45 protein-coding genes and 2 pseudogenes (2 of these 47 running past the window's edge) are annotated in these 57671 nt (G+C 35.4%); 20 read left to right on the forward strand and 27 right to left on the reverse strand.

The window, feature by feature from the left end:
* From fusA to RGRSB_RS08825, 10 genes and pseudogenes are all read right to left on the reverse strand, one after another.
* Positions 1–1554 carry the 5' portion of an elongation factor G gene (fusA, locus tag RGRSB_RS08780; protein ID WP_119260719.1) on the reverse strand. 534 nt of this gene lie to the left of the window's left edge, so only the first 1554 of its 2088 coding nucleotides appear in the window; it begins with the start codon at positions 1552–1554; its stop codon lies off the left edge, out of view.
* Between the two features lie 754 nt (positions 1555–2308).
* Positions 2309–3715, reverse strand: coding sequence for a 3-isopropylmalate dehydratase large subunit (gene leuC / locus RGRSB_RS08785; protein WP_119260720.1), 1407 nt, complete (start codon positions 3713–3715; stop codon positions 2309–2311).
* A 330-nt stretch (positions 3716–4045) separates the two neighbouring features.
* Positions 4046–5707, reverse strand: a complete 1662-nt coding sequence (locus RGRSB_RS08790) for a hypothetical protein (RefSeq protein ID WP_119260721.1) — start codon at positions 5705–5707, stop codon at positions 4046–4048.
* Between the two features lie 1658 nt (positions 5708–7365).
* Positions 7366–8064 (reverse strand): hypothetical protein, encoded by a 699-nt coding sequence (locus RGRSB_RS08795; protein WP_172582084.1) that lies wholly within the window; start codon positions 8062–8064, stop codon positions 7366–7368.
* A gap of 35 nt (positions 8065–8099) precedes the next feature.
* Positions 8100–8313 (reverse strand): annotated as a pseudogene (locus tag RGRSB_RS08800) (pantetheine-phosphate adenylyltransferase); the annotation flags it as partial.
* The gene (locus RGRSB_RS08805; RefSeq protein ID WP_119260723.1) at positions 8276–8920 is read right to left on the reverse strand and encodes a hypothetical protein; all 645 of its coding nucleotides are present in this window, start codon (positions 8918–8920) and stop codon (positions 8276–8278) included. The pseudogene RGRSB_RS08800 and the gene RGRSB_RS08805, both read right to left, overlap by 38 nt.
* Positions 8921–8955: 35 nt before the next feature.
* Positions 8956–9441 carry a pantetheine-phosphate adenylyltransferase gene (gene coaD, locus RGRSB_RS08810; RefSeq protein ID WP_119260724.1) on the reverse strand — a complete coding sequence of 162 codons (486 nt, stop codon included), beginning with the start codon at positions 9439–9441 and terminating at the stop codon, positions 8956–8958.
* 915 nt (positions 9442–10356) lie between these two features.
* Positions 10357–11091, reverse strand: a complete 735-nt coding sequence (locus RGRSB_RS08815) for an undecaprenyl-phosphate galactose phosphotransferase family protein (protein ID WP_119260725.1) — start codon at positions 11089–11091, stop codon at positions 10357–10359.
* A gap of 89 nt (positions 11092–11180) precedes the next feature.
* Complete coding sequence (locus RGRSB_RS08820; protein WP_119260726.1) at positions 11181–12332, reverse strand: glycosyltransferase; 1152 nt, start codon at positions 12330–12332, stop codon at positions 11181–11183.
* Positions 12333–12506: 174 nt separating this feature from the next.
* Positions 12507–12875 carry a single-stranded DNA-binding protein gene (locus RGRSB_RS08825; protein WP_119260727.1) on the reverse strand — a complete coding sequence of 123 codons (369 nt, stop codon included), beginning with the start codon at positions 12873–12875 and terminating at the stop codon, positions 12507–12509.
* A gap of 373 nt (positions 12876–13248) precedes the next feature.
* Between RGRSB_RS08825 and RGRSB_RS08830 the strand changes: the two genes are divergently transcribed.
* Genes RGRSB_RS08830 through mreD form a run of 3 tightly spaced genes read left to right on the forward strand, consistent with a single transcriptional unit; the run spans position 13249 to position 15620 of the window.
* Complete coding sequence (locus tag RGRSB_RS08830) at positions 13249–14292, forward strand: rod shape-determining protein (protein ID WP_119261030.1); 1044 nt, start codon at positions 13249–13251, stop codon at positions 14290–14292.
* A 33-nt stretch (positions 14293–14325) separates the two neighbouring features.
* The gene (gene mreC, locus RGRSB_RS08835; RefSeq protein WP_119260728.1) at positions 14326–15075 is read left to right on the forward strand and encodes a rod shape-determining protein MreC; all 750 of its coding nucleotides are present in this window, start codon (positions 14326–14328) and stop codon (positions 15073–15075) included.
* Positions 15072–15620, forward strand: a complete 549-nt coding sequence (gene mreD / locus RGRSB_RS08840; RefSeq protein WP_119260729.1) for a rod shape-determining protein MreD — start codon at positions 15072–15074, stop codon at positions 15618–15620. The genes mreC and mreD overlap by 4 nt, the downstream gene beginning before the upstream one ends.
* Positions 15621–17736: 2116 nt before the next feature.
* Here mreD and glmS read toward each other — a convergent pair.
* Together glmS and RGRSB_RS08850 are read right to left on the reverse strand one after the other, a co-directional pair.
* A complete protein-coding gene (gene glmS, locus RGRSB_RS08845; RefSeq protein ID WP_119260730.1) occupies positions 17737–19623 on the reverse strand; it encodes a glutamine--fructose-6-phosphate transaminase (isomerizing) in 1887 nt (628 codons plus the stop codon).
* Positions 19624–19976: 353 nt separating this feature from the next.
* Entirely contained in the window at positions 19977–20528 is a 552-nt protein-coding gene (locus RGRSB_RS08850) for a DUF3172 domain-containing protein (RefSeq protein ID WP_119260731.1), read from the reverse strand.
* 183 nt (positions 20529–20711) lie between these two features.
* On the opposite strand from RGRSB_RS08850, the gene cax reads away from it, so the two are divergent.
* Entirely contained in the window at positions 20712–21818 is a 1107-nt protein-coding gene (gene cax, locus RGRSB_RS08855) for a calcium/proton exchanger (protein ID WP_119260732.1), read from the forward strand.
* A 276-nt stretch (positions 21819–22094) separates the two neighbouring features.
* Here the strand turns inward: cax and RGRSB_RS11215 are convergent.
* The 5 genes and pseudogenes from RGRSB_RS11215 to hemE all read right to left on the reverse strand — a co-directional run.
* A pseudogene (locus tag RGRSB_RS11215) lies at positions 22095–22265 on the reverse strand (chromate transporter); the annotation flags it as partial.
* Between the two features lie 116 nt (positions 22266–22381).
* Complete coding sequence (locus RGRSB_RS08860) at positions 22382–23812, reverse strand: GTP-binding protein (protein ID WP_119260733.1); 1431 nt, start codon at positions 23810–23812, stop codon at positions 22382–22384.
* 348 nt (positions 23813–24160) lie between these two features.
* Positions 24161–25120, reverse strand: coding sequence for an NAD-dependent epimerase/dehydratase family protein (locus tag RGRSB_RS08865; RefSeq protein ID WP_119260734.1), 960 nt, complete (start codon positions 25118–25120; stop codon positions 24161–24163).
* 23 nt (positions 25121–25143) lie between these two features.
* Positions 25144–25311 carry a hypothetical protein gene (locus RGRSB_RS10235; RefSeq protein ID WP_172582086.1) on the reverse strand — a complete coding sequence of 56 codons (168 nt, stop codon included), beginning with the start codon at positions 25309–25311 and terminating at the stop codon, positions 25144–25146.
* Between the two features lie 172 nt (positions 25312–25483).
* Entirely contained in the window at positions 25484–26548 is a 1065-nt protein-coding gene (gene hemE, locus RGRSB_RS08870; RefSeq protein WP_119260735.1) for a uroporphyrinogen decarboxylase, read from the reverse strand.
* 615 nt (positions 26549–27163) lie between these two features.
* On the opposite strand from hemE, the gene RGRSB_RS08875 reads away from it, so the two are divergent.
* Together RGRSB_RS08875 and RGRSB_RS08880 are read left to right on the forward strand one after the other, a co-directional pair.
* Positions 27164–28693 carry a mechanosensitive ion channel family protein gene (locus RGRSB_RS08875; protein ID WP_232014510.1) on the forward strand — a complete coding sequence of 510 codons (1530 nt, stop codon included), beginning with the start codon at positions 27164–27166 and terminating at the stop codon, positions 28691–28693.
* Between the two features lie 1101 nt (positions 28694–29794).
* A complete protein-coding gene (locus tag RGRSB_RS08880) occupies positions 29795–29875 on the forward strand; it encodes a transposase (RefSeq protein ID WP_119260737.1) in 81 nt (26 codons plus the stop codon).
* Between the two features lie 508 nt (positions 29876–30383).
* On the opposite strand, the gene RGRSB_RS08885 is transcribed toward RGRSB_RS08880, so the two are convergent.
* Positions 30384–30764 carry a hypothetical protein gene (locus tag RGRSB_RS08885; RefSeq protein ID WP_119260738.1) on the reverse strand — a complete coding sequence of 127 codons (381 nt, stop codon included), beginning with the start codon at positions 30762–30764 and terminating at the stop codon, positions 30384–30386.
* 375 nt (positions 30765–31139) lie between these two features.
* A complete protein-coding gene (locus tag RGRSB_RS08890) occupies positions 31140–31433 on the reverse strand; it encodes a hypothetical protein (RefSeq protein WP_119260739.1) in 294 nt (97 codons plus the stop codon).
* Positions 31434–31736: 303 nt separating this feature from the next.
* On the opposite strand from RGRSB_RS08890, the gene RGRSB_RS08895 reads away from it, so the two are divergent.
* Positions 31737–32357 carry a vWA domain-containing protein gene (locus RGRSB_RS08895; RefSeq protein WP_119260740.1) on the forward strand — a complete coding sequence of 207 codons (621 nt, stop codon included), beginning with the start codon at positions 31737–31739 and terminating at the stop codon, positions 32355–32357.
* A 390-nt stretch (positions 32358–32747) separates the two neighbouring features.
* Here RGRSB_RS08895 and ftsH2 read toward each other — a convergent pair whose 3' ends face one another.
* The 3 genes from ftsH2 to RGRSB_RS08910 all read right to left on the reverse strand — a co-directional run bounded on the left by ftsH2 (position 32748) and on the right by RGRSB_RS08910 (position 38810).
* Entirely contained in the window at positions 32748–34634 is a 1887-nt protein-coding gene (gene ftsH2, locus RGRSB_RS08900) for an ATP-dependent zinc metalloprotease FtsH2 (RefSeq protein WP_119260741.1), read from the reverse strand.
* A gap of 251 nt (positions 34635–34885) precedes the next feature.
* A complete protein-coding gene (locus tag RGRSB_RS08905; RefSeq protein WP_119260742.1) occupies positions 34886–35311 on the reverse strand; it encodes a hypothetical protein in 426 nt (141 codons plus the stop codon).
* 2140 nt (positions 35312–37451) lie between these two features.
* Positions 37452–38810, reverse strand: coding sequence for a CmpA/NrtA family ABC transporter substrate-binding protein (locus tag RGRSB_RS08910; RefSeq protein WP_119260743.1), 1359 nt, complete (start codon positions 38808–38810; stop codon positions 37452–37454).
* A 779-nt stretch (positions 38811–39589) separates the two neighbouring features.
* Here RGRSB_RS08910 and RGRSB_RS10630 point away from each other — a divergent pair.
* From RGRSB_RS10630 to RGRSB_RS08940, 7 genes are all read left to right on the forward strand, one after another.
* Complete coding sequence (locus tag RGRSB_RS10630; protein WP_232014511.1) at positions 39590–39796, forward strand: hypothetical protein; 207 nt, start codon at positions 39590–39592, stop codon at positions 39794–39796.
* 12 nt (positions 39797–39808) lie between these two features.
* Positions 39809–40333: an NAD(P)/FAD-dependent oxidoreductase gene (locus RGRSB_RS10635; protein ID WP_232014513.1), complete on the forward strand. Its 525-nt coding sequence runs from the start codon at positions 39809–39811 to the stop codon at positions 40331–40333.
* Positions 40334–40579: 246 nt separating this feature from the next.
* The gene (gene lnt / locus RGRSB_RS08920) at positions 40580–42217 is read left to right on the forward strand and encodes an apolipoprotein N-acyltransferase (RefSeq protein WP_119261031.1); all 1638 of its coding nucleotides are present in this window, start codon (positions 40580–40582) and stop codon (positions 42215–42217) included.
* 1993 nt (positions 42218–44210) lie between these two features.
* Positions 44211–45128, forward strand: a complete 918-nt coding sequence (locus RGRSB_RS08925) for a metal ABC transporter solute-binding protein, Zn/Mn family (protein ID WP_119260744.1) — start codon at positions 44211–44213, stop codon at positions 45126–45128.
* A gap of 31 nt (positions 45129–45159) precedes the next feature.
* Positions 45160–45936: a metal ABC transporter ATP-binding protein gene (locus RGRSB_RS08930; RefSeq protein WP_119260745.1), complete on the forward strand. Its 777-nt coding sequence runs from the start codon at positions 45160–45162 to the stop codon at positions 45934–45936.
* Positions 45929–46756 carry a metal ABC transporter permease gene (locus RGRSB_RS08935; RefSeq protein ID WP_119260746.1) on the forward strand — a complete coding sequence of 276 codons (828 nt, stop codon included), beginning with the start codon at positions 45929–45931 and terminating at the stop codon, positions 46754–46756. Before RGRSB_RS08930 ends, RGRSB_RS08935 begins: the two co-directional genes overlap by 8 nt.
* A gap of 580 nt (positions 46757–47336) precedes the next feature.
* Positions 47337–49022: an alpha/beta hydrolase gene (locus RGRSB_RS08940; protein WP_119260747.1), complete on the forward strand. Its 1686-nt coding sequence runs from the start codon at positions 47337–47339 to the stop codon at positions 49020–49022.
* A 295-nt stretch (positions 49023–49317) separates the two neighbouring features.
* Here the strand turns inward: RGRSB_RS08940 and RGRSB_RS10815 are convergent, their stop codons facing one another.
* The gene (locus tag RGRSB_RS10815) at positions 49318–49443 is read right to left on the reverse strand and encodes a hypothetical protein (protein WP_269460785.1); all 126 of its coding nucleotides are present in this window, start codon (positions 49441–49443) and stop codon (positions 49318–49320) included.
* Between the two features lie 146 nt (positions 49444–49589).
* Positions 49590–49730 (reverse strand): DUF4327 family protein, encoded by a 141-nt coding sequence (locus RGRSB_RS08945; RefSeq protein ID WP_119260748.1) that lies wholly within the window; start codon positions 49728–49730, stop codon positions 49590–49592.
* A gap of 179 nt (positions 49731–49909) precedes the next feature.
* On the opposite strand from RGRSB_RS08945, the gene RGRSB_RS10820 reads away from it, so the two are divergent.
* Positions 49910–50041 carry a hypothetical protein gene (locus tag RGRSB_RS10820; RefSeq protein WP_269460786.1) on the forward strand — a complete coding sequence of 44 codons (132 nt, stop codon included), beginning with the start codon at positions 49910–49912 and terminating at the stop codon, positions 50039–50041.
* 272 nt (positions 50042–50313) lie between these two features.
* Here the strand turns inward: RGRSB_RS10820 and RGRSB_RS08950 are convergent, their stop codons facing one another.
* Positions 50314–51372 carry a CobW family GTP-binding protein gene (locus RGRSB_RS08950; RefSeq protein ID WP_119260749.1) on the reverse strand — a complete coding sequence of 353 codons (1059 nt, stop codon included), beginning with the start codon at positions 51370–51372 and terminating at the stop codon, positions 50314–50316.
* 570 nt (positions 51373–51942) lie between these two features.
* On the opposite strand from RGRSB_RS08950, the gene RGRSB_RS08955 reads away from it, so the two are divergent.
* The 5 genes from RGRSB_RS08955 (at position 51943) to RGRSB_RS08975 (ending at position 55852) form a co-directional block, all read left to right on the forward strand.
* Positions 51943–53424 carry an aminotransferase class I/II-fold pyridoxal phosphate-dependent enzyme gene (locus RGRSB_RS08955; protein ID WP_119260750.1) on the forward strand — a complete coding sequence of 494 codons (1482 nt, stop codon included), beginning with the start codon at positions 51943–51945 and terminating at the stop codon, positions 53422–53424.
* A gap of 273 nt (positions 53425–53697) precedes the next feature.
* Positions 53698–54516 carry a signal peptide peptidase SppA gene (gene sppA / locus RGRSB_RS08960; protein ID WP_119260751.1) on the forward strand — a complete coding sequence of 273 codons (819 nt, stop codon included), beginning with the start codon at positions 53698–53700 and terminating at the stop codon, positions 54514–54516.
* 39 nt (positions 54517–54555) lie between these two features.
* Positions 54556–54939, forward strand: a complete 384-nt coding sequence (gene aroH, locus RGRSB_RS08965; protein WP_119260752.1) for a chorismate mutase — start codon at positions 54556–54558, stop codon at positions 54937–54939.
* Positions 54940–54970: 31 nt separating this feature from the next.
* The gene (locus RGRSB_RS08970) at positions 54971–55060 is read left to right on the forward strand and encodes a chorismate mutase (protein ID WP_232014515.1); all 90 of its coding nucleotides are present in this window, start codon (positions 54971–54973) and stop codon (positions 55058–55060) included.
* A 507-nt stretch (positions 55061–55567) separates the two neighbouring features.
* A complete protein-coding gene (locus RGRSB_RS08975) occupies positions 55568–55852 on the forward strand; it encodes a hypothetical protein (protein ID WP_172582087.1) in 285 nt (94 codons plus the stop codon).
* A gap of 156 nt (positions 55853–56008) precedes the next feature.
* Here RGRSB_RS08975 and rodA read toward each other — a convergent pair whose 3' ends face one another.
* Both rodA and RGRSB_RS08985 read right to left on the reverse strand, forming a co-directional pair.
* A complete protein-coding gene (gene rodA / locus RGRSB_RS08980) occupies positions 56009–57262 on the reverse strand; it encodes a rod shape-determining protein RodA (RefSeq protein ID WP_119260754.1) in 1254 nt (417 codons plus the stop codon).
* 40 nt (positions 57263–57302) lie between these two features.
* On the reverse strand, positions 57303–57671 hold the 3' end of the coding sequence (locus RGRSB_RS08985; protein ID WP_119260755.1) for an Mrp/NBP35 family ATP-binding protein. It continues 693 nt past the right edge of the window; 369 of the gene's 1062 nt are visible here — the last part of the coding sequence; the start codon falls outside the window, past its right edge — the gene reads right to left on this strand; its stop codon occupies positions 57303–57305.

A 57671-nucleotide genomic window follows, 5' to 3' on the forward strand; every position in this document is an offset into this window, starting at 1 on the left:
GCTACCAGGTTCTCCAGGTTCAATAGTATAATCAATTTTTGCGAATTGACCTGAACCCCCAGATTGTTTCTTGTGGATATAGGTATCATTTATGGTTTTGGTAATAGACTCGCGGTAAGCTACTTGGGGTTTACCCACCTCGACTTCAACTCCATGGGTTCGTTTAAGGATATCCACCTTGATATCGAGGTGAAGTTCTCCCATCCCTTTCATAATAACTTCGCCGCTTTCTTTATCTGTTTCTACATAGAATGATGGGTCTTCTTGAACCATCTTGCTGAGTGCCATGCCCATTTTTTCGTTGTCTCCTTTCTTTTTGGGAAAAACAGAAACGGAAATTACAGGGTCAGGGAAGACCATCGGTTCCAAAGTAGCTGGAAACTGGGGATCACAGAGCGTATGACCTGTTTGGACGTTTTTCATCCCTACAATTGCCACAATATCTCCGGCCTGTGCAGTTTCAATTTCTTCGCGAGAATTAGCGTGCATTTCCACCAACCGGCTAACTCTTTCGCTTTTTCCCGTGGCGGTGTTGAGTACGGTATCTCCTTTGGAAAGGGTTCCAGAATATAAACGGGTGAAGGTGAGTGCGCCAAAACGATCATCCATGATCTTAAAAGCTAAAGCCCGTAGGGGTTTCTCTGGGTCGACAATAGCAAACTTCCCTGTTTCATTACCTTCGAGATCAACCTCGGGTTGAGGTTTAAGTTCGGTGGGGTTGGGGAGATAGTCGACTACAGCATCAAGAACTAACTGTACCCCTTTGTTTTTGAAGGAGGAACCGCAGTAGCTGGGAAAAAAGGCAAGCTCACGGGTTCCTTTTCGGATACAGGACTTAATTTCATCGATAGTTAGTTCTTCCCCCTCGAGATATTTTTCCATGATCTCGTCATCCTGTTCAACCGCCATTTCAATCAACTGTTCACGGTAAGAGGCGACTTGATCAGCCATATCGGCAGGAACTTCTTTAATCTCATAATTCATGGGATCTCCTGAATCGTCCCAAATCCAAGCCTTTTCAGTTAATAGATCAACAACTCCACGAAATTCGCTTTCTATCCCAATAGGTAGAACCATGATTAAGGGTTTAGCTGCCAGGATATCTTCAACTTGCTTGATAACTGAAAAGAAATCGGCCCCCGTGCGATCAAGTTTATTAACGTAAATAATTCGAGCGACTTTGGAGTCGTTAGCATAACGCCAATTGGTTTCTGACTGTGGTTCTACTCCACCTGAGCCACAAAATACTCCAATTCCCCCATCAAGTACCTTGAGAGAGCGATAAACTTCAATAGTAAAGTCAACGTGACCTGGAGTATCAATAATATTAAGTTGGTGCTCTTTCCAAAAACAACTGGTAGCGGCAGATTGAATGGTTATTCCACGCTCCTGCTCCTGTTCCATGAAGTCTGTGGTGGCCGCGCCTTCATGAACCTCACCGATTTTATGAATTTTTCCAGTTAGTTTGAGTATTCTTTCGGTGGTGGTAGTTTTTCCCGCATCGACGTGAGCGAAGATGCCAATGTTACGGTAACGAGTTAGGTCTTTTTTCATACTAGGTCTACAGGGTTTAGGTCTTACAAATGGTCTTTAAGGGAAAACAGGCGTTTCCCTCATAGCCAGCGCAGGAGGCTGGAACTAAACCACTCGGAGCGTTACATATTTGAGTTACGCCTATGGCGACACAAAATAATTGTTAAGCAATTTTACACTTAAATCACAGTGAAAGTTTGTTTCCTTCTCTAGTTGTTGTGACTATGTTCAAATTCATAGACGTAAATAAAGTAGGCTCAGCTTTTTGAGTAGGTTGTCCACAGTGACTACAATAACTGTTCCAGCGATCACAACCTAAAAACTCTAAGTAAGAGTAGTACTGAACACAGAGTAGGTTTGGTAAATGGCTTGTTTAGAAAGATTTAGAGCGTTAGAACGACTTTGCACGAGTTAAAGATACGATAAGTAGGCATGTATCTACGCTAAATATAGGCGGCAAGGGAGGCGCAGTTAATATTTTTTAGTTCATTAGGCACAGAAATTACAGTCCTAAGATATGGAAAAGCTTTTCTTTATATAACTCAGGTGGAGTAATTTCAGTATTAGTAGGAGTTTCACATTGACAAAAAAAGTTCAGATGATGCTTTCAAATACTCGTTTCTAGAGGAGAAAAAGTACAATATTTTGTAGTAAACTCTCCAAAAGAAAATTTTCACGGATCAGTACACACAGTCCTTTGTTACCAAAGTCAAAATACATAGGTTTCATCGTTTAATTATTTATCTGAACAAGGCGGGTATTGCCCACCCGACCGTTAAGATAATAATTCCCGGACGTCAGCCACTTCTCCTTTAATGGCTGCAGCCACTACCATTGCTGGACTCATTAACAAGGTTCGTCCGGTAGATGAGCCCTGACGGCCTTTAAAATTACGGTTAGAGGAGGAGGCACTGATTTGATCTCCTTTTAACTTATCAGGATTCATAGCCAAACACATCGAACATCCAGCCTCGCGCCATTCGAATCCAGCTTCAACAAAGATTTTATCAAGACCTTCGGCTTCTGCCTGAAGTTTAACCCGTTCTGAACCTGGAACTACAAAAGCTTTTACCCCTGCAAAAACCTGGTATCCTTGAGCAAATTTAGCCGCTTCTCTTAAGTCGCTAATACGACCGTTAGTGCAACTCCCAATAAAGCAAACATCCACTTTAGTACCTTTAATCGGGGTTCCTGGGGAAAGTTGCATATACTGATAAGCCTCTTGGGCAATCGCGCGATCACTATCGGGTAAACTCTCAGGGGTAGGAATCTCTTCGTCAACTCCAATTCCTTGACCTGGGGTAATTCCCCAAGTAATTGTCGGCTCAATCTCTGCAGCGTCAAACACCACAATATCATCGTAGATTGCATCCTTATCAGAGCGGATACTTTTCCACCATTGTACTGCCTCATTCCAATTGTTTCCTGTGGGGACAAAATCTCTCCCATTAAGGTAGTCAAAGGTCACTTGATCGGGGTTGACATAGCCACATCTGGCTCCCCCTTCAATAGACATATTACACACCGTCATTCTTTCTTCCATGGACATACCATCAAAGGTAGTTCCGGCGTATTCGTAGGCGTAACCAACCCCTCCTTTAACTCCCAATTTACGTATAATATGGAGGATCACATCTTTAGCATATACTCCAGAGCTTAAAGTCCCGTTAACTTCAATTCTACGGACTTTTAGCTTAGACAAGGCTAGAGTTTGGGAAGCTAAGATATCCCTAACTTGAGAAGTTCCTACCCCAAGAGCGATTGCCCCAAAAGCTCCGTGGGTGGAGGTATGAGAGTCTCCACAGGCAATGGTCATCCCTGGTTGGGTTAACCCTTGTTCTGGTGCGATAACATGGACAATTCCTTGATTTCCTGAGCCAATACCGTAGAAGCGGATACCGTTCTCTTTAGCGTTGGTTTCTAACGCTTGAATCATCTCTTCGGCCAGATAGTCAGCGAAGGGGCGAGATTGATTTTCTGTCGGGACAATGTGATCGACGGTGGCGACAGTGCGATGACGATACAACACTTTCAGCCCTCTTTCGCGCAACATAGCGAATGCCTGAGGACTGGTGACTTCGTGAATCAGATGGAGCCCAATAAAGAGTTGGGTTTGTCCTGAAGGTAAAATTCTGACGGTGTGGGCATCCCAAACCTTGTCGAATAGGGTTCTTTGACTCATGTAGGTGTACTAACTAAATCTTTTGAAGATACATCGTTTACATATTATTTGTGTATGGTAGCGTTTTTTTTCCTCTAAAGCTTATCTTTTTTTCTAGTCAGATATTGAGTGTAACCTTTTTTATAGTAAGGGCTAGTCTCCTTTTCAAAAAACTTTATTTATGGTTTTTGACATTGGAGTGATATATTACTTTTTCTATAAAGAAGCTGAACACAATTAGCTTATAAATATACTCCTGACTGCCAATAAAGATATTTACAACCAACTCCTAGTTAAATTTCACTCTAACCTCATTGAGGGTGAAGTAAAGTGTTATAGTATTGATACTATTTAGTTAATTTTCTGTTTAGTTAACTTTTGTAATACTACCCACAGTTTACTTCCTAATTTTTCTATCCAGGAGATAATCATATCAAGCCATCCTAAGATATCCTCTAAAGGATGTTTAACATACCCTGTAGACTTAGCTTCGGTTTCAATCCAGTTTGGTGGTATTTCCCTAAGATTATCTCGGGGTTTTGCTTGTTTCAAGGAGGAATAAGTAGACGATATTATTCCAATTAAATTATGTTTTTTCTTAATGTCATAGATAGATTTAGAAACATGTTTAAGCTTCTTATTTTTTTTGTTTACTATCTGTTTGCTCTGGTGTTTAAGAGATATCGTTAGGTCGTCTTCTGAGAATTTGTCTAATTTAGTTTTTCTTTTGGAAGCTTGCGGTAAAGCCATAGGTGAATCAGTTAACTTTTTGGATGAGTTAGAAGTTGTTTTTTCTAAATAAAGATCATCCCAAGATAACCAGGTATCATCGATACCTTCATTAGTCAGGTCAGTTTGATGTGAACCAAAGTTAGAAGATGAAAAATAGGATTTAATAGCTTTAATAGATTGTTTTGGTTTTAATTGAAAATTAGAGTTTTTCTTGCTAAAAAGGTAAATAATAGCCGCAAAAATCAGTTTTCTAATTTGAAAAGGATTGTTTGTTTCTTCTATTAAAGATCTGTTTATCCATTTCTGTAGTTTCTGTCTAATCTTTTTGATTGGTTTTACATTGTAACTAATAGTTTTATATTGAAATAATTTAGGTTTCTTTTGTAGACAAGACGCTTTTTTAAACTTACTTGTTGAATAGACATTAATCGATTGATTGGTTTCAGAGAAAAACTGTTTTGATTGATAATTTCTGTGAAAATAGTTGGTTTTCGTCTTTTGAGTAACGTTTTTTAGGTATTTGATATTCAAATTAGATGATTGTTTCGCTACACTACTGACTGACTGGTGAGCAATTCTAACTCTTAAAAAAGATTCCCCAAATAGATTAAGTCTTGTTGCCATTGGACTTGTTTGCATCCATCGCATTCCTTGCCAAAACCAGCGTACTGGAGGTAAGACATTTTGGGGGTTAGTCGAAAAGCTAGAGATTAAACCAGGAGTTTTGCGAGATTGAGTTAGTTTGAAGCGACGATCATACCAATAGTTAGCAGTTTCCACCTGAATAAGCTTTTGAAGAATTTTTTGTTGACTAGGGGAAAGAAGATCAACAGTCTGATTGTTTGACTTAACTAACACTAGATAACAGCTATCTAAAACACTAGCAATTCCTTGAATTGTGAACTGCCTAGTTAAATTGCCGCTATTAGTTTCTGTCTGTGTAACTTGCTCCCCCAATAGGAATTCAGAAGAGGCTAACCAAGGTTCAATTTCTTGTAAAACTTTATTTAGGGGACGCTCACTATTCAGGGGAAAGGAAGAAATTTCCTCAGAAGATAAGGAAATTCGTTCAACAGTTTGTCCCAATTGCCGTCGAACTGTTCGGCCTACTTGCACAAACAAGTACAATGGATAAACAAGAATTTGCGTTCCCCACTCAGCCGTAACCCTTAGATGTCGGACAACACGGCTTAGACGATCGCGTAACTCTAAGGACTGACGATTCACGAAATTGAAAAGTCTACTTTTATATGGACGACTGGGGGAAGAAGGCATAGGCATTTTAAGTCGCTAACCTCAGCTGCTTTTTCATTATGCCTGAAAGTTGCGGCAAAGGAACTTTATTCAACCAAAATTTGATCGGTATTTATGCACATCAAAGAAAATCTAGAGACAATTGTTAATTGATTAAGCACTAGTTTTAGGAACTTCTGCGGGTTCGGTTAAGGTTACCTCTGGGTTCAACAAAAAAACTTTTGTATAGCCACACTACTAACATTGCTCCCATAATAGGCGCGACCTGAGACAATAAAAATTACAAGATAAAAGCCGGGTTTCGGCAAAATAAAGCTACCTTTGTATGGTGTCTTAAGTTAATGGATATATTTGTTAAGCGAATGCTGAACAGTTATGTGGATTAGAGTGAGAGCCAATTTAAATAGTGGGAGGAGCCAATCTAACCAAGGCGAGGCGATAAGTTACATCTAAAATAATGATGACTCTTTCAGACCGGCCGTGACAAAATCATAATGAACCACCAGCTGAAAATCTTACTTTGCAATATTCCTAAGATTCTAAAAACTTAATTTCTATAATGATCAAGCTTTTGAAGTTACAAAATGAAGTCAGAATGATAGTTTTGGAAGTTGTCAACTACTGGCTCATCAGGCTCAATCTAGAAGGGCTAAATTTAATTTTTTAGTTAAATTATTTGCTTTGTTCAATTATTCCTCATTTAATGTACAGAAAAGAGACCCTCCAAAAATCTTCACTTTGAATTAACTACCAAAGTTAGAGGTTTCTTATACTTCATAAAAAAACAAAGAAGATTGATTAGCAATATTCTTTCTGATTACTCTGTTACTCAATTGTTAAACTCTTTATAATGGTGCGGAGATTAGCCACAATATTTTGATATAATTATCTTATTCGCTCCCAGAAGAACCAATATAATCGTGATTATAGAGAAGGCAAAACTTGTCTTACTTCTGCTTCTTAAGCAACTGTATTAATCAGTATTGGTTTACTGTATTTTTGACTTTAATAGTCTTAGATTGAGTATTTTTGATGAATCAAGCTATCTATTTACTGTTCGTATGCTTGGTTGTTCTTCCGTGCTTATACCAATTGACGTTTCCGTTCTCGTTAACCTATAGGCTTTTGCGTAAAATTAAAAGGCATTATAAGTAGTAATTAACTTCCGTTTTTTAACCCAAATTATTCTAATTTGCTAATGTATTAAACATCTTAAATTTGCCGTTAATATGCGATTTTGTTAAGAAATTATTTCATCTTAAGGAGAAGATTCTACTCATTCATCGCGAACCACTTCTACTGTTTTCATCACATTTTTAGTATCTTTCCACACATAAATATTAGGTTATCGCTATCCTTAATACTCAAAACCTAAGGGAGTAATTGCCTCCTTAATAGCCACTTGTTTATCTTGAATTCCTGGAATTTTCGCAACTTTAATCATTTAATTCATCCAAGTTTGATACCATAACTGTTATAAAAAATCAAATCTACTTCTTCTAAGGCTACGCTATCAATAGAAACAAGTTTATAAATGTGAAGCTCAGCTCCAGATTCAAAAATTTTCTCATGCATGATTAGTCCCAAATTTTCAATAACTAAACTGGTAGATACTACCTGCTAACAGTCATTAATTTCCAACCTTAAAATAATTACCCAAGTCAATGGCTTTTGTCTTTGTCGTCTTATCTCTGTTTTCCAGAAGTTGGATTTCTATTCAGTGAAGGATTTTTAGGTGAATAAGATGAGGAGCGTATTGATGAATTTGTATGTAATTGTTGGCGACCATTACGAATAACATTAAGCATACTGTTAAGTTCTTGTTCTAGCTGTGTCAGCACCCCATCAGTATAACTATCGGCATCCTCCTGAAGTTTTTGAGATTCTGCAAAACTTTGCTGACGCAATTTTTGCATTTCCGCCGTTGTTAATTGGCGTAACTGTTCCATTTCTGCTACAGTCTGTTTCTGTATTGTCTCACAGTCTTGCTGAACCTGTTGGCGTAGTTGATTGGCTTCTTGTTGTGCTTGTTGGATGATTCGTGTCTCATCTAAAATTTGCGCTGCCTGTTGCTTAGCTGATTGAATAACTTGTTGTGCGTAAGCTTCTGCTTCTGTTAAGAGTTGCTCTTCTTGCTCGAGAACCATTAAAGCTTGGCGAATTGACTCAGGAAGTTTATCTCCAATGAGATCGAGTTGATCGATTAACTTTGCTTCATCAATTATTGTCCATCGTGTTAAAGGAATATGAAAACTTTCGTAAATCATTTCCTGAAGGCGAGCAAGTTCTTGTTGAATATCAAAATCAACTTCTCGGCGATTGGTCATAGCCTTATTTTGATGGTTGACCGTTTCATTACGGGATGATGGATTTCGGCGTAGCATAGAGATTAGGTTAATGGACTCTCAAAAAGTATAAATTATGATTGACTTTCACGATAGTACCGATAAATACCTCTAGCTACATTTTCAGGAACTAAATGGCAGATATAACCGCCAAATTGTGCAATTTCTTTAACATTACTGCTGCTTAAGAAACTATATTCAGTGGTTTCGGAAAGTGTTTTATTGATGTGGGCCATTTTGAAGTTCTTTCTCAAAGAAAGATAAAACTCTTAACCCTCTTAACAAAACCCCAACGCTCATTACGAATAACATTAAGCATACTGTTAAGTTCCTGTTCTAGCTGTGTCAGCACCCTATCAGTATGACTATCGGCATCCTCCTGAAGTTTTTGAGATTCTGCAAAACTTTGCTGACGTAATTTTTGCATTTCCGCCGTTGTTAATTGGCGTAACTGTTCCATTTCTGCTACAGTCTGTTTCTGTATTGTCTCACAGTCTTGCTGAACCTGTTGGCGTAGTTGATTGGTTTCTTGTTGTGCTTGTTGGATGATTCGTGTCTCATCTAAAATTCGCGCTGCCTGTTGCTTAGCTGATTGAATAACTTGTTGTGCGTAAGCTTCTGCTTCTGTTAAGAGTTGCTCTTCCTGCTCGAGAATCATTAAAGCTTGGCGAATTGAGTTAGGAAGTTTATTCCCAATGAGATCGAGTTGATCGATTAACTTTGCTTCATCAATTATTGTCCATCGTGTTAGAGGAATATGAAAACTTTCGTAAATCATTTCCTGAAGGCGAGTAAGTTCTTGTTGAATATCAAAATCAACTTCTCGGCGATTGGTCATAACCTTATTTTGATGGTTAACCGTTTTATTACGAGATGATGGATTTCGGCGTAGCATAGAGATTAGGTTAATAGACTCTCAAAAAGTATAAATTATGATTGACTTTCACGATAGTACCGATAAATATCTCTAGCTACATTTTCAGGAACTAAATGGCAGATAGAGCCGCCAAATTGCGCGATTTCCTTAACATTACTGCTGCTTAAGAAACTATATTCAGTGGTTGTTGCTAAAAAGACGGTTTCTATTTCTTCGGAAAGTGTTTTGTTGGTGTGGGCCATTTGGAGTTCTTTCTCAAAATCTGATAAAACTCTTAATCCTCTTAACAAAACCCCAGCGCCACGTAATCTAGCATAGTCTACTGTGAGTCCAGTAAAACTATCAACTTTAACATTAGTTAAATGTTGAGTACATTCACGAATTTGTCCAACGCGCTTTTCTACGGAAAATAACGAATGTTTATTAGGGTTGCATAACACAGCAACAATAATTTGCTCAAACAACTTTCCCCCCCGTTCAATAATGTCAAGATGACCGAGGGTAATGGGATCAAAGCTGCCAGGATAAATTGCAATCACGAAATTTAGTTGATAAGAAAAGTTAGGTCATTTTCCTACCTAAAACTCCTCTTGATTAAGGTACGTAAGTCTAAGATACAATTAAAACATAATCTGATTTGTAAAGCCTTAGAAGCTCAACCGTATCAGCAACTTGTTGCTGATACAGTTAGGTGCGGATCGCTCTAGGTTAGGTGGCGATTAATGTACTGGCAACATTAGTACGTATAATCGCCTTTTAAACAACATTGACGAATAAACTCAGCCACAAAACTATTCCTGCTCTCGTTTACATCCACTCCAAGAGTATCCACTTCATCTACGAGTCTCTCTCAAACAATATTTACAGTTTTTTCTTCCTGCTGTGACTGATATTCCCAAGACTTGAAGCAATTATTGAACGATTCATTTGAATTTATTTGTGTTAAATAGCTTTAGTTGAACCTTTAATGAAATCAATTAGCCTACTGTAATAGGTTTTTAATAAAAGACACCGCCCTCCCTAAATTGAGCTAGAAAAGGATTCACCAGTTGATATCAACAGTATAATTTGTATGATTTTAGCTAATCTTAATGCTTTATGTATAGTTTTTTAACTAGATGGCATAGATTGATCTCAATGTTCTCACAACCAAATAGAAAGCACAGGCTAAATTTGCCGGTGTGTTCCCAGGATAGGGAATTCAGAATATGATCTTGTCTAGGGTTTTATCTATTTGCAAGATAGTAAAAAAAATTTTCCCTAAATAAAATATTTTGTTAAACATAATCGGTGATTGAGATAGATAATGGAGAACTTAACATTTACTTAGATTCTAACTTTTTTTCTAGGTTTTTAAAAAAACTTCCTTTAACTTGGATGGTTAAAGGAAGTTTTTGATCTAATGAAATCCTTAATTGAGAAATTTTATTATTATAAGAAATAACCCAATTAATTTAGTAAGCTCCGTTATTTCTAGGGAAAACTACAACCTCAATGGTTTTAGCCATCACCCAAAGATCCATTAACCAATTGCGGTAATTTACATAGTAGACATCGATTTGAACCCGTTGGGGATAAGGAATATCATTGCGCCCTGAAACTTGCCATAAACCCGTAATTCCGGGACGAATTGTAAGAACCTTATCAATACGATTCCCGTATTTACAGAGTTCTTCAGGAACTAAAGGTCGCGGACCGACGACACTCATATTCCCTTTGAGAACATTCCAGAATTGAGGAAATTCATCTAAGCTAGTTAAACGCAAAAATTTCCCAATCCAAGTAATTCGTGGATCGTCTCTAAGTTTAAAGTTATTTTCAAACTCAGCCCGCATCTGAGGGGAGTTTGCCATCATCGACTCTAGAACCTCATCAGCATTATGAACCATAGTTCGGAACTTAATACAGCCGAACTTCTTAAAATTTTTACCAGCTCTCTCTTGGACATAAAAAATGGGTCCAGGAGAACTGGCGGCAATTAATAACCCTAAAATCAAATAGAGCGGAGAAAAGAAAATCAAAACAAAGAGAGAAAAACTAATATCAAAGACTCGCTTGGCAACATCTCCATCTAATAAAGTCTGTGACCATGACCTTTGATATCTTCCTTGGGACAACGAGGGAGTTAAACCTCGTCTCATCAAAGCTTGTAAGGCTTTGACAGAGATAAATTGGCTGTTAGCAGTCATCTTACTCCTTCACATCACATCACATCACACCACACATTCCCGATCATAAAGCCAGACGACCTAAATTATGGCAATTCTGCTCATAAAAATCAGGAATTTTTCTCGGAACTTTTTTGGATAAAGTCCTTCTCACAATCTTTTAAAAACGCTAAATAAGACATTTCAAAGATTTTCGGGGTAAATTTAGCTGCCTGTTGACGACAGCTTTCCGATTTAATCAGATGTTGAAACTGTTCAAAAGTTTCAACAGCTTTAACTAAATTTCCTGAAGTCTGGGAAGAAAAAAGAATTCCTGTTCCCTTTTGGGGATATTGACGAATATCAAGCACTGTTTCTAGCGCACCACCTCCTCCATAAGCAATAACTGGGGTTCCACAGGCTTGTGCTTCGACTAAGGCAATTCCAAAGTCTTCACAAGCAGCATAGACAAAGGCTTTTGCCTTAGCCATATATTGTTCAACGACCTGATTAGATTGATTCCCTAATACCCTAATATTGGACTTAGCCAATTGGCGAATTAAAGGAAGATCAGGACCGTCACCGATAATAACTAAAGGATAACCCAATTGATTAAATGCCCGCACTATTAGTGAAATCTTTTTATAACTTACCAATCGGGAAACGCTCAGATAAAAATCTTCTTTGTGGGGAGTAAAATCAAACCGTTCAAGGTTTACAGGAGGATAAATAACTTTTGCTTGACGACGATAGCAACGCCAGATTCGACGTGCCGTGTGATGAGAATTAGCAATAAAGTAATCAACTCGATTAGCACTGGCCACATCCCATTGACGCAAACGGTGTAAAAGATAGCGGGTTATAAGACCTGCAATTCCTTTTCCTGCAGAAGAATTTTGCAAATAATCAAAGGTTAAGTCCCAAGCATAGCGCATTGGAGTATGACAGTAACAAATATGAAGTTGGTTAGGATTGGTTAGAATTCCTTTAGCCACCGCATGGGACGATGACAAAATAACATCATAGTTTCGTAGATCAAACTGTTCTATGGCAATTGGCAACAGGGGTAGATATTTTTGGACCCCATTACGCGCCAGTGGAAAATGTTGTAGAAAAGTAGACCCTATTGAGCGTCCGTAGAGATAACTTTGGGGATTAGTAGATTCAAAATCAATTAGGGCGTACAGATCTGCTTCAATGTGCTGTAAAATTTCTTCAACAACCAGCTCTGACCCCCCCGTTGCTTTGGGAGTCAACCATTCGTGAACTAGGGCATATTTCATAACTGTTATCCCTTGTCTTGGGTAAGGTCACAAAGGTAAGGGTCGTTAAGAGAAGACAAGACGAGTTTCAGATGATTCTATTAGTGGAAAAACAGAAAACTTTTGGGAGCAATCATTAAGTTACTGAGTTGCTCGCTATTTTTTCTAAAAAGAAGGAACGGTTAACTCAATTGGTTAAAACTCGTCAGCTTCTTGATAACTATTAATTGATCCTGAATCATTATCCCGCTTGGACCCTAATAATTCTAGCCGATCTACTACAATTACTGGACTAGAACGATTTGCTCCAGTATTGCGATCAGTCCAAGTTTCGATGATTAATTCTCCTTGAATGCCAATCAATCCTCCTTTTCTTACGTAATTAGCTGCTATCTCGGCTGGTTTATTCCAAATTTTGAGTTTAAACCAGTCTGGCGCATCAGTCTTACCACTGCGACGACCAACTGCTAAAGAAAGCTCACATAAAACTTTTCCCGAGTCAAAATACCTGACCTGTGGATCAGCACCTGCACGACCCACTAAATTAATAACGTTTAATCCCATTTATCTGTTAACTTCAACCGGTAATTTAGTGCGAAAATACCTTTATTGTAGAGGAAAATTATCTTGATGACTTTAATTAATCTAAATTAAAACTGATGATCATTACCATTATGGAAAAAGTTTAGAGTCAAACTATGATTTATAAACAATCAACAATTAGGGAACGAATTCATAAGGTCATTAATAAGCAAGGGTCAAGGCCGATAAATTATGCTTACAATTTGAGTGTTTATCACTATCAATTCTTTAATTCAGCTAAACTTACCATTGAGAAACATAATTACGATTTCATTGATATCCTTAACTCTGGGGTCATTTTTAATTAGTCAGTTAGTCATTATAATTTTAGGAAGTGTAACCAAAAATGCCAAAAATTGGTTTTTTTAGTCGTTTTTCTCTATCAAGAGATATGGGTATAGATTTAGGAACGGCCAATACCCTTATCTATGTTTCTGGTAAGGGGGTGGTGCTTGAAGAACCATCAGTAGTTGCTATTGATCAAGAGCGAAAAATTCCTTTGGCAGTTGGGGAAGAAGCTAAAAAAATGCTAGGTCGTACTCCAGGAAATGTAATAGCTGTGCGTCCCCTGCGCGACGGTGTAATCGCTGACTTTTTAAGTGCTATGATCATGCTCAAAGAATTTATTAATCGCGCCAACGAGGGGCGTTCCTTAGGAAATCCAAGAATGGTGATTGGAATTCCCAGTGGCATTACCGAGGTGGAGCGTCGCGCAGTAATCGATGCCGCTAGAGAGGCTGGAGCCAGAGATGTGGGGTTAATAGAAGAACCGGTTGCAGCTGCCCTTGGTGCTGGTTTGCCTGTTACCGAAGCTACGGGTAATATGATTGTCGACATTGGTGGGGGAACTACAGAAGTAGCGGTTTTAAGTCTACAAGGACGAGTGCTTAGTGAATCTGTTCGGGTGGCAGGAGATGAACTCACTGAGTCTATCATTAACTATATGAAAAAAGTTCATAATCTCGTGATAGGGGAACGGACAGCCGAAGAAATTAAAATTCGTTTAGCATCAGCCTATCCGCTACGACATGAAGATGAACCCACTATGGAAGTTCGTGGGTTACACTTAATGTCTGGCTTGCCGCGAACCATAACGGTTAAAGGTGAAGAAATTAGAGAAAGTATGGCTGAACCTTTAGCAGTTATTGTCGATGCAGTGAAACGGACTTTAGAAAGGACTCCCCCAGAATTAGCAGCGGACATTATTGATCGAGGAATTATGTTAGCTGGTGGGGGAGCTTTACTCAGAGGTCTTGATACTCTTCTAAGCCATGAAACCGGTATTGTGACTCACGTAGCTGAAGATGCTCTACGCTGTGTTGTCAAGGGAACTGGAGAAGTTCTCAAAAACCCTAAAATCTTAGATAGAGTTTTGAGAGAAAGCTCCCGTCTAATTTAATAAACAACTTCTTAGGTAATTGCAAGCAATAATATGCTAACAGTGAGGCGTTGGTATGCTCGATATGGCTCAAAATTGACGTGGGCAATGATAGCCTTAGGAATCGGTTGGTTTTTTCGACAAACACAGGGTGCACCTATACTAGAACTATACTATTGGCTTAGTCGTCCTTTTGAGCCAGCTCCCTCTGTGTTACTACAAGAGCGACTCACTAACGCCCGAATTCAAGAGTTGGAAATGCGTTTGGCTGAACTAGAACGACAAAATCAACAGCTACAAAAACTCCTAGGATACTTTGAGACACAATCTCAATCAGTGATCACTGCTCCTATTATTGGGCGTAGTACAGACGATTGGTGGAAACAAGTGATTTTAGGTCGAGGGAGTCGAGATGGGATTGAAGTTGGTTTTATTGTTACCGGTATTGGAGGTATCATTGGTCGGGTGGTGGATGTTACTCTCCATACCAGCCGAGTTTTATTAGTCAGCGATCCCACAAGTCGGGTGGGAGCTACGGTGAGTCGCAGTCGCACCATGGGGTTAGTGGAAGGGAAAGGCTCTCGAATAGTAGTGATGCGATTTTTTGAGAAAGTTCCCAAGGTTCATCCTGGTGACACTATTACTACTTCTCCAGTGAGTCGTCTTTTTCCAGGAGGTTTACCTATTGGACGGGTTGAGTCAGTGAATCTTGAAAGTAGTCCAGCTCCTCAGGCAACAATTAAATTAACGGCTCCAATTAATGATTTAGAATGGGCAATTGTCTATCCCTTTGACAGCAAATGATGTTTTGGTTTCGCTATTATTTTATAAACATTTTGGTGATTGGCGGGTCTATCACCCTATGTTTATTACTGTCTCCCACTCGTTTACCTGGGACAGAGTTGTTAGGTATTGGTACTAATTGGGTGTTAATTTGGGTGGTGATCTGGAGTGTCAATCGGACTGTTTTTCAAGGGGTAATAGCAGGACTGTTATTAGGATTGATTCAAGATGGATTGACAGGAGCTTATCCCTCCCATGTTTTTGGTCTAGTCTTAGTAGGATTTCTGACAGCTCGTTTACAAAAACAACGCTATCTTCAAGAAGACTTTATTTCGATTGCCTTGATTGTCTTTGTTATGGTTTTTTTAGTAGAAACCGTTACAGCAATTCAATATTTTGCGGGCAAAATGCGTCCTTTGGAAGAAATTAGTAGGGACTATCGACAGTTAGTTTTGTCCTCAGCAATTTTGAGTAGTTTATGGGCCCCTGTGTTCTATTATCCTCTTAATTCCTGGTGGGAAAAAGCCCCTCATAAAACTCAATATAAAGTAAATAGCAAAAAATAAAAATAAAAATTTTTCTATACTGAGAGTAATAAATTAATAGCTAATAACTCCTATAATCTTGACTGTAAATCAATCCTATAACTCCAATAACTCAATATTGATACGATTAGATTTTTGAAACTTTGGAAATTTTATAAAGTAGGGCTTTAAGCTTTTATTTATTAAATGTCACAGCTATAGCACTATACAAAAATATTAGGACAGTTTTCTCTTAGAAAAGAACTAATCAAATGTTTAAGTGAGCGTTATCAGTTATGCCAGCATTTTATAGTCATAATCTACGTTAAAAAGCGGTTAGAAGGGGAACAACATTACTCGATAGTATATAAATACATACGCACTAAAAATCAAGGATAGCCATAAAAAAACTTATAGGTATCAAGAAATAAGCTAGAATAAAAAAAGTTCAAAAAAACGGAAATATATTTGTAAATAAAATTTTATTCTTATACAGATAAAATTATCCATATTAATATAGTTATCTAAAAAAAGATACTGTTCTCATTTGGAAACAGGTGAAGATATTATCATTATAATCTGGTTTTCTTGGTCAGTATATCGAACTATTAAATAATTTTATCCACTACAGGTCCCCATTGCAAATAAGTATTTTCTAATTTAGTAGACTATAATCACTTTATGGAACTTATGCCCTGAATAATGGTTTTTATGTAAAATTTTTTACACACCGGTAAAGGATAAATTAGAGAAACTAGTTTTATCTAAACTACTCTAATAAAAGTTTTTTATCAAGCTCACAGTAATGCATACCAAGTCTTTGAAGGCTGAGTTGAATAAGACCAAAATTCTGTGGAGTAGCTATTAGTAGCTTAAACCATATTTGATTATAAGCGACTACGATAAAATATCGGTTATTGAGTTGACTCCAGACAATACAGTTCTTGGTTTAAGGCAAGAACTGTATTGGTCTCTTATTGAAAGTCCAAGGATATATTACTCACAAACCATATCGACAGAATATGAAGTAAAATTAAGTAAAACTAATTAATAAAATTTAACTTCTTAGGCTTTATTTAATTGAAACGATCAACGATTAACTTGAAAATATATCTCGCATTGAATATTTGAAACATCGAAGTTTTTAGAAGTATTTAGAACTGTTTAGATTTTTTTTATTTAGCTTGTTACTTGATTCTGGCGAAAAGGTAGCTTAGCATTGTCTCCTGCCGTTTAAAAAAACATTGTAGTCTTGATTATTTGCAGTTGATATTTAAAATAATCGTTAACCTTGTCGTATTTTGACTTAGATATTGAGAATAGCAACCATATTTTTAAATCTCGTTGGACTCACATTTTATAGGATACCTTAGACAAATTACAGTTTTTTGAGTAATTTCTATTTTGTTTTTTTTGTAACGCACTAAAACGTCTTTTTGTGTATTATGCTACCCTGATATATCCTACAGTTCTCTTGCCATTGGCTTTATAAACACTCTCTTAGAACTAAATTTTTTGAAGTGATTCGTCTACAATAACCTATCAACCACTAGAAGAATATTCTTACATAGAAGAAATACTCAGTTTTTTAGCATTATAAATTGGGTCTGAGAGGTCTTGATTCAACTATCTTTGATCTCTAACAAAATGACTACATCTAATTAAATCAATCGAACTCTTATTAATTAATAAGCAAGATTATTTGTTTAATTTAATCCACAAAAATCGAAAAGATATGCTCAAGCTATTCTAACCGACTTACAACAAGGAAAAACAGAAGTTGAAACAGTGGATGAGTTAATTACGGATTTATTGTAGTCAAACGATAAGAGTTATTTCAGAGAATCTTGTACTCCGTCTTCAAAATCTTATAAGTTAATAAACAGTCTAAGTGATTTGTTATCTTGTTCTATTGGTTATGATTAATATATAATTTCTGTTCTTTTCAAAATGAAAACTTAGCAGAATTTTTAATTATTTTGTTGGATAATCTATCACACGACTAGATTGATCAATAATCATATCGTTTACACAATCTTTGATCAATCTAATCAAACAGGTATTAATGATTATTCTCTAACATAAATTTAAATCATACTATTAAAAATAAACAAGTTTGTGTTTTTTGTGATATTATTTTTTAACCTAAAGTTGATAATTATTCAACAGTTACACTCTTAGCTAAATTACGAGGTTGGTCTACATCTAGCCCTCGTCTAGCAGCAATATGATAGGCTAGTAATTGTAAGGGAATAACTGCAATTATCGGGGATAATAATTCGTCAACATAGGGAACAAACAGCAAATCATCAAATGTTGATCGTGCTTCATTATTATCAATAGGTGTTACCCCAATTAACCTTGCATCTCTTGCCTTTGCTTCTTGTGCATTAGATAGTATTTTATCATAAACTAGCCCAGGCATTGCGATTGCAACGACTGGAACTTTAGAATCCAATAAGGCAATAGGTCCATGTTTCATCTCTCCTGCGGGATATCCTGCTGCATGAATATAACTGATTTCTTTTAATTTTAAAGACCCTTCTAAGGCAATAGGAAAATTAATGCTACGTCCTAAAAATATGAAGTCTTTAGTGTCAGCAAATTCATGGGCTAATTCTTCAATTTTCTTCTCTTGTTTTTCTAAAATAATCTCAATTTGAGATGGCAGTTCTCGCAAGCCCTTAATTAAGGTATTAATCTTATCCACTGTTAAATAATGTTTACGATGAGCTAAGTGAATAGCTAAGAAATAAAATCCCATTAATTGAGCCGTAAAACTTTTGGTAGCCGCTACCCCAATTTCAATACCAGCTTGGGTATTTATGATACGATCTACCATGTGGGCTAGGGTACTTTCTGGCCGATTTGTAATTCCTAAAATTCGTGCGTCATATGGAAAAACTAACCCAATGCGTCGTTGTTTTTCCATTTCTAATGCTGCTAAAGTATCAGCCGTTTCCCCTGACTGTGTAACACCAATAGTTAAGGTATTTGCAATCATCGGCGCAGGAGAATAACGGAATTCTGAGGCATATTGTACCATCGTCGGAATTCCTGCAATTTGTTCGAGTAGATACTTTCCAACTAAACTAGCATTCCAACTAGTTCCACAAGCAACAATTTGAATATAATCCACGTTATCGCACAATTCAGATGCTGATCCTAAATCAATGGGACTTAAATTGTCACCATTCTGGGCACACCAATCATTGTTTAAATAGGTTTCTAAACAACTTCTAACCACCGAAGGTTGTTCATGAATTTCCTTCAACATAAAGTGGCGAAACCCTTGTTTTTCTACCGTGGTTGCTGTCCAGTCAAGGGTTCTAGGAAGTTTTTTCAGGCGTTGTAAGGTGAAATCGTAGACTTCTACACCGAGGGGAGTTAAACGGGCAATTTCCCCATTTTCCATCGACAAAACCGCATGGGTATGAGGAACTAGGGCAGTGACATCAGAAGCACAGAAAAATTCTCCTTGACCAAAGCCAATAATGAGGGGAGCTTGATTTCGCGCCACAATTAATTCATCAGGATAATTTGCACAAATAACCGCAATTGCGAAAGACCCTCTGAGACGATGAATCGTTTTTTGAACGGCAGTAAGTAAATTATCATAGTCCGAAGTTTTAGGGAGAAATTGAGCAATTAAATGAGGAATGACTTCTGTGTCAGTTTCGGAGAGAAATTCATAACCCTGACCGATTAATTCTTCACGCAAATCTCGATAATTTTCAATAATGCCATTTTGCACCACAGCTATCTGCCTAGTTGCATCCATGTGAGGATGGGCATTATATTCTTCAGGTTTACCATGAGTTGCCCAGCGGGTGTGCCCAATGCCAACTTGAGAGGGGTTAACATCCCGTTCTAATTTTTCGCGCAGATTATATAATTTTCCCTTAGCTCGTACACAGTGAATGTTGCCTTCTCGAAGAGTAGCTACTCCTGCTGAGTCATAACCTCGATATTCTAATCTTTCTAAACCGCTCATTAAAATATCCGTTGCGGTTTGAGTCCCGATATAGCCAACGATTCCACACATAAGTTTAAACTAGAAATTGATTAATCCTATCAATTATCAGTGATTAGGTTGATTATGACTATTGATTTTTAAAGGTTGTTAGAGGTTAATAAACCTTAACTTTTACTTTCAGTCACAAATTAGAAGTTACTCTACTAAGTTATTAATGATTTATATAGACGCACCAAACTAAGGTCTTGTTTCATCTTAAACCCAGTTTAGTGACAAAAAAAAGTCACCCCGGCTAAAATCCTAAGATTGTCATGAATTAAATTTGCTCTTTTTCGCCTAATAGAATTCTTTTTGGAATACCGCGATCAGATTATTGTCGAACTAGGTATTCCTTTAGGCTGAATTATGATGGGCATCAGTGTTTAAAAATTATCTATTTCTGAACGGGGAGGAGCTACCGAGCCTGCTGGGTTCAAAAAGAGATTTCCCGCGGCGTCATTGGGATAAATACAATTAATTTCCGGTTTAGTCTCAAGAGAACCTGTAAACCCAAAAGTATTCATCCGATTTTTACAGTCTTTCACCTGTTCCCCTGTAATCAACCTTTGTTGTTCAAGTAAACTCATATTAGCGCGGCGTAATACACATCCTGGTTGCATTGCCGGTTGAGTGACAAAGACACTGAAAGGGTTAAGGGTAATAAAAACCCGCATATCAGTGACAATAGCACTAGCTCCAAATTGAACGCAAAGTTCAGCGTCAGGCACACTTTTGTCAATGACCTCCCGTGAGGCAACATTTTGGGGGTCAAAACTTGCGGTGGAACTAACTCCAATACCAACGCCAATTCCTAAGATAAAAATTCCCCCTAATAAAGCTATCTTAGCGTAATTAAATTTGGAATCAGAAGGCTCTGAAGAAGAATAACGAGGCGGTCTAGAACGAGGATGATAATCGCGAGGTCTACGTGCCATAAATAGAAATTATGATAATTTCTTGTTCAGAAAAACTAACTAAAAGAGACATCATGAAATCAGACACAGACTTTGATCACTTGATCGTATTCCAATATGAAAAGACATGATGATTATAAAACGACCTAAACTAGAGCTAGATTCAAAGATAAATATTCTCTAGTTAAAGATCTCTCATTGTTCATGATAACTAAAAAGAACCTCTTGTTCTTACTATTGCTATTTATCCCCTTCTCTTTTGCGGCTGATTATTTCCACTGGGGTTCTAAAGTAGTTTTTATCACTGCTGCTTTAGCCATTGTCCCGTTAGCTGCTTTTATGGGGGAAGCAACAGAAAAGATCGCAGTAGTTGTTGGTCCGAATTTAGGGGGACTACTCAATGCCACTTTTGGGAATGCCACTGAGCTTATTTTAGCATTAATTGCCCTCAAAGAGGGATTAATTAGTGTAGTTAAAGCCACCATTACAGGTTCAATTATTGGTAATTTATTGTTGGTTGTAGGCTTTGCTATGTTATTCGGGGGACTTCGCTACAAAGAACAGGAATTTCAACCTGTGGCTGCCCGATTAAATGCATCCTCAATGAATTTAGCAATAGTCGCTATTCTCTTACCGACAGCCGTTCAATTTACTTCCACAGGAATTGAAGAACAAACTCTACAAAATCTTTCAGTCGCTGTAGCTATCGTCTTGATTATTGTTTATATTTTAACTCTAATTTTTTCCATGAAAACCCATGTCTATCTTTACAATGTGGGAATACTGGAAATAGAAGATAAAGACTTACCAGAATCTAGTGAGGAAGACTTCAAAAAAATTAATTTAGGACAGTGGGGGTTTCTCTTATTGTTAATAACTCTTGGGGTTGCTATTGAATCGGAATTATTAGTTAATTCCCTAGAAGAAGCTACAGAATCTTTAGGACTGACCTCTTTATTCACTGGGGTTATATTACTTCCCATTGTGGGTAACGCTGCAGAACATACTACAGCAGTGACGGTTGCAATTAAAGATAAGATGGACTTATCTATGGCTATTGCAGTAGGTTCAAGCTTACAAATTGCCCTATTTGTTGCTCCAGTTTTGGTGATTTCAGGATGGATTTTAGGGCAACCGATGGATCTTGGTTTTAATCCTTTTGAATTGGTAGCTGTTGCTGTCGCCGTTTTAATTACTAATTCTATTAGTTCTGATGGTCGGTCTAATTGGTTAGAAGGAACCCTCTTATTAGCCACTTATACAGTGATTGGATTAGCGTTTTATTTCTATCCTGTGATTAATGGATTTTAAACTTGAAAGAACACGAACCAATTAAGAACAAACAACATTGTATAAGACTCCTACTATAGCCCTGAAAGGAACTAAAATCTGAGTGTAAGTTCGATGTTTCAATAAAGTTACGAATGCTACTATAGCTACGATTCTGGCTAGTAGTTACTCAGAAAAAATTGGTTTTGACAGGAAGCCTGTAATAGAGAAACTATTGCAGAAGCGATCACTCCCACTGTTCCAAGAATTTCCTTATAGAAAAGCATAATTCCCTAAACTCCGACCCATTTGAGCTAGCTAATAAGGTAAAGGCATGGCTATTATGAAATATAAGAAAGAATGAATAAAAATAGCGACGGAAGCCGCAATCTCCACTAAATATCCATCTACTTTGTAGCCGACAAAGGATGTGATTATGACAAATAAATCAGGAAAAACTTGACAGATAGCCACTCCATTAATAAGCTTAGTGGACGTTAACTAACGAAATTGATTCACCACATTCAGTTTTAGCAACGTAAGTTTGACGAGATTTAAAAACACTGTTGTTATTCTCAACAACTGACAAATAACGCTTGCAACGACTAACTCCGTTTCAATTTTGCTCCCAATTCCCACTTAATTCGATTTAAAATAGAGGACTGATCTAAAGATGATAGGATGCTTTTGACCACTGTCTTGGGACCTTCAGGACCCCAAGAAGCCCCATTAGCTAAATAACGTTTTGTTACTTGTCCAATGGCATAACACGACGCCCCTGCAACACCCCCTTGAGTGATAGCCACAGAAACATAAGGTAGCAAAGAAATACCTCCGGTAATTGGTGTAGCCAGTCCTAATAAACTTTTAAGAGAACTCAAGCCAAAAGAAGCCACAAATTCACTTCCAGTAATACCCCCCATACTTACTCCAATTTTTTGCAGCAAAGCGATTGCTCCTTGTTGAGTCATGTCTACTCCATACAATCGAGACAAAGCCAAAATCATCGCTACATCTACTACTGCCCCCGTCAATAAATCGACCACCGTCACAGGGTTAAGAGCAATCGCCACAGCTTTAGCCATTACGGCCTTCTGAATTAATTGATTGGCCGCGTCTTCTCGGATTATCAGCTTTCGTTCAACAATTTGTTCATTGACTTCTGAGGCGTACAGCATTGTATTCAGGGCTACTAGAGATTTTCCCTCTCGATGCAAAATTTCAAGAATTTTTAATTTAAGGGCTTCAACTTGCGGTTTTCCTCGCTTCCGTTGTTGTTTTAAGCTCCCTTCTTGATTCCTTATCATTTCCGTCACTAGAGGAGAAGCGGCAACCATCACAATTTCATCGGGAGATAACAACTCTTTCACTCTATCATCCCGAATTTTTTGATAAATTGCCAGACGATCAGCTTCAGGATACTGATCAATTTTGTTAAAGGCTAAAATCATCGGTTTTCCCACTTCCCGTAACTGACATAGGGTCTGATACTCTACATTAGTCATGTCTCCAGCGATAATAAATAAAATTAAATCTACCTGCCTAGCTATCTCATGGGCTAATGCTTCACGGGTTTTACCACCCACTTCATCAATCCCAGGAGTATCAATTAACTGTATTTGGGAATTTCCCCACCCTGATAATTCCAGTCTTTGAACTCCCTTATGGGTGTCATCGGTGTTCAATTGCCAGTTAGCATTATCAACAGTCTTTGTCACCCCATGTAAGGGACCTGTTTCAAAAATTGCTTTACCTAAAAGGGAGTTTAAAACCGAAGACTTTCCCCGTCCCACCATCCCAAAGGCAGCTATTTGTACCACAGACCGATCTAATTTTTCTAACATTGCCGTTAGATGATTTAATTCAGTTTCTAATCCTACTTGTTCAGATGTAGTTAAGTCGAGATGATTAACTAGCCCTCTCATTGTATTTTGAGCTTTTTTGTAGTTAATTTCCTCCTGAATTGCTTTAAAATCAAGAATTGCTTGATCCAAGTCATCAGGATTCCAACAATTATCAAAGTCGGTTTGAGACATTATGGTTAGAACAGTTAGGGTCAAAAATTTACTGTTTTCTTATTCCATTATGATTGACTGAATTTCTTATTGAGGTAAATTTTCAGTTCGTTAGATTCAGTCCCATCGCTTAAACATAAAAGGAATTTCTGTTTCTATTACAGAATAGATTAACAACTTGTCCTAAAGAACCCACCAGTTAAATCAACTAAATGGAACATTCTCCGTTGAGTTAATTATCATTACACAATCATTCAGACAATCCCCCTGGTGTCCCATTTCCTTGTAGGGTGGAGAAGAGTTTGGTCCATACATAATTAACCAAAATAACTATTATATTTACCTATCCTAGAGTTCATTAATTTGCTTCTATTGATTCGTTTTTTTAGGAATTCCATTTAACCTTAAAACATCATCTACAGTTGTACAATAATTTTCTAATCCAAAGTTTGCCGGAGTTACAGGAGCTTTATAAACAAAATGGCGATAATTAATTGAGAAATGATCCCAATCTTCCATCTGTAATCGAAAAATAGTAATAAAGAAATTTATTAGAGCAGTATTCAAAGGAATGCGAAAATAAATTCTCTTATTAAGGTAAGCACAAATTTGGGTGATTGCTTCATCAACTGTAATTACTTTATTTCCTAATACTAACTGTCTAATTTTAGACTCACCAGGGGGATTATCAACTAAATATTTAACGACTTGAGCAATGTCTTTAGCATGAATATAATGAAAACTTCCATCTGCTTTAAACCAACGAATTAAGTCAATCCATTTGACGACATCAGAAAATCCCCCAGATAAATGAGAAAAGGGTTTATTTTTTTCGCCTCCAAATACCAAGGTAGGAAAGATAGTAGTAATTTTATTGGCAATGGGTGAATGAAGAAGCTTAGTGTAACAGGCGTGTTTAGTGCTAATATAATTAGTACCTAATTTACCTGCTTCAGCAAGCAGTTGATTATTTTTATCTAAAATACTCGCGGTAGAGAAATAAATAATTTGTTCACATATTTGAATATCAAATGAGTTAATTAATTCTAACATCCTAACAACGTTAATCTCATAAGATTCTTTAATTCCTCCCCAGCTGGTTGCAGCTAAAATGGCAATATTAATAGTTTTTAATAATCCCTTGAGTTGACCAACACTTTCTAAATCTCCTATTAAAAGATGAATATTGGGACGAGCTTTGTAATTAATTTGTAGTTTTTCAGGATTTCTTACTAACAAAAAAAGCTCATGGGACGTTTCTTGAATCAAAGCTTCTGTCATATAATGACCAATACAACCACTCGCACCTGTCAAAAAAATTCGTTTCATTGGTATCATTTTGTGATCGACCGTTAATCCTGAGGAACAAGAAATTTACAGTCTCCCTCACCCGTGTCAATTGATTGTGACACTCCCACAAGTAGGACTGAGTGGTATCTCTGCTTCATTTGTTCTAAGCTGGACATAATTTTTTCTATGCCTTCACCAGACCGAATAAACCCGTCAGCTATCTTAAGCACAGAACCTTACAAATTTTTGGGCAAGAAACACTGATAAACACCCTGTGTGCACCACCGCATTTCGATGGTAGCACAGTTTCTACTCAGCCTAAAGATAGTTAAACTAAATCCTATGACTAGATTACGTAGTCCTTGTTTACAGAACTTTAATAGGGATAAGTAAATTTACTAATTAAACTGGAACAGCTGATGACCGATCTACTTGCTTGGCGGTTTCAAAAAAGTAACGCACATTATCTTCAGGGGTTCCAACTAAAACACCATGGCCCAAATTCAGAATATGGCCAACTTTTCCAGCTTTACGAACTGTATCAAGGATACGACTATGGATAAATTCTTTAGATCCAAACAAAACCCCAGGATCAATATTGCCCTGTACCTTCATATTAGACCCTAATCGTTGTCTGGCTTCAGCCATATCCACAGTCCAATCTATACTGACTATATCTACTCTTGACTTTACCATCCGTTCGAGAACCCCTGCACTGCCGCTAACGTAAAGAATGAGAGGTGTATTCGGGTGGGTTTGTTTTACTTGACGTACTACCTGTTGTTGATAAGGGAGGGCGAACACCTCATAATCTTGGGGGGTTAATTGTCCTGCCCAAGAGTCAAACAATTGCACTACTTGCGCTCCACAGTCGATTTGATAACGAATATAGATAGTGATCGCATTAGCTATTTTACTCAAAAATTGATGGAGAATAGACGGTTCAGAAAAAGCCATAGCCTTGATAATGGCATAACTTTTAGAACTTTTTCCTTCAATGGCATAAGCTGCTAAAGTCCAAGGTCCACCTACAAATCCCAGAACCGTTGATTGATTACCAACTTCTTGCCGTAGGGCTTGCAAAATGATTTTAATGAAGGGTAGAGAGGTTTCAGGCTCAAAAGGATAGAGGTTATCAACCTGTTGTTGAGTCCGAATCGGAGAATCAATCATCGGTCCCTTACTTTCAGGAATCTCGAAGGGAATACCCAATCCAGGGAGAGGGGTTAGAATATCAGAGAACATGATGACCCCATCAGGTCGAAATGCTTGCCAGGGTTGTAAGGAAATTTCAATCGCTAACTCGGCATTTTCTGATCTATCACGAAAACTAGGATATTTATCCCGTAAGTCTCGATAAACTTTCATATAACGTCCTGCCTGCCGCATCATCCAGACAGGGGGACGTTCCAACACCTCGCCCCGCACTGCCCGGAGCAAATATGGGATTTCTGTTGCTTGAGTCATCGCAGCTTCTCTAATAATTTTGGTGCACCTGTCAGCTTATCATCCAAAGACAAGGTCTCTGTAGTGACGATTCACGAATATTTATCTTTAAATTTATTGGCTCTCCTGGATTAGCTGTGATAGGATCACCATGATAGGTAACTGATAACAATCAATAAAAGATCAAAAATCTCTTATTGCGAATCTTCCAAAATTATAGCGACTGAATTTTATTTAATTAAACAAAATTCAGTTCGAGTTTTTGAAGTAATATTGTGCAGTCAGGATGATTAAGTTAAGAAATGATTAGCTGCTGATTTGTGATGCACAGTATAGAGGAACTAACTCGTCCTTGGTTTTTATATACTGTCAAACTCTAACATTTTTTGTAAATTGTCTTACGAGATTAGTTGTTGTAGCTATTGATTATTTTTACTCACAAGAATATTTTACTTTATTAGTAACTACATAATTGATATGTATCTAAATAAAATCAAAAAGTTTGCAATACTAACGAAAAATATCTTACCCAAAAAGTCTGTTAATGTGTTTTTATGTATTCTTCTTATTTGTCTTATTACATTACCCGGTCTTATTACATTACCTGTTAAGGCCAAAGTTTTTGTTTTTCCTGATTTGACAAACACAAATAATTGGTTGCCTCAGTCTGAGAAGAATGCTGAGATATCTGTTTGTATTAGACTGGATGGAATTTGTCTGTTTCAGGTAACTGCACCACAAGAGAAGGTTTCTGAACGAGTTAGTCTTATTCAAGACCGCTTAAAAGAAATTAGTCATCTTTACTTTTCCCAAAAGGATCCCGAAGCTATAATTAAACGAAAAACGATAAACAATCTCCCTAATATCAGTGTAACTATTGGTCGGCAAGAAATCCGCCTGATGACTGTTACAACTTTGGATGTGAAGAATGAAGGAGTTGATATAGCAACGAAGGCTAACTTTATAATTGAGCAACTAGAACAGGGATTGAAACGAGGCAAGAAAGAACGAGAAAGTATTTACTTGGTTAAAAAAGGGCTTATATCGGCAGCTATTGTGGGGTCGTTGCTGATCACTAATCTTCTTCTATCTCGCCTAATAAAACAGTTAAGTTTTTCTAAAGATAGAGTTTCTAAATCTAGAAATGGTCAGCCCATTTCTACTCTTTTAATCCGGCGAGAACAATGGAACATTAAAGAAGTTCAATACCGACTTCTACAAATCACTCAAGGGGGAATATGGTTCGCCGGAGTCTTAGTGATTATCGGACTATTCCCTTATACACGTGTCGGAAAAATTTGGCTGATTACTTTTTTGAGAATCCCAATTAGAATAGGGATAGTCAGTTTAGTTACCTATTTAGTGATTCGTATAAGTTATGCTCTCATTGATAAATTCAGTTCTATTTTATTTAATCAAGATTTATTAGCCGTAGCTGTCGAATCGAATCAAAGATTACACTTACGATTGACAACAATCTCTCTTGTTTCTCGCAGTATCATTACTATTATTTTAATGGTAATAGGAATTATTGTTGCTTTATCAGCGATTGGAATTGACATTGCTCCCCTATTAGCAGGGGTTGGTATTTTGGGTGTAGGCGTTTCTTTAGCTTCTCAAAACTTAATTAGAGATGCAATTAATGGTTTTTTTATTATTATTGAAGATCAATATGCAATAGGAGATGTTATTCAAGTTGGAGATTTTTCTGGGTTGGTAGAAAATATTAATTTAAGAATTACTCAACTTCGCGATCCAGCGGGGAGATTGGTTACTGTTCCTAATAGTGAAGTTAGAATTGTTGCTAATCTTTCTAGCAAGTGGTCGAGGGCTGATTTAATGATACCAGTTGCTTATGAAACGGATATAGATAAAGCATTGGAGGTAGTTTATGAAGTTGCTCAAGACATGACTCAAGATAAGTTTTGGAAAACCGATATTTTAGATAATCCTGAGATTTTGGGAGTAGATGGTTTTGAAGAATGGGGATTAATTATTCGGGTTTGGATTAAAACTAGACCTCTTAAACAATGGAATGTTTCGCGAGAGTTCCGCCGTCGTTTAAAAGTAGCTTTTGATAGCCAAGGTCTACCCCTTCCTATACGTCAACAAAAACTTTGGTTGACTCATGATTCTTCTAGTAAAAATAGTCGTCCACCTGCTTAGTTAGGCTTAAATCAATGATCTTATCTTTGATCTGATAAGTGAAGATTTAAATATTAAAGAAACAGTTCTATTGTCAGTATTGAGTTGATCAAAATCCATGATTTTGACCTAGATAGTATGTAAGTAAGTTTTATGTCTTAAACTTAAACTAGACTGGACTAAACATTTTTACTTCTCCTAAATATAAGCTTTTTGGTACTTGGTCTAAGAACAACAATAACCTCTAACTGCCGTCAAATCACTTTAGTAATTCCAGATTTATTCGTAAAAAGATTTAATAACTTTATTTTAAAATTAGCGTTAAGCAGTATTAACCGAAACAGTCAAATTTATTTGACAAGATATTTCAGAGTTATTCTGATAATAATCAAGTTTAGAAGCTACGTCAAATTAGATCCAATCAATTATAGAAATAAACCTATAGAAGAGTTAAGCTAACTTGAAAATAAAAAAATATAAACTGAAAGATTTAAGACGAAAAATATTGGGTGAATCTTAAACAAGAATATTAAAAATTTAGCCGAAAGAAATAAAGTGAGTAAACAATAAATAAAAACAACACTAAAAGGTTTAAGTTAAAAATTACAGGCAAAAAAATTTAGATATTGAAACGGTTAGCAGTTTATAAAATTGCCGCGACTAAAATAACTAAAATTATCTAATAATTTTAGTTATTTTAGATAAAAGAGCGAATTTAGTAATTTTAAAAATAAAAAAAATCAGACAAATAGTAAAACAACTAAAAATTTAAGAAAAAAAGGTTTCAATTAGATTAAATAGATCTTTTTATATAAAGAAAACTACTTAAATAAAAAGCTAAAGAGTTTAAAAACCTAGTCAATAAAAAAATATGTTTTTGTGAAGAACTAAGAAGATTTAACCAAAAAATAAAAAGTTCAATTAAACTGGGTGTATAAAATACTATAATTTTTCTCAAAAATACATCAATATAAATAGAAAAATAATTTAGAACAATTTTAAAAAAAGATTCAAACTAGATATCAAAACTATTAAAATTAGCTGATTGGTATTAAAAAGCTTATATTTTGTCTTCAAAAAGCTGTAGAACAGTTGATTATTATTTATTCTTGCTAAGAAACAATGGATAATATTGAAAATAAATTAAAGTTAATTAAAAAAAGAGCCTATGGATTCAGGAATTTCGTTAACTTCAAACTTTAAAGTTTACTAACTTGATATTTCACTAGCCAATTCCACATTATCAGTTCAGTATCACCAAATTTAATCTCTTTATTGTTCAATATATAGTGATCAATTTGTCCATTCTAGAGGATTCACACTTGGCGTAATTTTTTAATAGAGAACTCTACTCTTAAAGTCAACCAATTAGCATAAACTCTTGAAAAGAGTCCAATTTACCTATCCTTGTAATTACCGTTATCGTTATTTTCTAGGTCCCAATAGTAATACTTAGATATACCGTGGATTTTGAATTCATTAGACTATTATTAATCTTTTGACCATCAAAGCTATTGAGAAACATTATTTAGCTATCCGTCAAAGTCCAGCCTAAAATTTTACCTCAACAAAAAGAGATCGTCTCTAAGCTATAAAGACAATAGTAAGTCACTAACCCAGAAACGGTTTTTGTAACGGGGATTTAATTTAGCCCCGCTCCAAAAACTATTCGCTCCAAAAAGCGAGATTTTAAAAGCGACCAATACAACTTTTAAAATTGAATTAAAGGAATTCGTCGTGTCGGACGTTCCACATCTCCTAAATGAGAATCATGTTCTTCTAAGGTGATATCGAGAGCTTCTGTTTTAGCTTCATAGACGGTTTGGTTAAATTGATATCGAGTCAGTTCTCCACGAGTTCCCTCAGTGGCTGCATATTGTCCGCCAACACCCCCTAACCATTCTTCGCGGGCTTTTGACTCAGTTCCGTCTAAATCTTGAATGGTTCCGGTATGAATTTCGAGGGGTTTAGGGTCAGTAATAATCTCCTCTTGAGCAAACGCAGACATGGAACTCGATATTGTCCCTATTCCCAAAACAAGTATCCCCGTGCAAATTTTTATTGAGTGAGTTAAACTCTTACAAAGATTCATATTTTTTACCTAATGTCCATAAAAAACTCCTCAGCGACTTTACTCGCCTAACTCCTCAAGATACTTCTTGTAAACACCACACCTAAATAAGATTCCTAAGTTTAACAGCCTCTGTCTTTTTAAAGTTTAGAATAAAAAGAAATCAAGAAGACTGCTATCAAAGTCCTTCAAACACCTTCATTGTCCTCGACAATAAATTGTAAATCTATTAAGAGAAACAAAAACTTTCTATTTTTCTTTTTTATGGGTTATGTAATAGACACAAAGACAAACCCCGGGAAAATTTTACGTACTCAGTGTCATTACCCCCCACCCCATGTTTTGATACATTCTGTTAATCTCCTTAAGAAGATTAACTAGTAGCCTCTGGGGCTTTTAATTAGCTGGTTTAATGCTTCCACTTGAAGATGAGCGAGTGTTTTGTGCCGCTTCCATAGAGGTAAACTCAATATGGTCAAGCAGAGTAGTTAAAAATCCAAAAAGCAAAAATGGTAAGGATAATACTAAAGCAAATCCCACCATGGCCAAAGCATAAATTTGACGAGTGCCACTCCACAACACTAAAGTACCAACTAAGGTGAGGATAATAACAATTAACCAAACGATAACCTGACCGTAAATGTCCTCAAGGGTACACACCACACGGTAATTTTGAGCTTCTTTATCCATTATTAAAGTCCGGTACAAATCTTCTCCTGATGTTCTACTCCACGTTAATGCGAGGATTTGGATTGAGCTTACTATTTAAAGATTTTTATAAAATTTTGCAATATCCCTTTACAATTTTTACTTTATATGTTCGGATAACATGACTTATATTGCTGATGCTTTCAAGTTAAAAACAAAAGTTAATTTTGATAGTTGTCCAAGATCAATTCTGATGAAATTCAGGATTTTTAGGAAAAATCCTCAAATGTCGTAATAGGCTATAAAGCAAAAGCTAATGATAAATACTGGGAGGTTATTTTTTTTATGCCAGGAGACTCAATTATCGAAAATCGGGACTATACCCTGATTATCGACAAAAGTGCCAGTATGGCTGCCTCTGATGACCCCAATGGTAAAACTCGTTGGGAAATTGCCCAGGGGTCTACTTACGCCTTGGCTAGGAAATGTGAAGAAATCGATCCTGATGGGATTACAGTTTATGTTTTCTCCGGTCGTTTCAGAAGATACGACAATGTGACCTCAGATAAGGTTACTAAAATTTATGAAGAAAACGAACCGATGGGACAAACGAACTTGGCGACAGTGCTCCAAAATGGTCTTGACAACTATTTTGAGCGTAAAGCGGCAGGGAAAACCCAACCTAATGGGGAAACTTTTCTTGTCATCACCGATGGTGAACCTACCGATCGCAAAGCGGTTATTCGAGTCATTATCGAGGCATCCCAGAAAATTGAGCGTAGGGAAGAATTAGCGATTTCTCTAATTCAAGTTGGTCGTGATAAGAAAGTAACCACATTCTTTAAAGCGTTAGATGATGATCTAGAAACAGTAGGGGCTAAGTTTGATATTGTCAATACAGTAACGGTGGATGATATGAAAAATATGTCCTTAACTGATGTGCTACTTAATGCCATTATCGATTAGGCTATTTAAGTTAAAAGTAAAAAGTTCATCATTATTTATAGATTTTCTATATTAATGATGAACTCTTTTTGCGAGGACATTAAAAAAATAAGGAGCTTCTAAATTGAGTAGATTAAATTAATAGCTAGTAACTTCCAAAATTTTTGTTACAACCGTGTTTTATTACTCAAAAAACTTGACTTTTATTAAAATAGAGTTTTTTGAATTTTAGAGGTTTTATAAGCAGATACTTTCGGCTTTTTTTATCATTACTTTGCCATGACTAAGCTGGAATAACCATAATTAATTTTATGACAATTTTTATATCAATTTAACTTTATCATTAACAACTGAATAAGAGACACGATCCCTCGAGTCTCTTATTTTTTTTTAAAAGTTGCTTGAAACTGATTACAGTTGAGGGACAAACTTTTCCTTTTCAGGGACTTCAGTATATTCAGCCACAATTTGCCTAAACTCTTTACCATCAATGGTTTCTTTTTCGATTAACAATTCTACCAAACGATCAATCACTTCGCGGTTATCTCGAATGATTTGCCGTGCTAATTGATGTCCCTCTTTAGCAAGAGTCCGAACTTGATGATCAATTCGCATAGCCACTTCCTCAGAATATTCTGAACGGTTCATCAACCCACCTCCAAGGAATACCTCTCCAGAAGAACTTTCCAAAGAGATAGGACCTAAGTCACTCATTCCAAAACGAGTCACCATTTGCCGTGCCATCTCGGAAACCTGCTGTAAATCGCCACCAGCACCAGTGGTTGTTTCATCATAGCCAAAGACCTCTTCTTCGGCTGCACGACCTCCTAACGTTCCCGCAATACGCGCCATGAGCTGTGCTTTGGTGGTTAACCCTTGTTCTTCATCAGGAGTAAACCAGGTCAACCCTTGCGCTTGACCACGGGGGATTAAAGTAACTTTCTGAACAGGATCATGGTCTTTAACTAAAGTTCCGACAATCGCATGACCCACTTCATGGTAGGCGATGAGTCGTTTACTCTTACTATCGACGAGGGGAGTTCCCTCCATCCCAGCTACAACGCGATCAACTGCATCATCAATTTCTAACAAGGTAATTGTTTCCTTACGACGACGGGCAGTTAAAATGGCAGCTTCATTAAGTAAGTTAGCCAAATCTGCCCCACTGAACCCAGGGGTGCGACGGGCGATTGCCTCAATAGACACATCGGGATCGAGTTTTTTATTGCGGGCGTGAACTTCTAATATTTCAATTCGCCCTTTGAAGTCAGGGGCATCTACAATGACCTGACGGTCAAAACGACCTGGACGCATCAAGGCAGAGTCAAGGACATCAGGACGGTTAGTAGCTGCAATGATAATAATCCCTGTATTACCCTCAAACCCGTCCATTTCCGTTAGCAATTGGTTTAGAGTTTGTTCCCGTTCATCGTTACCACCACCGATACCTGCACCCCGTTGACGACCAACAGCATCGATTTCATCAATAAAGATTAAACAAGGAGCATTTTCTTTGGCCTTTTTGAATAAATCACGAACGCGAGAAGCACCCACTCCTACGAACATTTCCACAAATTCCGAACCAGAAATACTGAAGAAAGGAACCCCTGCTTCACCTGCGATCGCCTTTGCCAACAGAGTTTTCCCAGTTCCAGGAGGTCCAATTAGGAGAACCCCTTTCGGAATTCGTGCACCGACTGCTGTAAACCGTTCAGGCTGTTTGAGGAAAGTAACAACTTCTTGTAATTCTTCTTTAGCTTCGTCGATACCGGCTACATCATCGAACATTATGTCAGTTTTAGCTTCCATTTGGAAACGAGCACGAGATTTTCCAAAGCTCATTGCCTGACCTGGGCCTCCTGGCAAATTATTAGACCGACGAAAGAGAAAGAATAATGCTCCAATCAAGAGAAGAGGGAACAGTAAGTTTCCTAAAAATCCCCATAAAGCCCCTTCATTACGAACTGGATGGGATTCGAGGTTAACCTCTGCTTTTCTTAATTTGGCTATCAAATCAGGAGTATCAATGGGCAAATCTACCCGTGACCGCTGTACTCGATTTGCTAATTCAGGATCAACCGCTTGAACAATTGCAGTTCTTCCCCCTTCATAAAGGTCAACTTCAAGAATACGACCCGAATCTAGATATTCTAAGAATCTTCCGTAGGTCATACGAGCATTAGCCGTATTGCTTCCCATATTGGTCCCAAAAGGAAAAAATGTTCCTTGCCAAAGAAAAAATCCTACTACTAAAAGGGGTAGACTCCAGAGTAATAGGGTTCTCCAAGAAATTTTCATAGGTTAATGTTTCTCTTAATGGTTAATCAAAAAAATTACGTCAGTCACCAGTGTAATATTCCACTTTTATCAAGTTGTCTGACATAAGTAATGTTAATGTGTGTAAATTTTTAATACATCTTAGCTAAATTTAACGTAATTCTCAGATTTTTAACAACCGTAGTTAGGATAGAGGAAAAAAGTAGAAGTTGAAAGTTAGAATTTTTTCTTGTCACTCCCTCTCCCACTTTCCCCCTCTCCTTTCCTTTCACCTACTTTTCCTTATCCTCATCTGCTTGAGCTTTTGAGGCAGTTAAAATATCCCAGGCAGCTTTAGCAGCTTCATTAAGGCGATCACCAAAACTGGTGACTTCCTTGAGAATTGAATCCCAGTCTTTTTCAATTTCTTTTTTAATCTGCCTTATAGCATCTTCAATTTGTTCGGGTTCAAATAGTTGCCGACGCTCGATATCTTGGCGGGCTTTACGAACTGCTTCTAAATAATTGTCAATGGCGAATTCCCCTGCTTTTTGCACTTCAGAAAAGGCTTTGGTTTTAATAGCTTTAATTAACGCTTCAGTTTCATCTTTTATTGGTCTGTTAGGGGGTTGATTCGAGGTTGCCTGGTCAGCTTTAATGATTTCAACATCTACCTGTTCAATAGCATTTTCTCGGGAAATATTGGGTTTGTTTGTCATTATGATTTCCCCTCCTACGGGTTAAACTAAAAAAGTTGAGTGAGTTACCAAAAATACTGGGTTAACTTTGTCACAATTACTATTCTACGTAAATCTTGGATCCTAATGTTGAAGGATGGATTGAAAATGAATTAGTAAAGAATTAACTCAAAAACAAGCTAATTTACTAAACAATGGCTCACAGGCTGGGTTGCTGTCTATTGGTAATTCCCGACCTAAGTTTTCTAACCGTTGTTAGGCGTAGACGAAAGTCTTAGGATTTCGAGCTAATTACACTAAACCTATATCAACTTCAAATCTCCTAGTGTATAAAACTACCATTTAAGTCACACCCAACACTGTGTACAGAGCAGTATTTTTGTTAGATCTGATAGGTTATGCTCAATGAGGAGCTAAGTCCATACGATCACTGTAATTGTTCTCAAAAAATTCTATTTTTATTTTACTTAGGGATTTGGAATTAGAAGTTGAAAGTTCGTAAAATTAAGTTCATGTTAACATATTCTAACATCAAATCATCACTTGTGTGTGAGCAACTTTTGATCTTAAGTTTATTTAAATAAATATAAAAAAATAATTTCACATTTTTAAATTTGAGTAATTAGGGTTTAACTAAAATTAGTTTAGTTAGTTTTTTAGAAAACTTATTTAAAGGGAAAATCACCAAACCAACTTTCTTTAAAAATATTTAAAGTAGAAACTTACTTGAAGACATTTAATAAGCTTTTATATAATGTCCTTCACTTTATATTATATCTGTCTCCAGACTAGTAATTAGCATGAAAAATAAATATATTTTTATTGTTTAAGCCCGGCTTTATCTGACTCACCTAATATGTACTTAGTACTTATTATCAATAATCACTACATCTATTCCTCTGTATCTGAAGTATTTCTCAATTTTATACACTTATTCATTTATAAATCACGAAACTTACTTTTTAAAAGTTACCTATTAATAGGTATAAAATTTGGACTTTTACTTAGATTTTATATTCCTATTCTATTTATTTTTTCTCTTTTTATTTTAAAAAATTATTTCTATTCTCTAATTTTTAGCTATCTATCAATTTCTAAAATTTACAAAATAAATTGTATTTTTACAAGTAAAATATCCTTATATTTTTGTTGCTTTCTAAATAAAACTGTCTTCCCTGATCTGCCGAGAATAAATTCTGCTTTTCTCTATTTTTAAAAAGTTTTAGATAATTGTAGTCTGTTATAAGTTTTTTATTTTTTCTGAGATATATTCAATATACTTTATTCAGTATAAGTTCTCTTCTTTTCACTTTTCGGATACTCCCATAGTCTTTCTCTTCCTCGACTAATTCATCTAAGAATTGCTTTTCTTATGTTCTTATTCTCGTTTGTATCACGATAAATTACTCTGACGACATCTTGTTTAAGAATTAGCATTTTACTTAAATCAATAGTAACATAACGGACAGTTACGTCAAGAATCTCTACTCCTATTTTATAACAACTATGTTAAGATTTAGCTCTAGCAATTACAGGTAAAATGATTAGTTAATATTAATTATTATTAAAATTATAGTAATAAACTATAGTAGTATAATTTATACATTTTCTTTTATCTCAAAAATAAGTTAATATGGCATTTTTACAGTAATTAAAATTATCTTATTTATAAGATAATTTTATTATTTTTTATTCAAAGTAAGAAAATTAACGCTAAACTATAAGCGATTACTGAATAACTTAGTGTTATTGCTAATAATCAAAGAAAGATAAGTACGAATTTCTTTAACATGCCATCTTCATAATCAATCAAGTAAACAACGATCTTGGTGGCTGACCTATAGGGTAGGGCGAGGAATTTTATAAAAAAATAGATTTGCAGAACAGCTCACACTAGTCCAGCAATAGAAGTAAAGAACAAAGAGATCTATAATGCCATAGGCAAGATTAAATCTGTCGAGTCGTCATGTCTAGTAGAGTGAGAAATAAACAAGCTTCAAAATCTGTATATTGTCTACATAAATAACATTACCGTCATTACTATAAATAAAATTAGTAAATGTAGAAACTAATCTTTATTGATCAGGAGAATAAATCAATAAAGTTATTGTTAGCTTTTAAATAAAAATCAATAGCAACAATTATTACTATTGATTTTGTATCAAGCAAAACTCAAAAATTGAGAATGACTTGCCCGAATAGAAAACTGATTAAGATAAACCAGAGGTTGACTCGGATCAAAAGGTCGTCCATCTATGAAAGCGTTAGTAGGTTCAGATTTCATTGATTCACTAGGAATTTTAATATTTAGGACTTTAGCTACTTCTTTATAGATAGAAATAGGATAAATTCGATCTAAGATTCTATCAGCATCTTTCGGATAACTAGTGGTTTCCAGTTGATTCCAACGAATCATTTGGGTTAGCAACCATACAGCATGAGAACGCCAAGGATAGTTAGCATGATCGGGAATCTTAAGATACGGAGTATCTTGATAGTGAAAAATAGTAAAGTCGGGAATCTCTACTAATTTACTGTTAGAAGCGTTATTAGTATAAGCATACTGTCCATTTAAAGTTGGTTCAATTAAAGTTCTATTCAAATTTAAATATTTACTTTGAGCTAATATTTCGGTCATTTCTCTGTGATGACGCTGGTGATCGCAATATTGACAGGCTTCTAATAACGCAGCCATTAAAGACCGTGCAGTAACAGGATGTCTTCTCACCCAACCATCCATAGCAGCTAAAATCTTATTAGGATGTCCTCGCCAAATTTCTCGACTAATGTTGATAATAAATCCTATATTTTCAGTAATTGCAGAGCGCGTCCATGGCGCTGAAATACTGTAGCCTTCTATCATTTGTGCTTGTAATTTATAGCTCAATTGGTTGGACTGAAATTCTAATAATTCTACCTCACGATCAGGATCAACTCCCATAGCTGCTAACCAATAACGTAATAAATAGGCATCCATTGAAATTGGGGAGTCTATAGCAAAACGAGTCTGGCTACTACCTCGAATATACCGTCGAAAACTTCTTTCAAAATCCCTAAAATCGTTATAATTTAGGGAAGGACGTAAGCCTTCTTCCCAAGCTTTCTTAGTAAAAGTAATGGCACTACCATTCAAATTAAGATTCATTAGGGAAATCAGGGAGGCTTTTTGTTTCCCTAACTGTGCAGACATGGGTAAAGCAAAGGGAGCTTGTGCAGCATCTAATTGCCAGCTCAATAAACCCTTTTCAATTGCTTCCCAGGAAGATCGACGTTTGAGTGTAACTTCTAGTCCATAACGCTCAAAAAAACCCTTTTCTTGGGCAATAATCAAGGGAGCAGCATCAGTAGTCGGAACAAACCCTAGAATTAGGTTAGTTTTTTCCAATGAGCCAAATTTATTGTTGGGGTTCAATGAAGTTTCTGACGAACGAAGGAAATCTAGATTACCTTGAGCGCAAGCAGTTATTCCTAAACTAGCCGTTCCTAGGCTGCCATATTTGATGAATTGACGACGCTTCATAATGAAGGTTAATCGGAATAATCTAAAGTTTTCAGTGAATATTAAGATAACATCTCTTTAGTTATTTTTCATCTGCTCTACAATTCTTCTATGTATCCTTAAAAATACTACAATCGGCTTATTTAGATGATCACAAAAATAAGTTTAATTATTCTAAAAGTTTTCACCCTATTTATAAATTGATTTTTTAAAAATTACCTCTATTTTGTTCACCTTCATTATAGTAAGCCTCTATTTATTTAAAAGTTGCAAACTCTAATGGTGAGAAGAAAATTCTATCTTAAATTTTCTTAAAAGAAGATAGTTCTTATTCTATAAGAACGCAATTCTCAACAGTTCTTGATTTAAACCTAATGGTTAATAGAACCATAGAAAACTTAGTTATTATTGGCTTAGGTTCGGTAAGTTACACCACATTAATTTACGCTGGACGGGCTAAAGGGCTAAATTAAGACCTATTATTTTTGAATATTTAAAAGTGGGAGACATTTATGGTGGATAACTAATAACCAGCACAAAAGTAGAAAAGTTTTCATGGTTTTATGAAGGCATTATCTGCCCTGAATTAATGGAATGGATGAAGGCAAAAACAAAACGTTGGGGAACTCAATGTTATACTAAATATGTGGAAAAAGTTTATTTAAGTTAGCGTCTTTTCGAGGTATATTCGACCGAACAAAAAATATTAACCCATAGTCTAATCGTTGCGATAGTGGAGATCCCTAAACACTTAGGAATTAGTGCCGAAGAGGAGTTTTAAAGTCGGATAATTTCTGTCTGTGCTATCTATCTTTGGTGGAGCAACCCCGATGTTTAGAAGTCAAGAACTAGCAATTGTGGGAGGTGAAGATACCGCAGCAGAAAAAGCTCTTTATTTAACTAAGTGCGACTCATTGATTCATATCCTAGTCTATCGAAAGGAAATGCGGGCTAGTGAAACTCTGCAAAATCGAGTCTTCAACCATTCAAACATTATCATTCACTAGAATAGAGAAGTAGTGGGCGTCATCTCTAGTGGTTCTAAACTCGGAAGGCTAACAATTCGTAACAATGAGATGGAAGAAAAGGTTAGAGGGTTATTTTATGCTGTCTGTCATACCCCCAATACAAAATTACTTAAAGGACAGTTAGAACTCAATAATGCTGGTTATCTTTTTGTTAACACAGAAACAATACAAACCAATATTAAAAGGGTTTATACGACTAAAGACGTGCAAGATCATGAATATCGTCAAGCAGTGATCGCCGCCGGAATATATTGTATAGCAGCATTAATTACACAACGATGGCTATCAGCGCATAACCTTCTTAAAGAAGATAAGATAACTCCCAAAACGCAAGAAGACAAATATCAAAAAGAATCAGCTTCTGTTATTTATATAGCAGAAATTTTTAATATTAAGGAGACTTGTAATGTGAGAAGATATATTTCACCAAAATTATTCTATAAAAACAAATGCTTAATTGCGGTTAAATATATCTATCCTAACTGCAGCCAATATCATGTTATAAAACTAATTTAAAATAAGTTGGTTGTTCCATATAAGGGAGAAATATATTCTATGAAAGTTAATATCGAAGTCAATCCTGAAATTGCTCATAACTTTCAGGTAATGGGGATTACTACTGTTAAACTCTTCAAAGATAAAGAATCACTTGAATACATTGATGAAATTTAAAAAAAAGTTAGTATCGTCCAGTTATTAATGAATACTTACTTTCTGAAGTTAACTAAATAAATGACTAATAGATTTTTTTTAAAAGCTTATATGCCAATAATTATAACTTTTTTTAGTGGAGTATTGATGGGATTGTCAACTGCTCCTATATCTGCTTTTTATTTAGCATGGTTGGCTTTAATTCCTCTATGGTTTTTTACTATTAAAACTCGTGACTACCTTAATCAATTTGAAGATAAACTAACTATAAAATCTTTTATTTTGAATAAAAAAACCTGGATTGCTTTATTTTGGGGACTAGGTTATCATGGATTAAGTTTATTTTGGATTACGGGAATTCATCCCATGACTTGGATGAATTTTTCTTGGTTTACTAGTTTATTAATTACTATTATTTGTTGGCTATTTATTACTTTTTGGGGAGCTTTATTAGTTACTATTTGGTCATTGGTTATTAGGTTATTTGATTATCTAAAATATAGAAATATTTATCTTAAAAATACTTTAATAAATTCTTGCTCAAGGGTTATTTTTGGTGTTGCAATCTGGTGTTTATTGGAGTCAATTTGGAGTCAAGGACCTTTATGGTGGACTTCACTTTCCTACACCCAAAGTCCTAATAATTTAGCTATTCTACAACTTAGTAAATTATCAGGATTTTCAACTGTAACTGCTACTATTGTTGCTATTAATGGATTAATTGCAGAAGGAATTATTTTGCAAAGTAATCAATTTCAACTAAATTTTTTACATCAAAAAAAAAAATATCTCCGATTTAATTATTACAATTATCACTCTTTAATTATTTTTTTTATATCAATAATAAGTCTACTTAGTTTGCATTTATATGGATTTTTTTTGTATAAAAATCCAGTTTTAAAATCAGAAAAAAACGCTATAATAATAGGCATTATTCAAGGTAATATTCCTAACACGATAAAACTTTATTCTGAGGGTTTACAAAAAGCAACTCAGAGTTATACAATTGGTTACAAACTATTAGCTTATCAAGGAGTTGATTTAATCATAACACCAGAGACTGCTTTGCCCTTTAACTGGAATTATATTGTAACTAATAGTCCTTTATATTCAGAAATTTTGACACACAAAGTTCCTATTTTATTGGGTGCATTTGGCAAGCGAAACAACAGCTATACTAATAGTCTATTTTCGGTGACAGGAGAAGGAAAAATATTAAGCCGTTTTGATAAAGTAAAATTGGTTCCCTTGGGAGAATACATTCCTTTTGAATTCATTTTAGGTAAAGTTATTGATCGACTTTCTCCTTTAGACAATCATTTAAAAGCAGGAGATAACAATCAAATTTTTAAGACTCCTTTTGGTCAGGCAATTGTAGGAATATGCTATGAATCAGCTTTTAGTGAACATTTTCGTCATCAAGCAAAAATAGGTGGAGAATTTATAATTACAGTGTCTAACAATGCTCATTATAGTGAAGCAATGCCTGCCCAACATCATGCTCAAGATATAATTAGAGCCATTGAAACAGGTAAATGGATGGCAAGAGTAACTAACACTGGATATTCTGGTATTATTAATCCTCGTGGTCAAACTTTATGGATATCTGATATGAACACTTATCAATTGCATCAGGGAAAAATTTATCGTAGTCACAGCCGCACTTTATACGTCCAATGGGGCGATTGGTTAACTAAAATATTATTATTACTAGGGATAATATTATTGTATTTTAAGATTAAACGATGATAATTAAATTTAAAGGATAATCAATACAAATAAACACTAAAATTGATGCATAATTACAACAATATCTTAGTTTTTCAGTCATCTATAATATCACAGCTTGCATTAATAGTGTTGCTAAATAAGGTTATGTTTATGTTTGGACAAAGTTTAATCATCTAATATAGATGACTTAAATTTACTCTTTAATCCTAACTACTACTTGCTACTTGGTAGTAGAGAGCATGACTTAATGTTTTAAAGTTAATAATTAACTAACACTTAACTTTTGAGCAAAGAAACAAAAAAATGCGTACAATGATGTATTAAAGATAACTAATAAGGTCAAATACTCAGACAATGTCTGTTTTAATTCAAGATTAAAATAGTTAAAGATGTTGTATATTCTTTTTAGTTTATAAAAATATTTTTTCAGGCTGACTTGATATTAAAATTAGTAATTAATTCATTTGTTCTAGCTTTGGATACCCATTTACTAAAAGTTGTTAATTTTGTAAAAACAGCTACTAAAAAAATAGGGCTAAAAAAGATTAAATGATTTTCTAAAAATAGATCTTCTTATTATAGTCTGTAAATAAAATATAGAAATTAATAGTCTTTTGAACAAAAAAAATAATATCACACCTTAAAAATTTTAAAAAAATCTTTAAAAGCTAAAATTAAATATATAGTTTTTGGTGAATTTAGAGTAGTTTTGAAGTAAATCAAAAGAAAAGTTGCAGTCCCATTGGGTAAAGATTAACTTTTATAAAAAGCCAGGTCGATAAAGGTTATATGTCTATATATTTGTCAAACAAACTAATAACGGAAGCAAACTGATAGTATTGAAGTCTAAGAATAAATAGAAAATGGCTGAATTTAGTTTATGAACGTTGAGCTAAAGATGTAGAGCTATCTAAAAAAGGTCTTATTGATAGAAGATGATGCCGGATAACATCATAGCAAAAAGTAAAAATTTCTTGAGGAAATTACTAAATAATATTTGATAGCTGACTATCAATAATTAGACCCAACATAAAGGTTATGGATACTAGTAGATAAGTCTTGATTAAACTACTCTAATTTTTAAAAAGGATATGGCTATCTTGTCTAGTAAGAAACGATTTTATACTTTATTAGATGATAAAAAAAACTTAAATAATACTTTAATAAATTAAAAATACTAGTCATAAAAAATTGTTAGAATTGAATAAAAAAAATATGTTTTACTTAATTCTTAAGTAAATTAAAGTAAAAAAAGAAACTGAATTAGGTGTATGAAACATCATTAGTTCTTCAAAAAAAATTAAAAAATTTTTAATAAAAACTAAGACTAGGTATTAGTACTATTTAAGGTTACTTAATTCATTGTACTTAAAAATAGTGAAACAATCAGACTTCAGATTAAAGAAATTATTATTTATTTTGACCGAGGAATAGAGTAATAAACGGTATAATCTACTAATTAGAAATTAAAGTTGATAAAAAGTAGAACTTATATATAGGTTCCTAAATCATATTAATTTTTATCTCTTAGATTTTCTTACTTAAGATATAATTAATTATATACTACACTATCAGTTTTGTTTTATAAATAAAGTTTACGTGACTACTATTTATAATTAAAATAAGTTTTATACAAAATATTTCCCTATTTTTATAGTCTTTGATAGTTTAAAAATAAGTAAATCTTAGTTTTTTTAAGTAAGTTTTTTTTTAAAAAACTTTAAATAGTACTGTATTTTTTTATTTTTGCTAAAAAATATTATCTAATATAGAAAATAAATTGATTTAAAAATCTTTTGTTCTTTTAGATAACAAGAAGGAATTATAGATAATAATAAAAAACACAAATCTGAATATAAAAATATCGATATGGTTAATAAATACTCTTTCAGGTTAACAGGTATATTATCTTTTTTAGATAGAGGATATAGTGAAGTATTTAAATACTTATCAAGTTATATAAAATATAATTGTGATCGTTGTCACTCTTACATAAAGGTCATAATCTTAAATGAATTTGCAGGTTTCGGCTATCTGGATGATCCTGGTGTTGAACGTTGTTACAATAACGGGATGTAGTAACCCGTCAGGGACTCAAAACAAAGCTAAAGAAATTTTAGATATTACGGTAAGTATTGTTCCCCAGAAATATTTCGTCAGAAAAATTGGAGGTGATCGCGTCAAGATTAATGTTATGGTGAAATCTGGGGTCGACTTCCATAACTACGAACCAAAACCCGAACAATTACAAGCTTTGAGTCATGCTGAAGCTTACATTACTATCGGAATCCCGTTTGAAAGAGCGTGGATAGATAAGATTTCAGGGGCGAATACTCAATTGCAAATTATCGACTCAGCTAAAGGAATAAAACGCCTCCCCATGATAAACCATGATCACCATGAACATCACTATGATAAATCAAGATCGGAAAACGCGACAGAAACCCTAGATCCCCATATTTGGCTATCTCCAACATTAGCCAAGATTCAGGCTAAAAATATTTATCAAGGATTAACCAGACTTGATCCTAATTATCAGGTAAAGTATTTAGAAAATCTAGAAATATTTCTACAAGAGATTGAGCAGTTAGGTGGTCAAATAAAAGAAAATCTCAGCCAAATAAAAAATAGAAAATTTATCGTATTTCATCCGGCTTGGGGTTACTTTGCTAATGAGTATAACTTGACTCAAATACCTGTAGAAGTAGGAGGTCAAGGACCAAGTCCTGCTGAGTTAGGGAAATTAATTAAGGAAGCTAAAGAAGAAAAAATAAAAGTTATTTTTGCTCAGCCAGAATTAAATATTAATCCCGCCACAATTATTGCAAAAGAAATCGATGGAGAAGTTTTATTAATTAGTCCCTTGGAACCTAATTGGTCAGAAAATTTACTAAAAGTTTCTGAAACTCTTTCTAATGTTTTAGATTAAATTTATAAAGCACTACCACCAATTTGACTTTATGTCTACTGAAGTTATTAGTCTGAATCATGTCTGGGTAAAATATAATCAAACTCCTGTCTTAGAGGATATTGATTTTACGGTTTACGAAGGAGATTTTGTCGGGTTAATTGGTCCAAATGGAGGGGGAAAGACAACCTTATTAAAACTAATATTAGGATTAATTTCTCCTTACCAAGGGAATGTTAGAATTATGGGAAAGCGGGTCGGCTTTGGACGACAATATATAGGTTATGTTCCTCAAGTCTTAGAATTTGATCGAGAGTTTCCCATCAGAGTTGCTGATGTCGTTAGGATGGGACGATTAGGAAAACGTCGTCTATTACACAGATATAATGCTAAAGACGAAGCCATTGTCAATCATAGTTTAGAAAAAGTAGGAATAGTCGAATTACGTAATCGTCCCATTGGTCAACTATCGGGAGGTCAACGTCAACGGGTTTATATTGCCCGCGCTTTAGCTTCAGAACCTCGTATTTTGTTGTTGGATGAACCTACTGCAAGTGTTGATTACAAAATAAAGAGTAGTATTTATGAGTTGCTGAAAGAGATTAATCAATACATCACAATTTTAATGATATCCCATGATATAGGAGAAGTTTCCACCTATGTTAAAACTATAGGCTCTCTTAACCGCCGTCTACTCTATCACGGAGAGAATCAGCTTACCAGTGATATTATTGAACGGACTTATCAGTGTCCTATTGATTTAATTGCCAATAAAGTCCCCCATCAGATTCTTCCTCAACATTCTTGCTCCCTTTACAGTAATGATTGAAAGTATTTTTGAGTTATTTCAATTTGAATTCATGCGAAATGCTCTTTTAGTAGGGGTATTGGTTAGTATTGCTTGTGGTATTGTTGGTACACTTGTGGTTGTTAACCGTATTGTGTTTATCAGTGGAGGAATTGCCCACGCGGCCTATGGCGGTATTGGGTTAGGTTATTTTTATGGCTTTAATCCTATTGTCGGGGCTATTATTTTTGCGTTAATGGCAGCTTTAGGAATGGGATGGATAGCCCGAAAAACTGAACAAAGGGCAGATACTTTGATTGGTGTCATGTGGGCGGTTGGTATGGCAATTGGGATTATTTTAGTAGATTTAACCCCAGGGTATAAATCAGATTTAATGAGTTACTTATTTGGGAGTATTCTAACAGTATCCAAAACAAATCTACTAATAATAGTAGGTTTAAATACTATTATTATTTTGATAGTAACTATGTTTTATAAAGAGTTATTAGCTATTTCTTTTGATCGTGTTTTTGCATTAACTCGTGATCTTCCTGCAGATACTCTTTATCTGATATTAGTTGCCATGATTGCTTTAACCGTGGTAATGGTAATGCAAATTGTCGGATTGATTATGGTAATTGCCTTATTAACAATTCCGGCAGCAATTGCAGAGCAATTTCTACAAGATATTAAACAAATAATGATAGTTGCGATTATCCTAGGAGGAATTTTTACCACCCTGGGACTGGGTTTATCTTATTGTTTTAACTTAACTTCTGGGGCAACTATTATTCTAATATCTGGAATTACTTATTTACTCAGTTTAGTTATTAAACAATATAATAAAATTAAGTTAACTTAAAATCTAGATAAGAAATAATTATTCTTTTATTTTTATAAAATTAAGGTTTTATCAGGACAAAAACTAATCCTTACATGCATTTATTTGCAAATATTTAATGACATTTTTAAGGAATTGGGAGAATATCTTGGTCCTCATATCTACTTAAACCACAGGAACTTCAGAAGTTATGATTTTATTGCCAGAACACGAAATGGGCAAGAAAATTCTGAGTCATATGGTTAAGATTATCCTTGGATAATTAATTAAAGACGAACTGTGATATATTTGGTTCAACGATATCTTTATTAAAAGTTATAAAATTAAAAAATTGAGTATTTAGGAAATCGTAGTCTATGTATTAATAGACATAAAAAAGTACAATATATTTATTATACTACTAATAGTATATTGATTGATTTATATATTTCTGATATCTTTTAAAGACAGTTTGTTCTTAGTACAAATACTGGTTTAAAAAAAATAAAATAGTGTAGAACAATAAATTTTAATTAAATTAAAAGCATCAACTTAAATATCTGCGAATAAGAATAATTTATTATAAAATCTATAAAGATAAAATTATTTGGACATTCTTCAGATGAGATTTTCTTATATTTTCTTTGTTCCTTGGTTATTGAGTGTATTTAGCACAGTAACCTTTCCCCTCTCAGCCTCTGTTCACGGGGCCGAGACAATATATTTACTATATAACGCCATTAATCTCTCAGTGAGGGTTAAATCCTTAGATAAATTTGCTAAAGAAGGGAAAATAGATAAGAACTTGGCATTCTATTTAGATATTGTCGGAGCTACAGAAGAAGAAAAAGTCTTATTTCGGGAGGCATTAATGACTCCCGTAGAGGTTGATCCCGTATTATTGTCTCGTTTTCTTCGCACCGATGAAGGGGAACGTCTCATGGATTATTTTGGAGACGTTATTAACATTCAAGGAGGGCGTAATGGCAAATCTCCCCTGAGAGGCTCATTAGTTCAAGCAGCCTTTGAACCTGAAGGATTAAGCTTGATTAATGTTCTCAAAAAACTCCCCGTCAATATGCAAATTGATATCAAAAAAACCTTACGTTTATCTCGACAAATTGAGGTAATTGTTAAGGGGACTTATTTATTTAGTGAAGCAGTAGTTAACTTATCAGAAATTGAAGCTCAAAACTCTACGCCTATCAATTTTTTCCAATTGGCTGATATACGAGAACCAGGCCCTTTCGAAGTGGAAAAACCTAAACGTTGGATTTTACGAAATAAAAAGCGTAATATACAACGGGGAGGGCAAAAATTTTATGTTGATGTCTATCGACCTCAAACAGAACGTGAGGGTAAAACCCCCGTAGTGATTATTTCTCATGGGTTAAGTTCTAGACCTGAAGATTTTGCCAAACGGGCTGAACATTTGGCTTCTTATGGTTACGTGGTCGCCCTTCCTCAACATCCAGGGAGTGATATCCAACACCTTCAAGACTTATTAGACGGTTATACTGGGGAAATATTTTATCTTGATGAATTTTTAAACCGTCCCCTAGATATTAGTCAAACTTTAGATGAATTAGAACGGCGTAATATTACTGAGTTTGGCGGCAAACTGAACTTAAAAAATGTAGGAGTTCTAGGTCATTCTTTTGGCGGTTATACAGTCCTAGCTTTAGCAGGAGCAACCTTAGATTTCAAAGGACTTGGAAAGGATTGTAATATAGAATTGGGTAAGTTAAATACAGCGTTATTACTTCAATGTCGAGCTTTAAAATTGGAGCGGAAAGATTATAATTTTCGAGATGAACGAATACAAGCAGTTTATGCAATTAATCCTGTTAATGCTAGTATTTTCGGAGAACAAGGATTAAGTAACATTATAATTCCAACTTTTATTGGTGCTGGAAATTACGATCCAGCTACACCTTTTGTCTTTGAACAGGCTCGATCTTTTCCCTGGTTAACAACTAAAAACCGCTATCTTTTATTGCAAGAAGGTCAAGCTCATGTTGATTTTTCTCAACTAGATGCAGGGTTAACAGATATGATTAATACTCTTCCTAATTTAACATTACCAAGTCCAATTTTACTAGATAATTATACTAATGCAACGATGTTAGCCTTTTTTGAAATCTATATTGTCAATAATCAAGATTACAAACCTTATCTTCAATCCTCTTATGTTAACCATATTAGTCAAAAACAAAACTTCCCTGCTCATTTAATTTCGGGAGATTCTACAGAAGGATTACGTAAGTTCATTAAACAGTATAGATTGGATAACTTAGATATCAATTGAAATTAGTTGAGTGGAGTCAAAAAGCTTGTTTATTTTCCCAGCAATGGAACAACTAGGTAGGTGTTAGATTTGATAAATTATCGCCTATTTTCTTCAAAGAAGAGTATAAAGTATCAATAATGAATTTAAATCGATTAAAAGGAGAGCTTATGACTCATGGATTCAGAAATTTTGTTAATTTTTAATTCTAAAATTTTTTGATTTGGTATTTCACTGATTAATTTTACATCATAAGTCCTGTAAAGTCTTTGACTTCTACCTCTTGAACACGTCCAATAGTCTCTTTTCAGTTAATTTATTGTTGTTTTCCAAAAGATTTTTCTGGCCAATAGACATAAAGAGCGTGCATAATTAAAAGAGAAATCTTGACACGATAAGTTATACTCGCTTTTGATAAGTGTAAACCCTCATTAATATCCATTAATTTCTTTAAAATTGTTCTTTAACCGAGATAAACCTCATTCTCAGCTAAAGATAAATCAAATATATAAACTTTTTATTAGGTAAATATATCCATCTACCTCGAAGTAAATAATCATGCTATTTTAACTCATATTCTACCTCTGACTATCTACAGTCCACAACATAGTTACATATATCATAAATTGGTTGTTGACGATGAAGCGATCTTTCTCGGATTAATTGATGGGTTCCTTTTTTAATAACATTGAGCGAGTGGCGAACATTGAGTTGAATTATTTTTAACATAACTCATTTTCTCATAATGTTCTAGTAGATAAAATGGTTAAAGTAATAGGGGATGGAAAAAACTTTAAACTCCCATTTTTGTTTCCAATGAGGTTATATATTTCTTTAAATCCATAACTCTTTATTTGAATTCGATTACCAAAATAGAAAGACATTTAAATATAGGATCACTCTATCCGATGATTTCCCCTTCCACGACCTGGGGACCAGTTTTAGGAAATAATTCAGGTTCAGACAGATTAGGAAGTTTTGTTCTTGAGACAGGCGACAGACTTCCATTTTTAAGTAACCGATACGGATTTCAATATTAGTGATACTTATTTTTAACGATATCTCAGAACTTGCAACAATCTCTAATGATACTTATGACTAGTCAATTAATCATCAATGCTGCTACAAAAATGATACATACTCTAGTAAGAGAATGATTAAATATGCAATCATCACTCGTAAACTTACCTGAAATTTAACTTAGGAGACTCTTCGTAAAATCACTCTAGCAACAAAACTATAACACATCAGGATCAACTAGTCGTTAATCCTGATGAAAATTTATTTTTGCTTATTTATCAAACTCTTTAGCCTAATTGTTAAAAGGAAGAGAAATACAGTTTTTTATCTGTTCATATAATATTTCGCTGTCAATATTCTGACCAATTAATACAATTTGATTTTTGGGCTCTCCTTTCCATTCATCATCTTCTAGGGTAAACCGTTTACCACTAAGGTGAAAGATGTGACGTTTTGGACTTTCATCAAACCACAAAATACCTTTGGCACGAAAGACATTTTCAGGTAGTTGATTGTCTAGAAAGTACTGAAATTTACGAACTGCAAAAGGTTTATCACTTTCAAAAGAAATAGATATAAATCCATCATTATCTAAATGGTTAGAATGATCATGGTGAGGATGTTCGTGTTCGTGTTCGTGTTCGTGTTCGTGTTCGTGTTCGTGATTCTTTTTTGTTTCTTTAGAAACAAAATATTTACTAGAATCAAATAAACCCACACTTAAAATTAAAGGTAAGGGTACTTCAGACTGTTGAGTACGTAAAATTCTGGACGCTTCTTTAATATCTCGAATCCTAATTTCTAGAGCATCTACATCTGATTTATCTACCAAATCTGTCTTATTGAGAATAATAATATCTCCGTAAGCAATCTGACTGTAGGCAGCTTGAGAATTGAATAAATCTAAACTAAAATTAGAACAATCTACCATTGTAATAATGGAGTCTAAGAGAGTCATATCCCTTAATTCTGTTCCTAAAAATGTTAGAGCAACTGGTAAAGGATCAGCTACTCCAGTAGTTTCAACTATCAAGTAATCAATCTTTTCAGTACGTTCTAAAACTTTATAAACTGCTTGAACTAGATCTTCATTTATAGAACAGCAAATACAACCATTACTCAGTTCTACCATATTATCTTCAGTAGTAACAATAAGTTCATTGTCAATGCCAATTTCGCCAAATTCATTTACAAGAACTGCTGTTTTTACTCCTTCTTGATTGGTAAGAATATAGTTAAGAAGAGTTGTTTTTCCACTACCGAGGAATCCTGTAATAATAGTAACCGGTAAGCCGTGTTTGGTTATATCCATGACTTCGGGAGTTCCTAACTGTTTATCAACTGTCCGCATGATCTTCTCCATTTGCGAAACTTTGGGGCAAAGACCGCTACACTAAAGGTATTCACGCTAAAGGTATAAAGTCAACTACAATAAGATTTGCTGCTTTCACCAATACTTTACCTTCATGAGTAGTTCTATTGCTTTTTTGATCAATTTTTTTATTAGTGAGGCTAGTCACCTATATTAGTCTAACGCTCTCTGCAAATCCCGATCAATTCCCTATTGCTAAAACCGGTTAGTTTCATTTTGGGTAGGAGTTATATTATGCTCGTTTCTCAATTAATTCATCCAAGTTGTCATTTGTTCCTTATTTTTAGTTATTTGCAACAAAAATGTGGTTAAAACTCTATTTTCTGATTATTTCTTTAAATTATTTTAATATCTTTTACTTCGATAACAATCACCCTATTATGTTTAATACGACGCCAAGTAGTTAATTGTTAGAAAATATGAAGTTATTAGGAGCATTATTTAAAGAGACGATCACTATATTAAATCCGAATTTAAACGTGGGTACGACCAAATTATCCCTATCAATTACCAGACACGTCAGTATTATAAACGAATGCTACATAACCCATGACCCCATCACAACATACATTTTTGAACTCTCAATCTAAAATGCCCCTCGTTGAGGCATTAAGAACATCAATAGCTCAAAAAAATGTAGCTTTTCATGCACCGGGACATAAAAAAGGACAAGGAATACCACAATCTCTAGAAAGGTTACTAGGAAGAACTGTATTTACTGCTGATTTACCAGAGTTACCCGAATTAGATAATTTGTTTGCCCCATCAGGAGTGATCCAAAAAGCTCAGAAATTAGCGGCAGAGGCATTTGGGGCAGAAAATACCTGGTTTTTAGTGAATGGTTCAACTTGTGGTATTGTTGCAGCAATTTTAGCTACTTGTAACCCAGGGGATAAAATTGTCTTACCCCGTAATATTCACCAATCAGTGATCGCGGGGTTAATCCTGTCGGGGGCTATTCCAATTTTTCTCAATCCTTATTATGATCCCCTTTGGGATCTTTCCTGTAGCATTACTCCAAATTCTTTAAAACAGGTATTAGAAGAAAATTCTGATGTTAAAGCGGTTATGATAGTGTACCCCACCTATCATGGTATTTGTGCGGATATAAAAGTGATCGCGGATCTAACCCATCGCCAGGGAATTCCTTTGCTGGTCGATGAAGCCCACGGGGGTCACTTTACCTTTCATCAAGACTTGCCGCCTTGTGCTTTATCAATGGGAGCCGATTTAACCGTACAATCGACCCATAAGGTGTTAGGAGCCATGACTCAGGCTTCTATGCTACATCTTCAAGGCACACGTATTGATCCCCAAAGAATTAGTCGTGCTTTACAGTTAATCGAGTCTACAAGTCCAAGTTATTTATTGTTAGCATCTTTGGATGCAGCAAGACAACAAATGGCATTACATGGAAAAGAATTATTGGATAAAACTCTTGAATTTTCTGAAAAAGCTAGGCAACAATTAAGTCAAATTCAAGGTTTATCTATTTTAGATTTACAAGAACCTTTTGGCGGTTTTTATTACTTAGATACTACGCGATTGACAGTGAACATTACAGCCTTGGGATTAAGTGGCTTTGAAGTGGATAAAATTTTTCATCAACAATTAGGAATAACGGCAGAATTACCCATGTTACGTCATTTAACATTTATTATTTCTATAGGTAATACAACAGATGATGTTACTAAATTAATAGCAGCTTTCCAAATCCTAAGTAACTCCTATTTTTCTCCCCATTCCCCCATCTCCCCATTCCCCCATCTCCCCATTCCCCCATCTCCCCATTCCCCCATCTCCCCCCGTGAAACTTTTTTTGCTGCAACAGAAATGATTGATTTTGACTGTAGTATCGGCAGAATTAGTGGGGATTTAATTTATTCTTATCCCCCAGGAATTCCTATCTTAATGCCAGGGGAAAAAATTACTGATCAGACCTTAGAATATTTACAAACAATGTTAGCTCTAGGAGCTAGTGTTATTAACTGTAGCGATTCCAGCTTACAAAAATTAAAAGTATTGGCTTAATGGAAAACATCAATCAAAAATGTTACAATCAGGGACTCAGCAAAATAATCTTGGCTTTTCTAAACTGGCTATGAAGACATTACAATCAAAAACTTAAAGTATTATTCTATAAGGGCTCCAAGATCTCAGACACTTGATTTTGATCAAAATCAAGTGTCTGTAGTCAAAGAATACGATCAGAATAAGACTTCAGAAAGTCGTTAACTTCTAACATACTTCAGTTTAGAAAGTCCATTATTTTCATCTTTTCTATTGAACAATTAAAAAACGCTTATGATTTGGCCGTTCAAACCTAGACCAACTAAACAAATTGCCCGTATTGAAGTTAATGGTGCTATTGTCTCAGAAACCCGTAAAAATGTTTTGAAAGCTTTAAAAATTGTCAAAGAAAAAAAATTCCCCGCTCTACTTCTACGAATTGATTCCCCGGGAGGGACAGTAGCAGATTCTCAAGAGATTTATGAAGCGCTCAAGAAATTAAGAGAAAAAGTCAAAGTAGTAGCAAGTTTTGGTAATATTTCTGCCTCTGGAGGCGTTTATATCGGGGTAGCAGCAGAGTATATTGTTGCTAACCCAGGAACTATTACTGGGAGCATTGGAGTTATTTTGCGAGGAAATAACCTCGAACGGTTCCTCGATAAAGTTGGTATTTCCTTTAAAGTGATTAAATCTGGTCCTTATAAAGACATTCTTTCTTTTGATCGGCAATTAACTGCAGAAGAACAGACTATTCTTCAAGAAATGATTGATGTAAGTTATCAACAATTTGTCAATACCGTTGCTCAAGGTCGTAATTTAGATGTGGAGAAAGTTAGAAGTTTTGCTGATGGGCGCATTTTTACCGGACAACAGGCTTTAGAATTAGGAGTGGTGGATCGCTTAGGAACTGAAGAAGATGCCCGTCGCTGGGCGGCTGAATTGGCGGGACTCAATCCTGATCAAGCCCAATGTTATACCATCGAAGAACCCAAACCTCTATGGAACCGAATTTTGTCTCAGAATAAAAATAGATCTGGGTTAGGACTAGCAATAGATTGGGTTAAATTTGAGTTAGTGACCAATGGCCAACCATTATGGTTATATCGACCTTAAACTCTAATATCAAGCAAAAGTTGTCGGAGGGATTTGATTGTGAATTGCAAAGTGCGGGGCATTCGAGGAGCAACCACAGTATCATACAATACCAAAGAAGCGATAAAGGATGCTGTGACCGAATTACTTGAGGCGATCGAAATCCGCAACCAACTTGATCCCGAAGACATAATTAGTGCGACCTTTACCACTACTCAGGATCTCGATGCAATTTTTCCAGCGGAAATTGCCCGTCAACGTCCACATTGGGGTAACATTCCTTTATTAGATTTGCAACAAATGCACGTCGAAGGAAGTCTACAAAGATGTATTCGGGTGTTAATTCACTTCAATACCCCAAAGCCTCAAGTAGAAATCTATCATTCTTATTTACGAGATGCTCGTAACCTCCGTCCCGACTGGCATTTTATGAAATTGGAGTAACATTCCTTTATTAGATTTACAACAAATACACGTGGAAGGAAGCCTACAAAAGTGTATTCGAGTGTTAATTCACTTGGACATCCAAAAAACCCAGGTACAACCATATTATTCCTATTCATGAGGGGAAAGCTTTGGTCGTCACATAACGGCTACTTCTAACTTTTCCAATCGGAAGATAAAAGTTTAAGCTGTTAATATCAATGTGGGTGATCCTCCTGTTGTTCTAGAGCAGTCTAGTTTAGACACTTTATGTTTTTTTGGAAAAACCCTAGGGTTCGGTTAAACCTCCTACTAAAAAAACATGAAAGAAAGGGATGCTACAGTTTCTAATTTAATTAGGCAAAAATCTAGTGTTATTAAGCCTAAATATCGGTAATATTATTTATTTTGGACAAATACGAGTCTTAAACCTGCAATGCAGCCAGTGGTATTTTTTGTGATGTTGTTATTTATTTAGATATACGATAATGGGTATTTTACCATCCGTTTAAGAAGCTTTCATATCTTAAAATCAGCTTATAAAACAGAATTTGATAGAGTAATTCCAAAATTCTGAGGGTGCAAACAGGTTGAGCATTAATGTCAAACTGATAAACTAATTTTAAGTTCATGATGGGGTAAGATTAAGATGAAAGACATAAAACAAACAATAGTTAAACAACAACAAGAGCAAATTACCTATCCTAATTTACCTCTAGCAGTGTATCGAGAATTAGCGGCTCATTTACAACAAGTCAAAGGAGTGACCACTAAGTTAATTCCTCAACAGTCAGAAAGATTTGATTATGCTAAAAGTCAAGTGGAAACCTTACTAATTCAGTATCCAAGTTCCCTTGATATCCTAGAAAAATACCAGATCAAAAGAATTTTAGACTATTATGCTAAAGTTCATGGAGCCTATGAGCGGAAGTAGTTAAATAGCTACTTTAAAAAGTTTTTTACCCTTTACTTCTTTTCTTCGAGCGAAAAAATATTAGGTAAGTTTATTGTAAAAATTTATTTTTTTTCGTTGAATAAAAGACATTAAACTAAATTAATCAAATATCAACTAAGAGCTGTTAGTTGATAACTAGAGTCTTTTCTGGGTACGATAATTAGCGACAGATTCCACCAAACCTAGAGCAATAAAATTAGTTAGTAAGGCTGATCTACCATAACTTAACCAGGGCAAAGGAATTCCCGTAATAGGAGCTAAGCCCACTGTCATGCATATATTAACAACAACCTGAAATGCGATCATTGATAACATTCCAACAGCTAATAAAGACCCGAAGTTTTCTTTAGCCTGGCAGGCAATGATTACTAAGCGAAAACAAATTAGCCAAAAGGCAAATAAAACACAAATACTGCCGATAAAACCGAACTCTTCTCCGACTGCTGCAAAAATAAAGTCCGTATGTTGTTCAGGAATAAAATTTAGTTGAGTTTGAGTTCCTTGGTGCAGTCCCCGTCCCCATAATTCTCCCGAACCAATAGCAATGCGGGACTGAATTAACTGATAACCTCCCCCGAGGGGGTTTTTTTCTGGCTCCAAGAAAAGAGTTAGACGGTCCTTTTGGTAGTCTTGGAGTAATCTCCATAACACACCACTTAATTGTCCTGCTACTATATTAACAGCGACCGCCCCCATGGCAAAAACAAAACGCAAGGGTAAAGTAAACCAAGCAATTGACCCCATGATCGCTGTCCAAATAATCCAACCCAGGGGCAAGACATTGACTAACATCGCAGAAACCAGAGGAGATAGAATTAGAATGAGCCATCCTGGGTGCATGTTTGCCCAATACAGCATGCCCAAAGTAATTGCTGTAAAAACTAACCCTGTCCCTAAATCTGGTTGTAACATGATCAGCACCCAAGGAACTGCCGTTACCGCAAAAATTCTTAAGACAGCTGGGATTGTTGTGGCTTGTCTTTCATGTAACAGAGCTCCTAAAGTAATAATTAGACCGACTTTAGCAAATTCTGAAGGTTGAATATTAAAGCTACCAATACTAATCCAACTTTGCGCTCCATTAGCAGCTACTCCAATGATAATCACCGCAATGAGAGAAATATTGGTGATAGCATAGGTTACCCAATGCAACTGTATAAGAGGTTCATATCTCCAGCGAGCTAACGTCAAAGTGATTACTAACCCTATTATTCCAAAAACCCAATGTTGCCACCAATCTACCGAGCCTTCTAGAAGTTCGGTACTGCGGATCATCAACCCCCCTAAACTGGTTAAACCGACAATTAAAAACATTAATAGCCAATCAACTTGGGCTAGGTTATATAACCACAAAGGTAAACGTCGTCTTTTAGAAAGTCTAGGTATCATTTAGGACAACTCCTCTCATCATTTAAAATAGTTTATTAATTTAGGTTAAAGCAGCTACCGATACCTTAGCAGCAATTTGTTGAGCGATTGAGGTTAATGCTTTAGCAGAGCCTGATTCAGGGGCAGCTATGACAATCGGAATTCCTTGATCTCCTCCTTCACGTAAGGCGATTTCGAGGGGAATACAACCTAGTAAGGGAACATTTAATTCTATAGAAGCCTTTTCACCCCCACCCGAACCAAAGAGATCGTAAATGCGATCAGGTAAGTCAGGGGGGATAAAATAGCTCATGTTTTCCACCAGTCCCAACACATTAACCCCTAATTGTTGAAACATTTTTAGCCCACGACGAGCATCTAACAGGGATACGGTTTGAGGAGTGGTAACAATGACAACACCTGCCATAGG

This window comes from cyanobacterium endosymbiont of Rhopalodia gibberula (genome assembly GCF_003574135.1).
In the GTDB taxonomy this organism is placed as follows: Bacteria; Cyanobacteriota; Cyanobacteriia; order Cyanobacteriales; family Microcystaceae; genus Rippkaea.

Excerpts from the sequence above, each read along its gene's own strand:
- leuC (WP_119260720.1), bottom strand. The coding sequence starts at position 3,715 with ATGAGTCAAAGAACCCTATTCGACAAGGTTTGGGATGCCCACACCGTC.
- RGRSB_RS08790 (WP_119260721.1), bottom strand. The coding sequence starts at position 5,707 with ATGCCTATGCCTTCTTCCCCCAGTCGTCCATATAAAAGTAGACTTTTC.
- RGRSB_RS08795 (WP_172582084.1), bottom strand. The coding sequence starts at position 8,064 with ATGCTACGCCGAAATCCATCATCCCGTAATGAAACGGTCAACCATCAA.
- RGRSB_RS08805 (WP_119260723.1), bottom strand. The coding sequence starts at position 8,920 with ATGCTACGCCGAAATCCATCATCTCGTAATAAAACGGTTAACCATCAA.
- RGRSB_RS08815 (WP_119260725.1), bottom strand. The coding sequence starts at position 11,091 with ATGACTGCTAACAGCCAATTTATCTCTGTCAAAGCCTTACAAGCTTTG.
- RGRSB_RS08820 (WP_119260726.1), bottom strand. The coding sequence starts at position 12,332 with ATGAAATATGCCCTAGTTCACGAATGGTTGACTCCCAAAGCAACGGGG.
- RGRSB_RS08825 (WP_119260727.1), bottom strand. The coding sequence starts at position 12,875 with ATGGGATTAAACGTTATTAATTTAGTGGGTCGTGCAGGTGCTGATCCA.
- mreC (WP_119260728.1), top strand. The coding sequence starts at position 14,326 with ATGCTAACAGTGAGGCGTTGGTATGCTCGATATGGCTCAAAATTGACG.
- mreD (WP_119260729.1), top strand. The coding sequence starts at position 15,072 with ATGATGTTTTGGTTTCGCTATTATTTTATAAACATTTTGGTGATTGGC.
- glmS (WP_119260730.1), bottom strand. The coding sequence starts at position 19,623 with ATGTGTGGAATCGTTGGCTATATCGGGACTCAAACCGCAACGGATATT.
- RGRSB_RS08850 (WP_119260731.1), bottom strand. The coding sequence starts at position 20,528 with ATGGCACGTAGACCTCGCGATTATCATCCTCGTTCTAGACCGCCTCGT.
- cax (WP_119260732.1), top strand. The coding sequence starts at position 20,712 with ATGATAACTAAAAAGAACCTCTTGTTCTTACTATTGCTATTTATCCCC.
- RGRSB_RS08860 (WP_119260733.1), bottom strand. The coding sequence starts at position 23,812 with ATGTCTCAAACCGACTTTGATAATTGTTGGAATCCTGATGACTTGGAT.
- RGRSB_RS08865 (WP_119260734.1), bottom strand. The coding sequence starts at position 25,120 with ATGAAACGAATTTTTTTGACAGGTGCGAGTGGTTGTATTGGTCATTAT.
- hemE (WP_119260735.1), bottom strand. The coding sequence starts at position 26,548 with ATGACTCAAGCAACAGAAATCCCATATTTGCTCCGGGCAGTGCGGGGC.
- RGRSB_RS08880 (WP_119260737.1), top strand. The coding sequence starts at position 29,795 with ATGGATAATATTGAAAATAAATTAAAGTTAATTAAAAAAAGAGCCTAT.
- RGRSB_RS08885 (WP_119260738.1), bottom strand. The coding sequence starts at position 30,764 with ATGAATCTTTGTAAGAGTTTAACTCACTCAATAAAAATTTGCACGGGG.
- RGRSB_RS08890 (WP_119260739.1), bottom strand. The coding sequence starts at position 31,433 with ATGGATAAAGAAGCTCAAAATTACCGTGTGGTGTGTACCCTTGAGGAC.
- RGRSB_RS08895 (WP_119260740.1), top strand. The coding sequence starts at position 31,737 with ATGCCAGGAGACTCAATTATCGAAAATCGGGACTATACCCTGATTATC.
- ftsH2 (WP_119260741.1), bottom strand. The coding sequence starts at position 34,634 with ATGAAAATTTCTTGGAGAACCCTATTACTCTGGAGTCTACCCCTTTTA.
- RGRSB_RS08905 (WP_119260742.1), bottom strand. The coding sequence starts at position 35,311 with ATGACAAACAAACCCAATATTTCCCGAGAAAATGCTATTGAACAGGTA.
- RGRSB_RS08910 (WP_119260743.1), bottom strand. The coding sequence starts at position 38,810 with ATGAAGCGTCGTCAATTCATCAAATATGGCAGCCTAGGAACGGCTAGT.
- lnt (WP_119261031.1), top strand. The coding sequence starts at position 40,580 with ATGCCAATAATTATAACTTTTTTTAGTGGAGTATTGATGGGATTGTCA.
- RGRSB_RS08925 (WP_119260744.1), top strand. The coding sequence starts at position 44,211 with ATGAATTTGCAGGTTTCGGCTATCTGGATGATCCTGGTGTTGAACGTT.
- RGRSB_RS08930 (WP_119260745.1), top strand. The coding sequence starts at position 45,160 with ATGTCTACTGAAGTTATTAGTCTGAATCATGTCTGGGTAAAATATAAT.
- RGRSB_RS08935 (WP_119260746.1), top strand. The coding sequence starts at position 45,929 with ATGATTGAAAGTATTTTTGAGTTATTTCAATTTGAATTCATGCGAAAT.
- RGRSB_RS08940 (WP_119260747.1), top strand. The coding sequence starts at position 47,337 with ATGAGATTTTCTTATATTTTCTTTGTTCCTTGGTTATTGAGTGTATTT.
- RGRSB_RS10815 (WP_269460785.1), bottom strand. The coding sequence starts at position 49,443 with ATGGATATTAATGAGGGTTTACACTTATCAAAAGCGAGTATAACTTAT.
- RGRSB_RS08945 (WP_119260748.1), bottom strand. The coding sequence starts at position 49,730 with ATGTTAAAAATAATTCAACTCAATGTTCGCCACTCGCTCAATGTTATT.
- RGRSB_RS10820 (WP_269460786.1), top strand. The coding sequence starts at position 49,910 with ATGATTTCCCCTTCCACGACCTGGGGACCAGTTTTAGGAAATAATTCA.
- RGRSB_RS08950 (WP_119260749.1), bottom strand. The coding sequence starts at position 51,372 with ATGCGGACAGTTGATAAACAGTTAGGAACTCCCGAAGTCATGGATATA.
- RGRSB_RS08955 (WP_119260750.1), top strand. The coding sequence starts at position 51,943 with ATGACCCCATCACAACATACATTTTTGAACTCTCAATCTAAAATGCCC.
- sppA (WP_119260751.1), top strand. The coding sequence starts at position 53,698 with ATGATTTGGCCGTTCAAACCTAGACCAACTAAACAAATTGCCCGTATT.
- RGRSB_RS08975 (WP_172582087.1), top strand. The coding sequence starts at position 55,568 with ATGAAAGACATAAAACAAACAATAGTTAAACAACAACAAGAGCAAATT.
- rodA (WP_119260754.1), bottom strand. The coding sequence starts at position 57,262 with ATGATACCTAGACTTTCTAAAAGACGACGTTTACCTTTGTGGTTATAT.